Source organism: Leucobacter sp. 7(1) (assembly GCF_900163635.1).
Classification (GTDB): domain Bacteria; phylum Actinomycetota; class Actinomycetes; order Actinomycetales; family Microbacteriaceae; genus Leucobacter.
The window spans coordinates 57,672-115,342 of sequence record NZ_FUID01000002.1; the positions used below are offsets into that span (position 1 = coordinate 57,672).

Consider the following 57,671-nt stretch of genomic DNA (forward strand, 5'->3'; position numbering starts at 1 on the left):
CCCCACGGGGCGTCCTCGGCGAGTGCGCGCTGCACGGTGTCTGTGACCAGGTGTGGGGTCAGCATGATGAGAGGCTCCTTGCCGGGGTGTCTGGGGTGCCCACCAGGGGCATTCCGTTCAGGGATAGTGCGGCACCGCCGGGGTGCGCGCGTTCGAGGACGAGGCCCGACCGCCGGGGTACCCCGGGGTCAGCATCTGGAAAGTCAGAGCGCTGGTGCGCCCCGCGAGACTCCTCGCGGGCCTCAGCCGCCGCGCAGATCATGGATCCGAGCAGCGCGGCATCCAAGGTGCTCTGCGCACACACCTCCGCGGTCGCCTGCAGTCCCGCGGCGTCACGCTCAATCCCCAGACCTGTGGCGATCGCCTCACGCACGTCGTTGAGCGTCGTGGGCGAATCCTGCCGGCCGACCGCAGCCGCGCTGGGGAGCCCCACGCCGCTGTCGGGTGCAGCGACTGAGAGCAGCCCCGGATCCGCAAGGAGTCCCTGGAAGCCGACACCACGGCCGCGCCACTCAGCCCGGGCACCACTGGCCGAGCTTGCCCAGTCAGCCGCCGCCCGCCCGGCCGCATTCCCAAAGACGAGGCCCTCCAGGAGAGAGTTTGACGCCAGTCTGTTCGCACCGTGCACTCCGGTAGCTGCGACTTCCCCCGCAACGAACAAGCCTGGCACGCTCGTGCGGCCGTCAAGATCACTCGCCACCCCACCCATCGTGTAGTGGGCCGCGGGCGCTACAGGAATCGGATCTCGCGCCCAGTCCAGGCCCCGCTCGGTGACTGCACGAGTCACACCGGGGAAGCGACGGGCCAGTGTGCCTGGGCCGCCGTGGCGTTCGATACCCGTCGCGTCCAACCACACTGTACGTTCTCCGCGCTCCCGCAACACGCGGTGGATCTCGCGGGACACCACATCGCGCGGTGCAAGCTCCGCCTGCGGATGCCGCCCCAGCATAAACCGAGCTCCGGACCCATCGCGCAGCACGGCACCAGCCCCACGCACCGCCTCCGAGACGAGTTCCCCGGACCCTGCTATTGCTGGCAACACTGTGGGGTGAAATTGCACGAATTCGAGGTCCGAGAGCACCGCTCCCGCACGCGCCGCAAGCACAACGCCCGAGCCTTGGGCCCCCAGATGATTAGAGGAACCCGGGAAAAGCCCCGCGTACCCACCCGTTGCGAGGACCACGGCGTCCACACTGCGCGGCACCGCGATCCCTCCGTCCGTTCTGAGCACCGCACCGAACACAGTGTCCTCCGGACGATCCCCGTTTCGAAGCAGCTGCTCCACCACCGTGTGTTCGGTGACGCGGAGCCGCCCCGCAACTCGAGCCTCAGTCACGCGCGCAGCGAGGAAGGCGTGCAGCGCGGCACCGGTTCGGTCCCCGCCAGAGTGCACGATCCTGGCCCGGCCGTGCGCGCCTTCAAGGCCCAGAGCGATACCGCCATCTGCGCTGCGGTCGGCCGGGAAACCATGCTCGATGAGCGCACGGACACTCTCCGCACCCCTCACCGTGAGTTCCGCAACAGCTTCCGGATCGCTCAGCCCGGCCCCCGCGGTGAGCGTGTCCGCAGCGTGTGCTGCAGGATCGTCGCCCGCACCGACCGCCGCGGCCACGCCACCCTGCGCCAAAGCTGTGTTTCCGCCGCCGAGCGCGTCAACGCTCGGGCTGAGTTGCCCGACTGTGACGAGCTCAACCTCGGCACCAGAAGCAACGGCTTCCAACGCGCAGGTGAGTCCCGCAACGCCCGCGCCGACGACGAGGATCATGGCCGGGCCGCGAGCATCCGTTCGAGCGCCACACGTGAGTCGACCGCGACCGATTCGGGCACCCGAATCTGGTTCGGGGTCTCGCCGGCGACGAGCGATTCGAGCGTCCACGCGAGGTATGCCGGATGGATCCGGTACATCGTGGAGCACGGGCACACCACGGGGTCGAGACAGAAGATCGTCAGGTCAGGACGCTGCTGCTGCAGGCGGTTCACCAGATTGATCTCCGTGCCGACCGCAATGACGCTGCCGGGAGCTGCCGCCTCGATCTCCTTTCGGATGTACTCCGTGGATCCGGCACCGTCTGCCGCGTCCACCACCGCTGCGGGGCATTCCGGGTGCACAATCACTCGGACACCCGGGTAATCGACCCGGGCCTGCTCAATCTGAGCCACCGTGAAGCGTTTGTGGACCGAGCAGAAGCCGTTCCAGAGGATCACACGCGCATCCTGCAACTGCTCGGCCGTGTTGCCGCCAAGCGCGAGATGCGGGCGCCACAGCGGCATCTCCGCTTCGGTAATCCCCATCGCCTTCGCTGTGTTTCGGCCCAGGTGTTGGTCCGGGAAGAACACGACGCGCTGCCCGCGAGCAAATGCCCATTCAAGCACCGTGCGTGCGTTCGAGGAGGTGCAGACAATTCCGCCGTTGCGCCCACAAAACGCCTTGATGTCGGCGGAAGAGTTCATGTAGGTGACCGGAATCACCGGCTGCGGCTCCCCCTCGGCGACGGGCCCGAGGGCGGCGGTAAGCTCCTGCCAGCACGCCTCGACCTGCGTAATCGTCGCCATGTCGGCCATGGAGCAGCCCGCTGCAAGATTCGGCAGGATCACTGCCTGATCGGGGCCTGACAGGATATCCGCGGTTTCCGCCATAAAGTGCACGCCGCAGAACACAAACGCCTCAGCTTCCGGGTGCTGCTTCGCGGCCTGCGCCAACATGAATGAGTCACCCACAAAATCGGCGTGCTGCACAACCTCGTCGCGCTGGTAGAAGTGACCGAGAATGCGGACGCGGTCACCGAGCGTGGCCTTCGCCGCCACGATCCGCTCAGTGAGTTCCGCGTCGCTCGCATCCGTGTAGCTCGCGGGGAGCGGCCCCTGCCGCGGGGCATCTCCAGGGATGCCGTCGCCGGATGATGCGCCGGGCCCGTAGCCCGGGGCCCGGTCGATCGTCCATGGATCGTCGGCAAGCTCGGTGTCGCAGCTCGAGATCCCGGTTGCACGGAGAATGATGGGTCGCCGGTGCGTGGGCGCGGCGCGCTCGGAAAGTTCTGTCTCCCCCACAGCCAGGGTTGCGGCCTCGCGTTCGGCCGCGCCGCGGATGAGTTCGTGCACGCTTGTCATTCTCTGCTCCTCGCTGAGGTGGATCCTGAGGTGATCGGCTGATTGGCTGCTCCGGGCGGCTCGGCGAATCGGTAGAGCCGCGCCGGGCGGTGCCGCGCTCCGCTCTCGAGTTCGCCGGTGTCGACGAGGCTGCCTTGAGCAAGCGCCTGGCGTCGAAAGTTTGCGGGGTCCACCGGCTGGCCGAGCACTGCCTCGGTCACCGTGCGTAACCGACCGAGCGTGAAGACCGGGCCAAGGAAGCGGTGTGCAACGGAGGCATACTCGGTCTTCGCGCGAAGCCGGCCGAGTGCGTGGTCAATAATTTCCCGGTGGTCGAAGGCCAGCTCGGGGAGCCGATCAGCCGAAAACCAGGCGACATTCGCCACTGAGACGCTCCCTGCGGGAGTACCGGCCGCCGCATCCTCACCGGTGAGCCCGGATGCGGGTATCGGGTCGTCCCAGCGGCGCGGGCCGGACGGCACCTGGACTGGAGACACGCCATGCGCCCCGCGCACTGACACTTCTGGTTCTAACTCGTGTTCCCCGTACAGCGCCCAGTAGGCGATTGTCACCAGGCGTTGCGCCTCGGCCGAGCGCTCGACCCCGCCAAAGGAGTAGAGCTGCTCAAGATAGCCCGGGGTCCGCTGCGTTGCCGCATGGAGGCTCCGCAGCGCCGTGTCCGCGAGGGTCTCGTCCCATTGGGTCGGGCCGCCGGGGAGGGCCCACTGCCCCAAGAACGGTGCCCGGGTGCGGCGCACCAGCGGTATCCAGATCGTGGTGTCACCAGCACCAGCGCCGGGATCACCAAGCTCAGCATCTGCTGGCGGCTGGAGCGCGAAGGCGACAACGGAGACGGCGACGGCGGGCGGCAGATACTGCCGCTCGCTTGCACTGGCCCCCGTATATCGCACAGTTTGCCCCTCGCATCGAGTTATGGTCAAGATGACTATAACTCACGATGCGGGCGTTTCCAACTCCACACAATCCCAGACGGCTTCCGATCCTCCGTCATTTCACGGAAGCGCAGACGCACCCTCCTATGGTGCGATCAATGCGCATCATATTCAAACCATCCCTCCTCTCGAGGGCCTGTTTCAGTGAAGGACCCACATGGATCTCACAACCACTCTCCCCCGGCGCGTCGTAGTCACCGGGGCCATGTCGGGAATAGGTCGCGCCGTTGCCGAGGGTGTACTCGCAGCGGGCGGCCGAGTTCTGAGCCTCGACCTCGACATCACAGAATGGTCGCACCCGCGAATGGTTGCTCGCCGTGTCGACGTCTCCACGGAGTCGGATGTCGACGCCGCATTTGCAGACGCCCCCGAGACACTTCTCGGGCCGCCGGACGCAGTGATCCATTGCGCAGGCATCTATCGTTGGGCCCCGCTCGGGGATACAACGGTCGCCGAATGGGATCGGGTCCTCCGGGTCAACGCAACGGGAGCGTTCATCATTGCCAAGGCGGCAGCGGCTGCTATGCCACGTGGCGTCATTGTTCTCCTCTCGTCCGTGGCTTACGGGCGCGGAGACGAGGGCGAACCCGGCGCCGCCTATTCCGCGAGCAAAGGGGCGATCGTGAGCTTGACGCAGCAGCTCGCCGTCGAGCTGGGGGCGCGGGACATCCGTGTCAACGCCGTGGCACCGGGAATGATCGACACTCCAATGCTCACCCTCAATAACGACCCCACCGCGGTTTCGGCTCTCACTCATCGCCTGCCCGCGCGCCGTCTGGGAACAGCTCAGGACGTCGCTGCCGCGTGCTTGTTCCTCGCAAGCGGGTCAGCCGGATACATCACGGGCGCGACCCTCCCCGTAGATGGTGGCTACCTCGTCGCGTAGTCAGGGCTCCGGAGTCGGGCACGCAACGCGTCCGGCCGCCCGGTGGTGGATACCAGAGGGACTCCACCACCGGGCGGCCAGAGGGCGCGGACGCTAGGGGCCTACGACCTCGGTACGGTGTACCGACGTCGCTGCCCTCAAATCGCCCTCGTCAGCGACCTCGTCGTCCTCGTCGTCCTCATCATCCTCGTCCATCCAGGCCTCAGGCTTGGCCCAGAGCCCGCTCACGAACGGCATCAGACCGCGGGGCATCGTGAGTACCACCACGAGCAACACGATCCCGAGTGCTGCGAGTCGAACCTCCGGTAGGTCTTGGAGCTGCATCTGCACGAAGGACAAGAGCAGAGTGCCGATGATCGGTCCCACAACGGTTCCCAGTCCCCCGACGACGAGCATGGTAACTACGAGCGTCATGGGGCTCAGCCCCATGAGAGTCGGTGAGGCAACAGTGAACACGTTGGCATAGAGCGCCCCAGCGACCCCAGCAAGAAAACCGGAGATCGCGAATACAAGCATCTGGTACGTTTTCTGCCCGATCCCACGCGCGGAGGCAAGCGCTGGATTGTCGCGCATCGCAATCATTCCGTTTCCCAGCGGGGATCGGACGAGCACCAGCACGATCAGTGTGGTCACGACCGCGACCGCACACGCGACCCAGTAGTTTAAGCGCAGTGCCCCGTCGCCCGTGAACCCGAAGCCTTGGAAACCGGACAGGCCATAGCTGCCCCCGGTAACCCCTGACTGATCCGCAACGATCAGAAGCCGGACCACCTCTGCGAACCCGAATGTCAGTAAGGAGACATAGATGCCGCGGAGCCGCAGTACCGGGATGGAGAGCAGCAGTGCAATTCCCCCGGATACGCAGCCGGCGATCACGAGCGATGCCCACGCGGGCACCGGTAAATAGATCGTGATCAGGGCTGCCGAGTAGGCTCCCAAGGCATAGAACCCCAATTGGCCAAAATTCCAGACTCCGCCGTAGCCCAGCACCAGGTTCCAGCTCTGCGCCAGCGTCAGCGTGATCATCGCGAGGGTGGCCGCGCTCACCCAGCTTCGGTCGGGCGCAATGAGTGGGAACAATGCCCCCACAAGGAGCGCAACGACAACCAGGAGCGGTCGCGGGCGCGGCCAACCCATCGTGCGTGCGTCCCAGCGGGGAATGCCCATCGCCGTTCGGCTGTGAACTCGCGTGCTGTCGGTCATAGCCTCGCCTCCTGCGGCTTTCCTGCAATTCCGTAGGGGCGCACAATCAACACCACTACGATCAGTGCGTAGAGCACCGGCATCGCGTAGGTCGAGCTCCAGAAGATGGAGACTGCGGCCTGCACGAAACCGATAATGTACGCGGCGATAATCGTGCCTCGGGTGCTCCCGAGACCCGCGAAGATCGCTACGATGAGTGCCTGCAGCATGGGGAGTTCTCCCATGGTTGGTGACACAAAGTACACCGGTGCGAGTAGCACACCAGCCAGCCCAGCGAGCCCCGCTGCGAGCCCCATGGTCAGCACGTATGCGCGTCGTGCGGGGATACCCATCAGACGCGCCGCGTCCAAGTTCTGGGCAACCGCAACGATCGCTAGGCCGTAGCGAGATCGACTCAAGAAGAGCCCGAGCGCCACCAGAGTTCCGATAGCGATGCCCGCGGTCAGAATTTGATGCCAGGTGATCGAGACGCCAGCTGCAAGTTCCAACCGCCCGGGGAGCAGGGCTGGGAAGTCCTTTTGTCGCGGCCCGTAGAGGAGTTGCACCCCGCTCTGCACAATCGAGGCGATCGCAAACGTCGAGATAAACGCGGTCATTTCAAAGTCCACGCCTGCACGCCCCACGAGCCGACTAATGCCGACCCCATAGCTCAGCATCCCGAGCACAAAGGTCACGAGCACGGCAAACACCATGGCGATCCACGGGGACACCCCAGTGCCGTTGACCAGCGCCCACGCGGCCACGCCGCCCACCATCACCATCACACCCTGCGCCATGTTCAGCACACGGAGCGTGCCGTAGACGAGACTCATCCCGATCGTAATCAAGGCGAGCATTGATCCCTGTACCAGGGCGCTCACCAGGGTTTGGAGGAGAAGATTCATTCTGCCACCCCCAAATACGTCTCGCGGATCGCGCGCTCGTCGAGCAGGTCGCTCCCGCTCCCCGAACGCACGATGACACCGTTTTCAATGAGGTGAATATCGTGCGCAAGGCTCTGTGCTCGATGGATGTTCTCCTCTACCAACAGCACGGTCATTCCGCTCTTAACGATGCGCTGGATCTGGTGGTACACCTCATCCACGATGACCGGTGCGAGCCCCAGGCTCGGTTCGTCAATCATGATGAGTCGCGCATCGCCCATGAGCCCACGACCGATCGCGAGCATCCGTCGCTCACCGCCAGAAAGGGTCCGCGCGCGCTGAGTACGACGCTCATGTAGCCGCGGAAAGATTTCGTACACTTCATCAATACGCTCGCGCGCGCGCTTCGCCGCGCTGCGGGTGAACGCACCAAGAATAAGGTTTTCCTCGACGGTCATATCGGGGAACACGAGATCACCCTGGGGCATGTGGATCAGGCCGTGCTCCACGATTTTTTCCGCCTTCACGCGCGTGATGTCGGTGCCATCAAACGCGATCGTTCCGGACCGAACCTTCAGCAACCCGCTGATAGCCCGCAAAAGCGTAGTCTTGCCATGGCCGTTCGGACCAACGAGTGCGGCACATTCCCCTCGCCCAACTGTGAGACTGATTCCCTGCACGATCACCGTTGAGCCGTATCCTGCGACCACATCAGTGAGTTCTAGCATTATGCTTGCTCCTTTCGTGCGATGCGGTGAGCCGCCGTCGTTGTGGCTTCCTCCGCGGAAGAACCGAGGTACACCCTGACCACTTCAGGGTCACTCATAACTTCACCGGGTTCGCCCTGGCGGAGCGTGCGGCCCTGGTCCATGATGAGCACTCGATCAGCCAGAGCCATCAGCGCCCGCATTACGTGTTCAATCAGCACAATTGTGATGCCCGAGCTATTGATTCGTTCCAACAGCCGCAACAATGCTTCGATTTCCTCATCGGTGAGGCCGCCAAACGGTTCATCCAGGAACAGCATCGTCGGAGAACTCGCAAGAGCCGAGGCGATCATGAGCCGTTTCTTGTCGTAGACAGGCAGTGGCCCCGAGATCTCCGCGGCGCGATCGCTCAGGCCCACAAATTCGAGCGCTGCCTCCGCGCGGTCCCAGACTTCGGGATCCCGGCTCAGGCTTTTCCACCAGGGCTTCCCCGATCCAAAGTGTGCGCCGACGATCGCGTTCCCCATCACCGTCTCGCTATCGAACACTGAGGGTTTCTGAAAGGTCCGAGTGATCCCGAGGTGACAGATCTCGTGAATCGAGGATCGCGCTATCGGTGTGCCCTCGAACAGGACTTCGCCGCTCGTGGCCCGGACCATACCGGTAATCACATCGAACAGAGTAGTTTTTCCTGCGCCGTTGGGCCCGGCGATCCCGAAGATCTCACCGCGTCGCACTTCAAAACTCACCCGATCAACCGCTGTCAAACCGCCGTATCGCTTGGTCGCTGCGCGGACCTCAAGCTGCACGTCACTCATGCGCGTACTCACAGCCACTTCGGCAGAACAAAACTGCCCTTGCCATAGGGGGCCGGGGAGAACAAAACCTGTTCGCCGTCTTGGATCTGGTACGTGAGGTGCGGCATGCCGAGACTCGGATCATCGGTGGCGTCCGGATAAGGAATTGCGGTACGGTCCTCAACGCCGAAGCGATAGGTCCCGACCACGCCACGGAACGTGAGCGCGGAGACGGCCTGCGAAACAGCGTCAAAATCGTAGGGGTCTCCGGCTCGCGAGGCTGCCTGGGCCCACAGTCGCACGATGTCGTATTGCGCACCAGACTGGCTCAGTCCGGCTTCAGTCCCATAGGTTTGCAAATATCGCTCACGGAATGCGAGCCCCATCTCATCAGGCAAGGTCCCGATCGTTGTCGACCAGACCACGCCGTTTGCGGCATCTCCCGCAAGATCGATGTACTCAGGCACGCTCGGACCGTACTGCTGATATAGCAACGAGGGGGTGGGAGCTGTCGCAAACTGCTTCGCGAAGCTCGCAAGGTCACCCGCGAGATAGTCGGTTACAAAGATGAGTCCGGGTGGGTTGTTGCGGATCTTGGAAAGCTGAGGCCCCCAATCAGCGTTGGGAACCGACACCTCCTCGTACATCGTGATATCCCAACCCATGTCGCGCAGCCCCTGCTGCATCACCGTGGCGATCGAAATCGAGTACGAATCGTTGCTCGAGATCACGGCAGCGCTCTGTGCGGAAGGCACCCAGATACCCTTGTCAATCCATTCCTGCATGAGCTGCAGGAAACCACTTGCGTACCACGGCTCCGTTGGGCAACACTGGAAAATATTCGTCATTCCATGCTTCACGACATAGTCTGTGTTCTCCTGCAACGTATTCGTGTGGAAGAGCGGAACACCTGCCTGCGCATACGTGTTGAATTCCACCGATGTGGCTGTGGTGTAGCCACCCGATGCCGCGGCAATCTTTTCCCGGGAGACCAGTCTCTCTGCCACTTGAATGAAGTTTTCAGGGGCTTGATCCGCGATGTCTCCGACCACGAGTTCGACAGGACGACCCAGCACCCCACCAGCGGCATTGATGTCTTCCACTGCGAGTTCAGCTCCACGAACCATCTCCTGTCCGTCGCCCGAGTAGGGGCCGGTCACGGGGGCTACGATGCCAAACTTGATGGTTTCGCCTCCCCCAGCGGCGGCAGCGGTTCCCGCGCGTCGAGGGGACATGAAAAAGCCGCCGGCTCCGCCTGCGAGGAGACCAGCTGCTCCCGCGATCCCGATTCCCCGGACGAGATCGCGCCGGGTCACACGCTTCCGCTGAGGCGTGGGGTTCGGTGTTGCCTCACTCATATACACTCCTTCGTGCAGGTTTGCCGGCGCCAACGAGATGGTGCTGGGCCGCAGTGCTGTCAAACACTCACGCTAAGGGAGCCCAGAACACGGGTCATGCGTCATTTGACGGATTCACGGCACCAGGGTCGAGCCATCCAGGCAGCGTGAACGCAGCGATGTCACCAAACGGCGCGGGATCGAGCAGTGTGTGTTCCCCCGATTGGATCTGATACACGAGGTGGGCTTGACTCAGCGCCGCGTCCGGAGTGGTGTCCGGGTACAATTTGGGGGCCTGCCCCGTCTCGCCGAAGTAATACACACCGTTGACCCCGCGGTACGGCCAGCGTCGCAAATAGCGCACCACATCAGACGTGTTTCGGGCGTCAACTGACGACCACGCGGCCGCCAGCATCCGTACTTGGTCATACACGGCTCCCGCGATCGACCACCCCGGATCCTGCCGGAATTTGGCGCGATATTGGGCGCGAAACCGTCCGCCGAGTTCGTCATCGTAGGTACCGGTGGTCGTGGACCAAATCACACCGTCGGCACGCTCGCCGAGCTCGCGCACGAAGCCCGGATTCGATGGCGAGTAGATCCCGTACACGAGCGCGGGTACCTCGCGGCGAAGAAAAGCCTCGTGGAACGCGACAAGCTCACTGTCAACGTAGTTCGCGATCAGAATCACGTCGGGGTCTACGGCAGCTACGGTGTCCAGGACCGCATCCCAATCGGTGTCCCCGACAGGTGTCGCAATAGACTCCGTCACGTTCCATCCCGCAGCGTTCGCCTGTTCTCTAAACAGCGGCGTCGCCACGTTCATACTCTGCGACGGCATTTCTAGCGGCACGATGACACGGCTTCGCGCGGACCAGCTCCCGGCCCGCTCAAGTTTCTCAAGGAGCCTCAGCATCCCAGCTCCGTAATAGGTTTCTGACGCACAGGTCTGAAAAATCATGCCGAATTTCCAGGGCTCCTGCTCCGCACGCCGAACGTCGGCTTCAAAGGTCGCCGTGTGCAGGAACGGCTTCCCGTATCCGGCGATCTCCTCCATAAACTGAGGATGCTCCGCGCTCACGTAGCTCGAGATAATTGCGTCAACGTCGGCTGCGAACAATCGATGTAACGCGGAACGAATATCAGGCCAATCGAACGTGCGGACGATTTCATGGATGGGCTCAATCAAACGCCCACCAATCCCGCCCTGTTGGTTGATCTCGTCCACCGCGAGCAATGCACCATTCAGCGTCTGCTCGCCGTCGGATGAGGCATGGTCAGGGACGACGATTCCCAGGCGAATAGGAAGTCTGGTCATGACATGCGTACGAATCGGGAGGTGCCCACGATCCAGCCGCCGGTGAACAGCGAGTTCGAGCTCCGCGACGCCAATGCCCCCCTCGTTGGGCACGCCCCCGGGGAGAGGCAACCGCAGCAGGCCGAGGTCAACAGCGAGCGCCGCTAGACCGCCGCGGGAGCTCTGTCCGAGCTTTTCGAGCAGGCGCTCCAGTTGGCTGGAGACCGTGCGTGCGGAGGTTCCCAGGCGCTCAGCAACGCCCCCGTTCGTGAGTCCAAGCGCAACAAGAGTCAGCACGTCCAGCTCTCGGACCGTGATCCCGCGGGGCATTTCCACGCGCTCGATGCGCGCGCTGACTCGATCCGCCGCCGCGCTGAATGGGCCGTGAGCGCCCTCCCGTGCGAGCTGCACGTCTAACCAGTGCTCACCATCGCGCCATAGGAACCTCAGTGACGGCCGACCAATCAACAGGAATGCCTTCGCATAGGCCCAAATCTCCTGCGGAACCTGCTGCGGCAAGACTTCTTCTGGGGTATCCGCCGTAATTGTGCGTTCAAGCGCCTGATCCGCCATGTGCGTTCTCCTGGTTTTCCGCAACCCCTCACTGACCTGCACCGTCAGGTGGCGAGGAATCCTCCGTCAGCGGCCAATGCGACACCCGTCACGTATGAGGAGGACCGGCTGATGAGATAGTAGCAAGTCTCCGCGATCTCATCCGGTGTTCCGGCGCGCCCCAGGGGCAACCGTTGTGTGAGGTCTCCGATGGGAACGTCGGTCCCCACAACAAGCCCCACATTCAGCAGGTTCACCCGCACCCCGAATGGACCCCACTCGACAGCAAGCTGTCGAGTCATCCCGGCGAGCCCCGCCGCGGCCGCGCCCGGAGAGACCCGCGGTAGTCCTGCGATCCCGCGACTCGCTGACGCATCTCCGAGGAACACGACCGCGCCATCGTCAACCGGCGCACCGCCGCGAAGACGCAGCATCTCGCGGACCCCTGCTTGCGCGAACACGAACGCAGCACCCAGCTGCCGCTGCACGTCTCGCCACCCAGCCACCGACTCCGTCACTGCCGAGACGGCATGGTCAATGTGAGTCGCGTACACAAGTGCAGCTGGAGGGCGTCGCCACTGCGACGTGAGCTGAGACAGCACGGATTCCACGCCGTCCGGATCACTGGGACTGAGCTCGTGACACTGCACCGGGAGCGCCCCGAACTCCTGCAGTGGAGTTGCTCCAATGAATGCAACGCGCCAGCCCTTCTCGATCGCGAGGCGCGCGAGAGCGACAAGTACCGGGCTGGCATACCCTGACAGCACGAGACCAGGACTGTCTTCACACTCACTCACGCGAACGTCACCCCTCCGCTCACGGAGACCTTTTGACCTGACACGTATGCACTATCCCGCCCTGCCAACCAGGAAATCGTCGCGGCCACGTCATCGGGTGTCCCGTGGCGACCGAGCGGTACCTCTGCACGAAGCTCGGCGTACCGTTCTGCCGTGGTAATTCCTCGCTCACGTGCTTGAAATTGGACCTCGTCAGCGTGCATTGGCGTCAGAATATACCCGGGGGCGACAGTGTTGCTGGTGATCCCGACAGCCCCGAGCTCAAGCGCGAGCACGCGCGTCAGCGTATGGATGGCACCCTTGCTCACGCAGTAGGGCGCCCCGCCAGCCACAGGCTCGTCACCAAACAATGAGCCAAGATTGATGACCCGACCGCTCGGGGACTGCTGTAATAGCGGCGCGCACTCCTGAATCAGCGCGATGACGGCCACCACGTTTACCTCGAGCGTGTGGCGAAGGTCGGCGATATTCAGTTGGGCAACTGTGGCTGATTCGCCCCCAGTTGCGGCATTGTTCACGAGGACGTCCAAGCGTCCAAATGAAGCCATCACGCATTCCCGAAGCTGAGCCCGGATCGCGGAATCTGCCGTACTCCCCACTACTGCGATAGCGCGCCCCTCGGCAATTTCTGCGGCAAAGAGCCCCTCCAAGCTTGCAGACAGGTCACACAGCGCCACCTTGAACCCGTCCTCGAGGAGCCGCCTGGCACACGCAAGACCGATACCGGATGCGGCGCCTGTGATCACGGCAACGGGCGCGGAAATGGAGGATCGGGACGGGGCGACGGCTGGCATGGACGGAGATCCTCCTCAGTGGGTGGGTACTGGTCCCTACTTTCGCGCGCAGCCACCCGCTGGGACATCGGTCAAATGACGTATGCGAGATCACGCCACACATCCCGCGCGTACGTCGAATGACGCATGCATCGGGTCTGACCGCCGCCGCACAATGGGGACTGCCCCGGGCAAACTGGCCCGGGAACTGCGATGAGTGAGGAATCAACGATGAACACGCTCCAGTGGACGCTCAGTATCGACGCAGGCGGCACATTTACCGATGCGATCGCGCGCCGCGCAGACGGGGAGATCAGGGAAGCCAAAGTGGCATCCACTCCGGACGATCCCTCGCAGGGTCTCCGCAACGCGGCAGCCGCGCTCGAAGCGCTGGGAGTCCCCCTCTCGGAAACCGCTTTGTTGTGCCACGGCACCACGGTCGCAACGAATGCCACCCTGACCGGAAATCTCGGCAGGGCCGCCCTCGTAACAACCGCAGGGTTTCGCGATGTCCTCGGCTATCGACAGCAGAACCGCCCAGATGTCTACAGTTTGAATCCGACGCCCCCCGCTGAGTTGGTCCCGCGGGCGCTCAGATTTGAGGTTCCAGAGCGACTTGATTCCGCCGGCAACGTCCTCCTGCCCGTCGATGCGACGGCCCTTGAGCGCGTGATCGCGCAGCTGCGCGCTGCCGATCCCGAATCGATCGCGGTCTCGTTCCTGTTCAGCTACCTCAACGATGCGCACGAGCAACAGGTCGGTACAGCGCTGCGCGCGGCGTTCCCCGACCGCCCGGTGACCCTTTCTTCCGAAGTGGCACGCGAATTTCGTGAGTATCCTCGCACAGCGACCACAGCGATCAATGCGGCTCTGCGTCCTCTCGTCGAGCAATACCTCAACCGTGCCAGCACCGCTCTACACACAGCTGGAGTGGAATCCCCACTCCTCGTCATGCAGTCCAATGGCGGCAGCGTCCCTGCGGCCCGCGCGGGTGCGGAGGCTCACCGGCTCGTGCTCTCAGGACCGGCCGGAGGCGTGGCCGGTCTCGCGGCTCTTGCGGAAACACTCGATGAGCACAATCTCATTAGTTTGGACATGGGAGGAACGTCGACAGATGTGTGTCTCCTTCGCAACGGCACCATCCCTTTCACCACGATCCAGGAGGTGCAAGACCACACCTTGCTCGCTCCGACAGTCGATATTCATACGATCGGTGCGGGTGGGGGCAGCATTGCGTGGCTCGATGCCAGCGGGAGCCTGAAAGTCGGACCCGCGTCCGCGAAGGCGGTTCCTGGACCTGCATGTTACGGACGAGGCGGGGTTGAGCCCACCATCAGCGACGCCCACGTGGTGCTCGGAACGCTCGGCGCGGGCGAACTCGCTGGTGGGTTGGTCATCGATCGTGATCTTGCGGTGGCCGCGGTCGAGCGTGTCGCCACCCCTCTCGGTCTGACTGCGGAAGAAGGAGCTGAGGCGATCCTCGCGATCGGGCTCGCTCACATGATCCGTGCGGTCCGAAAGGTGAGCGTCGAACGCGGGCTCGACACCCGAGAGTTTTCGCTCGTACCGTTTGGCGGAGCAGGGCCGCTCCACGCAGGCATGATGCTGCAACACCTGTCACTCAAGAGCGTCATCGTTCCTCTTCGGCCCGGATTGTTCGCAGCAGACGGCCTTCTGGTCGCGGGCCTCCGCCTCGACCGCTCTCAGACCGTGCTTCGCGACGCAAACGTGGCGGGTGCACCAGAGCTGCGCACGTGGTTCGACGAGGCCGCGGCCGAAGCACTCGTGCAGTTCTCGGAGGACGGTATCGACTCGGACGCTGTCATCACGACAGCCAGCGCCGATTGCCGGTACCGGGGTCAGGGTTTCGAACTCAATATTGCGTTGCCAGATTGGGAACAGGCCACCATTGCGAGCATCCCCGAGCGATTCCATGCGGCACACGAGGAGCGGTACGGACACGCAAACACTGCGGAGCCGGTGGAGATCGTGACCGTTCGCCTGTCCTCAACTGGCACCGTCAACCGTACTCGAGATCGGGCCATTCCGGTACGCAGCGCGGAACTCCCCTCCGCAGCAGTCGTCACGTCTCGGAGCGTCCTTCTCCCCGGTTTTGGGGCGACAAACACGCCCATCATCGATCGCGCTCAACTCCTCCCCGGCACTGAGTTCATGGGCCCCGCGATCGTTCAGCAGATGGACGCAACCACAATCATTCTTCCCGGCCAGCACTGCCGCGTGGCCAGCACTCTCGACATCGTCGTCACAGCCCCCGGAACGAAGGAATCACGATGATTACACCACCACTCGATGCGGTCACGTTTGAGGTCGCCTCAGCAGCGCTGCAGTCCGCAGCAGAAGAAATGGGCAGCGTACTCAAACGCTCGAGCTACAGTCCGATCATTCGCGACATGGACGACTTCTCATGCGCGCTCTTCTCCGCGACCGGCGAGCTTGTTGCCCAGGCAGACTACATTCCCGCGCAGCTGGGGGCGATGTCGCTCGTAGTGAAGTCCATCCGTTCGCGGTGGGAGGGCAGAATCCAAGAGGATGACGCCTACATCTGCAACCACCCCTATATGGGCGCGATGCACTTGCCCGATGTGAACATTGTGATCCCGATCTTTTCTGAAGGAGAACTCATCGCTTGGGCAGGAACAGCCGCACACCACATCGATGTGGGCGGGGTGAACCCCGGCAGCGAAGGCCCAGAGCTCACAGAACTGTACGGTGAGGGGGTCGTCCTACCTCCGATCCGATTGTCGATCGCCGGCTCCGAGAACGAGGACCTGGTCGCACTCCTCACCGAGAATTTCCGCGACCCCCTCTCCACGCTCAGCGATTTGCGAGCTCAACGCGCCTCGTGCAGGCTCGGGGAGGAACGCGTTCATGAACTTGTCCGCCTGTACGGCCGAGCTGAACTCCTCGCGGTGATGGACCGAATGCTCGACACCGTCGAGACAACGGTCTCGCGACTCCTCGCGCAGCTCCCTGACGGCGTGGGAGAGGCGGAGGGAGCGCTCGACGATGACGGGCTCGGCGGACCCCCTACCCGCATCCATGCACGAATCGAAAAGCACGGAGACCGGCTCAGTATCGACCTCTCCGGTTCCGATCCGCAGACCGCCGGCGCAATGAACATTCCGTGGGCGAGCGCACGTGCCGGACTCGTGTACGCGGTCCGATGCGTCGTGGCCCCCGGGCTCAACTCCAACGACGGCCTACTCCGCGCGCTCGACATCGTTGCCCCCGAGGGAACTGTTGTCAACCCACGCCCTCCCGCCGCTGTCTCCATCCGGCATAATTCATGTCAGCGGCTTGCAGATACCCTCATTCGCGCAATGCAGGAGATCTGGCCGGATCGCGCCGTAGCCTCCAGCACGGTCACCTTCTTCTGCTTCAACGTTGGATCCACCCACCCCAGGACGGGTCGGCCCTCGGTCATGGCCGATGTGGTGGGTGGGGGAACCGGAGCGACGCCATTCAGCGACGGTATCGACGGCGTCGACACCTACATGTCGAATGTGGGCGTGATGCCCACAGAAGTTGTGGAAACGAACTATCGCATTCGCGTCAAGCGAACCGAATTCCGACCCGGCTCACAAGGCGTGGGCGAGTATCACGGGGGCTTGGGCCTGATTCGTGAATACGAGATCCTGGGTCACCCCCAGCACGCGACGTTCTACGCGGAGCAGACTGACTCTCGGTTCGCGCCAGAGGGGGCCAACGGAGGTGGTCGCGCACTCCCCACACAGATCACGGTGTTTGGTCCTCACGGGGAAATCGTGGATCGTCCTATGAAGACTTCCCGCGTACTCCCGGTGGGATCCGTGGTGCGCGTCGAGACATCTGGTGGCGGCGGATACGGCGACCCGGAGCGTCGGAGCACCGCGCTTTGTGAACGAGACCTGCGCGACGATCGTCTTGGCAGCTCCGCGGCCGGGGCCATCCGATGACCGAGTGGCCCGGGGGGCACCGATACGCAGCAACACTGAGCTTCGACTTCGACGCGGAAGAAGTGTGGATCGGCGAGAACCCCGCACACGCGTCCGCGCCTGGAATCCTCTCTCAGGGAGCCTATGGTCCCCGCGTCGGCGTGCCTCTCATCTTGAATCTCCTCGAGCGTACCGGGATTCGCGGGACATTCTATGTGTCTGGGAAAGATGCGATTAGACACCCTGATTCGGTTCGCAACATCATCGCTGCCGGACACGAGGTCGCCCATCACGGACACTCCCATACGTCTCCCACCGCGCTGCGTCGCACCGAGGAGGAGCTCGAACTGTCCCTGGGGCTCGAAACGCTCCGGTCCCTCGGCGCTGAGGTCGTGGGTTACCGCTCTCCGTCTTGGGAATTTACTGAACACACTCTCGACCTGCTGGTCGCCGCGGGGTTCGAGTACAGCTCAAATCTCCTGGACCATATTCTCCCCTACCGACATGCATCCCATGATCTGGTTGAGGTGCCCGTCTCGTGGCTCCTCGACGACGCACCCCACTTCTGGTTTGCAAACGACACTTGGGAAAAGACCATCCGATCCACCCGCGAAGTGCTTGAGGTCTGGCTCCCGGAAATCGACGGGATCGCCGCACTTGGTGGACACGTGATGCTGACAGCGCACCCGATGATTTCGGGCCGTCCTTCACGCCTCGCAATGCTAGAGACGGTCATCGGCCATCTCGCGGACACGGGGGCATGGATCGCGACAACTCGGGAGGTCGCTGACTACGAGCGTGAGAACGGCCCACTCAGCCTCACCATTGGAGACAATCGATGATCAATGAGCCCGCAGCGTCCGCAGCAATCTCACCGCACTATCCACGGATTCGTGTGAGCGGGACGTCCCAGGAACGTTCTCGGCGGTACGGAAGCGCCGCGGCTCCCATGATTCGAATCATTCGCGCGGGTTACGAGCGCGCGTTTGCGGCACAAGGGATCTCCTGGGCATCCGCAGTTGCGACGGCCCGATCGTACCTTCCCGCGCTCACACATCACCTGCCGCACCTCCTCGAAGAAATCCGCGGAATCGCGACCGGATGTGGCCTCACCTTCGATGAAATCCTCACTATCAACTGCCGGACTGAGATCCTCAACGGGGCGACGGCCGCCCGGGGGCGCACCGTCCACTCCGGTGAATGCACTTCCTTTGCGCTCGAAGGTGATCGAACAGCTGTAAGAACCCCCGTGATCGGTCAGAACTGGGACTGGCTGGAGTGTCTCCAATCCGGCATCATTGTGCTGGAAGTCGAACGCGCAGACGGCCAGAACTACGTCACGCTCGTGGAGGCGGGGCTCCTCGCGAAAATAACGCTCACCGCTTCCGGACTCGCCATCGGAGTCAACACGCTGGTGTGCTCGCTAGACGGTGAAGCGCGCGGAATTCCCTTCCACTTCCTACTCCGTGCGCTCGCGGATGCGGACCACGTCTCCGGGGCACTGGAAATCTTGGCAAAGCTGCCCCGTGCGTCCTCCGGCAACTATCTCTTCGCGAGCGCGGACGGCTCTGTCCTCAATGTGGAGACTTCGCCGGGCGACGCACGTGGCCTAACACCGCAGCCCAGCCACAATGGGGCCGTAGTACATACGAATCACTTCCTCGCTCCGATCGCTGGCGGCCACGATCTCGCCCCCGCCGCTATGCCAGACAGTTTCGTTCGGCTCGGACGCATCACCCGCTCGATACAACGGCCCTCGGCACCGTTGGAGCAGGGAGACCTCAAGATCGCGCTCGCCGATCATACGGGGTATCCCAACTCGATCTGCTGCCACCCGGATCCAACCGCACCGCCCGAGAGTCGGTGGAAGACACTCGCCACCGTGCTTTTGCAGCCGATCGAGCGAGCCCTCACCTACGCAGGAGGCCCAGCCTGCGAGCAGCTATGGGAGTCACTCGACTATTCAGATTTCCTGAAGCAAAAGTGAGGATTTTCCATTCTCCGAGTCACAACTCTTGTGTCCATTTTTAGCCTGTATTCCCCTCTTCGGGGAACATGAACATGACAAGAAAAGACACAGGAAGATCACGATTCCGCAACATGGGGGTCAGAGTGAGATATGCTCAGTCGCAAGACCAGTAATGCCGAACGTTGGGATTCACCAGCAAGTTTTGTCCGTCGCAAACACGCGGCACAGCTACCAGTCTCCACGTCGGCGCCGTCGCCGTGGCACCCCGGCCGCTTTTCGCGGCCAGCAACACAAAGGAAATACAGTATGGCCACCGGCACCGTAAAATGGTTCAACTCCGAAAAGGGCTTCGGCTTCATCACCCCTGACGACGGGGCTTCCGACGTCTTCGCACACTTCAGCGCGATCCAGGGCAACGGCCGTCGCGACCTCTTCGAAGAGCAGCGCGTCGAGTTCGACATCGAGCAGGGCCCCAAGGGCCTGCAGGCGAGCAACATCCGCGCTATCTAAGTTCCTCACGTCGATGACTGGAGCCTTTGCGCTCTGAGCATCTACAGTTTTTGAACTGCGCGGTGAGTACTCACCACTCGGGGGAGGTCAGCCAATCGGCTGGCCTCCCCCGATGCTTTGCGCGACTCTTTTGTAGAGGTACGACACCCCGTTCGACACTCGCAGGCCCGGGCCGTTACAGTTCGGAGCAGCCGGTCCACTCCGTGGTGGACGCCTCGCCCCACCACATCGGGCGCGGGGAGGCACGCTCACCCTGAGAGGGCCGCATGTCATCGTCGACGTATCCGCATCTGCTTGCTCCACTCGAGGTGGGGAGCCACACGCTCCCCAACCGCGTGATCATGGGGTCCATGCACCTCGGCCTCGAAGAGGTACCCGGCGGTTTCCCGCGTCTGGCTGCGTTCTACCGCGAGCGCGCCCGCGGCGGTGCTGCCCTGATCGTGACCGGCGGGATCGCCCCGAACGAGGAAGGGCGCTTGACGCAGGGCTCGGCGTTGCTTCGCAGCCTCGACGAGGTTGCTGAGCACCGACTCCTCACGAGCGCGGTGCACGAGGAGGGCGGCCGGATCGCCCTCCAGATCCTGCACGCCGGGCGATACGCCGCGCATCCCGAACTCGTCGCCCCCAGCGCGATCCAGGCGCCCATCAACCGATTCACTCCGCGAGAGCTCAGCGAAGGCGACATCGAACGCACGATCGACGACTACGTGCGCACCGCACAGCTCGCCCGGGAAGCCGGCTACGACGGCGTCGAGATCATGGGCTCCGAGGGGTACCTGATCAACGAGTTCACCGCACCCCACACAAACCACCGCACGGACAAGTGGGGCGGATCATTCGCCGGTCGCTCCTGCTTCCCCGTGGAGATCGTGCGCCGCGTCCGTGAGGCCCTCGGCCCCGATTTCATCGTCATCACGCGCATCTCCATGCTTGATCTCGTGCCGAACGGATCCACTCCGGAAGAAGTCGTGCAGCTCGCTCAGCTTGTCGAAGCGGCGGGGGCAAGCATGATCAACACCGGGATCGGCTGGCACGAGGCACGCATTCCCACGATCGCGAGTTCCGTGCCGCGGGGTGCCTTCGCGTGGGTGACCAAGCGACTCATGGGTCAGGTCTCCGTGCCCCTCATCACGACGAACCGGATCAATACGCCCGAAGCCGCCGAGCAGGTGCTCGCCGACGGCGCGGCCGATCTTGTCTCGCTCGCGCGCCCCTTCCTCGCAGACCCGGACTTCGTACGGAAAGCCGCAGCGGGAACACCAGAGCGCATCAACACCTGCATCGGCTGCAACCAGGCGTGCCTCGACCACACCTTTGCCGGAAAACTTGCCTCCTGTCTCGTGAACCCGCGTGCCGGACACGAGACCGAGCTCGTCATTTCCCCCACCCGACGTCGCCGCCGGATCGCGGTGATCGGGTCCGGGCCCGCCGGCCTCGCCTGTGCCACGACTGCCGCCGAACGCGGACACCAGGTGACCCTCTTTGAGCGCGACTCCCGCATCGGCGGTCAGCTCAATGTCGCGCTCCAGGTCCCCGGGAAGAGCGAGTTCACCGAGACGCTCCGCTATTTCGGGGTGCGTCTCGCCGAAACCGGCGTCACACTCGAGCTCAACACCACCGCCACCGCGACCGACCTCATCGCTGGCGGCTTCGATGAGATCATCCTTGCCACGGGGGTGCACCCCCGCCTTCCCGACTTCCCCGGCCTTGATGACCCGCGCGTCGTCACCTATCTTGACGTGCTCCGCGACCGCGTGCCTGTAGGGAAACGAGTTGCCGTGCTCGGTGCCGGAGGCATCGGCTTCGATGTTGCCGAGTTCCTCACGGAGCACGGCACGGAGGACCCCGCCGACGTACCCGGCTTCCTCTCCCACTGGGGTGTCGACCCCGACGCCACCACGCCCGGTGGGCTCGCCAACCCGGACCCCGGCGCACGGCCCTCCGCGGTCGCCTCGCCGCGCAGCGTCGTCATGCTGCAGCGCAAAGAGGGCAAACTCGGGGCCGGACTGGGGAAGACGACAGGCTGGATCCACCGCACCGAACTCGCACGACGGGGCGTGCAGATGGTGCCCGGAGTCGAGTACCGGGGCGTTGACGCGGACGGACTGCGGGTCGTCGTTGCGGGGGCAGAACAGACTATCCCTGCCGACACGATCGTGCTCTGCACGGGGCAGGACCCGGCCCGGGAACTCCACGCGGAGCTCGCCACGCTCGGTGTTACGGCCCACCTCATCGGCGGGGCCGACGTCGCGAGCGAGCTGGACGCAAAGCGCGCCATCGACCAGGGCACCCGCCTCGCCGCAAGCCTGTAGGTCGGGTCGCGCCCACCAAAAGCCACTCTCGCACCTTCGCCACGCGAACACGGTGCGAAATTGGCACCTCGGAGGGATTTGCGGGTCCAGGCCTGCGGGTGCGGGCCTGCGGGTGCGGGCTTGCGGGTGCGGGCTTGCGGGCCTGCCGGTGCAGGCCCGCAGGTGCTGGCTTGCGGGTCCAGGCCTGCGGGTGCGGGTGCGGGCTAGGCGAGGATCTCGCGGGCCTGAGCCAGCGCCGCAGTAACGGTGTCCGCGAGGCGGTGTCGCCCGGCACCGAGCTGCGCCCAGTGCCACACCGCGGCCACGAGTGCCGCAGCGTAGCCCGCGCCGATCACGTCAGCCTGAAAGCCGGCCCCGGACCCCGGTGCAGACCCCGGTGCGGACCCCGGCGCAGACCCCGGCGCAGACCCCGAAGCCGTACCTAACCCGGACCCAGCGGCGATGCGGGCGGCGACAGCCTCGGCCAGGCGGAGCTGCCGCTCGGCGCGCCCCGTGGTGAGCTCAGCTTCGACGCCCATCGTGCGGGCGTCGACAATTGCGAGCGCCAACGTCTCGGGCGGCGGCCCTGCCGCGAAGCCGTCGAGCGCCTCCGCGAGCGGGATTGCAGGTTCGGCGAGGGCAGCGAGCACGGCCGCAAGGTGCTGGTCGAACACGAACCACAGGATGTCGGACTTGCCGGAGAAGTAGTTGAAGAAGCTCGAGCGACTGACCCCAGCACGGCGCGTGATCTCGGTCACCGAGGTCGCCTCATACCCCTGTTCAAGAAACAGTTCGATCGCGGCGTCGGCGATCGTCTCATGGGAGGAGGCGCGAGGGCGCCCGCGGGTCGGAGTGCTCACCTGTTCACTCTATCCCTGCGCGCCGCGGGACCCCGGGAATAGCGTAAGCTCTTCTTTGTTGCACTCAATCTAGAAACAATTCAAGCGCGGGTGATCCGCGCGCATACTCGCCGCGCTTACTCGCCGGCCTCATTCACGGGAGTCGCCGCATCATGCCCCACACCCCCGGTGTCACACCTGACGCCTCCGAAGCTCCGGTCCCGCCGATCAACGCGAGCACGCCCCGCACACGCGCCCGCGCACTCACGCTCAGCGGCCTCGCGGCACTCGCCGGTGCCGCGGCGCTCACGCTCACGGCGTGCGCAACACCGGGCGCGGGCGAAGCCGGCACCACGGGCACGCCCCAAGACGGCGGCACGCTGGTGTACGCGACCGGCGACGCGGAGCCGACATGCCTGGACCCGCACGTCGGCGGCAACTACCCGCAGGCCCTGCTGTCCACGCAGTACCTTGAGCCGCTTGTCGGCCGCGACGCAGCGGGCAAGATCACGCCCTGGCTTGCCAGCAAGTGGACCACGAGCGAGGACGGCCTGACCTGGGACTTCACTCTGCAGGAGGGCGTCACCTTTACCGACGGCACGCCGCTCGACGCTGCAGCGATCAAGACAAACGTCGAACACCTGCAGGATCCCGAGACGCAGTCCTCCACAGGGTACTTGGCGATGGCAAAGGTCGCAGAGGTCGAGGTCGTGGACGACACGCACGCCCGCTTCCATCTCTCCGCTCCTGACGCGGCATTGCTTGAGTCCCTGAGCCAGCAATGGACGGCGATCCAGTCCCCCACCGGCATTGCCCGCGGCATGGAGGCCAACTGCCAGTCCCCCATCGGCACCGGCCCGTTCATCGTCGAGGAGTGGACGCCGCAGCAGAGCGTCTCCCTGGTCCGCAACGAGGACTACCGCACGCCCGGACCCGAGGCCGATCACGAGGGCGCAGCCCACCTCGACGGGATCGAGTGGCGCTTCATTCCCGATGCCGCCACCCGCTACGCGGCGCTCGCGTCCGGCGAGGTGCAGGTCATCGACAACCCGTTGCCCAACGACATCGCTGGGGCCGAGGCCGCGGGCATTGCGCACATCGACGCCCCGCGCCCGGGCTCCGTCAACCGCATCGAGCTGAATTCCGCGCAGACACCGTTCGACGACGTCCGGGTGCGCGAGGCCTTCATCCGTGCCGCCGATCCGAGCCCCGGCATCGAGTCCCTGTACCGCGGTACCGCGACCCGCTCGTTCTCCCCGCTCGCGAGCACCGAGCCCGCCGCGACAAGCGCCGAGCAGCTGTTCGCCACGGACGCGGACGCGGCTGCGAAGCTGCTCGACGAGGCCGGCTGGACCGAGAAGAACAGTGACGGCGTTCGCACGAAGGACGGGAAGGCCCTGACCGTGCGCTTCCCCGTGAGCACGAACCAGTCGGTGGCCGCAGAGCAGTCGCTGTTCGAACAGATTCAGGCGAACACCACTGCGGTCGGCTTCGATGTGCAGCTGGAGCCCGTTGACCTCTCCAGCTGGTACGCGGCGCTCGGCGCGAACGAGTACGAAGCCGTGAGTGCCCCGTACACCAAGGTGGGTCCGGACGTGCTGCGCATCCTGTACCACTCGGACGGGATCGTCCCGGCCCCGTCCGGCTACTTCGCGAACCACGCTCAGCTCGCGGATCCTGAACTCGACGCCCTGCTCGACAAGGCCTCGGACACACTGGATGAGGACGCGCGCACGAAATTGTACGCCGACGCGCAGCAGCGCATCCTCGAGAGCTTCACGGTGCTGCCGCTCTATGATCAGCAGAACCACTTCCTCACGAAGGACGTTGCGGGCGTGACGACCCTCGGGACCGTGGCGACACCGACCTTTGTGAACGCGCAGCTCACCGAGTAGGCCGCGGCGGCTGTCGCACGAGGCGGTCCGGGCCGAGAGTTCGCGGCCCGGACCGCCGAACGCGCGCCGAACAACAACAACAACAACAACAACAACAACAACAACAATCCCACGACGAGCACGAGCACAAGCACAAGCACAAGCACAAGCACAAGCACCCAGAGAAAGGGCCACGACAGACATGGGCCAGATCCTGCGCACTGTGCTCGGCCGGATCGGTGCCGCGCTGCTTGTGGTGTGGGTCACGGCCACGATCGTGTTCGTGGCGCTGCGCGCTACCGGTGACCCGCTGGAGGCGATCCTCGGCGGGCCGGGATCGCAGGCCGGCCCCGAAGCCGTTGCTGAGGCGCGGGCTGCCTACGGCCTCGATCAGCCCGTCTGGGTGCAGTACCTGTCGCAGTTGTGGCGCACCGCGACGTTGCAGTTCGGGGATTCCTACGCACGCAAGCAACCGGTGGCGGATCTGCTCGCCGCACACGTCCCCCCGACCGTGCTGCTCGCCTCGCTCGCGCTCCTCCTCGCCTGGGTGCTCGCGCTCGCGGGGGCACTCGCCAGCACCGCTCAGCGGGGGTGGGTCGGCCGCGTCACGCGTGCGGTGCTCGCCGGGATCGAGACGATCGTCTCGGTCACCCCACACTTTTTCCTCGGCGCCATCCTGATCCTCGTGTTCGCGAGCGGGCTCGGCTGGTTCCCGGCGACGAGCTCAGGTTCGGCGCCGGCAGGCCTGGTGCTGCCCGTGATCACTCTGGCGGTGCCGCTCGCGGGCTACCTCGCTCACGTGATGCGCGGCTCATTGGCGGAGGCGGACGCCGCCCCGTTCGCCACCACAGCGCGGTCTCGCGGTGGCTCCGAAGCGCGCGTGCTCCTGACACACACGCTCCGCCACGCGGCCCTGCCCGCGCTCGCGCTATCGGGCTGGGCCTATGGCTCGCTGCTCAGCGGTGCCGTTGTTGTGGAGGCGCTCTTTGCGCGTCCGGGACTCGGCCGCCTGCTGCTCGAGGCGACCCTGGTCCGCGACGTGCCCGTGGTTGTTGGCGCGGTCGCCGTCATCGCACTGCTCTACGTCGCGGTCATGTTCCTGACGGACCTGCTCGAGTGGGTCGTGGACCCCCGGCTGCGCCCGCGTGAGCGTGCCGAGGTGACCCCGTGACCCGCCGCCGGATTGGGCTGCCTGAGACACTCAGCATTGCGTTCCTTGTGCTCGTCGCGGCCGCCGTCACACTCCCCCAGATCATTGCCCCGGGGGATCCGCTCGCGATCCACCCGGTGGATGCGTTCCAGGCACCCTCGCTCGCGCACCCCTTCGGCACCGACGAGTCCGGCCGCGATGTGCTGACGCGAGTGGTGCACGGGGCGGGGGCCTCGGTGGGGATCGGTCTCGCGGCGACCGGCATCGGTATCGGGTTCGGCGCACTGCTCGGCTTTACCGCCGGGCTCGGGCCTCGGCTTGTGGACTCCGCACTGGGCCGCCTGTTTGAGGTGTTGTTCGCGCTGCCAACGCTGGTGCTGGCGCTGCTGTTCATCGCGGTGCTCGGCGGCGGCCCGACGTCGTCGATCCTCGCAATTGGCCTCGCGACGATCCCCGGCTACGCGCGGATGCTGCGCGCTCGAGTCCGCGGCGTCTCCCGCAGCGGGTATGTGGAGTGGGCACGCCTCGACGAGGTGCCTCCCGCGCGCATCTTTGTGAGGCATATTGCGCCGAACGCGCTGTGGCCGCTCGTGTCTGCGGCGACCCTCGGCGTCGGGCAGGCGATCGTGTGGGTGTCAGCGCTCGGATTCTTGGGGCTGGGGGCCGCGCCGCCCGAGCCCGAGTGGGGGGCGATGCTGAACGCGGGCCGCGTCTATCTGACCTCGGCCTGGTGGATGACGGTGGGGCCAGGCCTCGCAATTGTGCTCACCGCGGCCGCGCTCACCGTGCTTGGCCGGCGGCTTGCCAACGGAGAGGACCTGACGTGACCGCGCAGACGATGACGCCAACCACGGCCGCACCTGTCGGCCCCGCGCTCGATGTGCGGGGTCTCACCGTGTCGCACCAGCACGGCGGCGCGATTCTCGCGGGCGCGGACCTCCGCGTCGCGCCCGGCGAGTGCCTCGCGATCGTGGGAGCCTCTGGGGCGGGCAAGTCTGTGCTCGCCCGCACGCTGCTGGGGCTCACACAGGCTGAGCGGCGCTGGAACGTGGCCGCGGAACACCTCATCGTGGGCGGGCGCGAGCTGCGCTCCGCGAGTCAGCGCCAGTGGCGCGGCGTCCGTGGGCGTTCTATCGGCCTGGTGCTTCAGGATGCGCTGCAGTCGCTGGATCCGCTCCGCACTATCGGTGCCGAGGTCGGCGAAGCCCTCACAGTGAGCGGCGTGCGAGGTGCGGCACGCCGGCGGTCGGTGCTGGACGCCCTCACCGCAGCGGGCCTGCCCGATCCTGAGGCACGGCTCGCACAGCGCTCGGGCGAGCTTTCCGGTGGGATGCGCCAGCGGGCACTCATCGCGTCCGCGCTCGCCGCCGATCCGGCACTCATCATCGCAGACGAGCCCACGACCGCCCTCGACTCGGCGACAGCCGCACACGTGCTCGGCACGTTCCGTGACATCCGGGACCGCGGCACCGCGCTCGTCCTCATCAGCCACGATCTCGGGGCTGTGGCGCGCGTCGCCGACCGCATCGCGGTGCTGCACGAGGGTCGGATCGTCGAAACGGGGCCCGCGATCCGGTTGCTCGCGACACCTGAGCACGCGGCCACCCGAGCCCTCGTCGCGGCGATCCCGCGCGGCCCGAAACCGCAGGCGGGCCGCGCCGGGGCCCACTCCGGAGTCCAATCAGTTGCGGCCCCTGAGCTGCTTCGGCTCACCGCCGGGATGCGCGAGTTCGCGGCCCCCGGCGGCGGCATCACTGGCCTCCGCGGTGTGGAGCTCTCGCTCCGCCGGGGCGAGGCCGTGGGTGTCGTTGGCGAATCGGGCGCTGGGAAAACGACGCTCGCGCGCATCGTAGCGGGCGCGGAGCGGCTCGACTCTGGCACGCTCACGCGCGCGGACGCGGGTGCCCGGGTCCGGCTGATCCCACAAGATCCCTTCGCGACCTTCGATCCGCGATGGCGCGTGGAGCGGATCCTGCGCGCATCGATCCGCGGCGCCGAGGCGCAGACCCCCGCTGAATTCCTCATGCGTGTGGGGCTCGGGTCCGAATTCCTCGGCCGCCGGCCCGCGACGCTCTCCGGCGGTCAGCGACAGCGCGTCGCAATTGCGCGCGCCCTCGCGGCCCGACCCGATGTGCTCGTGTGCGACGAGCCAGTCTCAGCGCTCGACATGGCCACGCAGGCCGGCATCCTGGAACTGCTGCGCGACCTCCAGGAGCGAGAAGGCCTTGCCCTGTTGTTTGTCTCCCACGACCTCGCGGCGGTGCGCACTGTGTGTGACCGCACGCTCATCATGCAGGACGGTCGTGTCGTCGAGGAGGGAGCCACGGAGCGAATCTTCACCGCTCCGCAGCACCCCTTCACCCGCGAGCTGATCAGCGCTGCGGCGCATTGACCCGCTTCGCGAGCTTCGACGGCCACCAGATTGCTCGGCCAATGTCATACGTGAGCGCAGGCACCAGCAGCGAGCGCACGATGAAGGTGTCAAGCAGTACGCCGAACGCGACGATAAACGCGATCTGCACGAGGAACAGGATCGGGATGACCGACAGCGCCGCGAACGTCGCCGCGAGCACGAGTCCCGCCGAGGTGATCACGCCGCCCGTAATCGAGAGGCCGCGCAGGATCCCCTCGCGAGTGCCGTGGCTGAGGCTCTCCTCGCGCACGCGGGTCATCAGGAAGATGTTGTAGTCAATCCCGAGGGCAACGAGGAACACGAAGCTGTAGAGCGGGACTGCCGGATCGACGCCGGGGAACTCAAACACGTGCGTGAACAGCCACCCGGCGACACCCAGGGCGGTCCCGAAGGACAGCACCGTTGTTGCGACGAGCAGCAGCGGTGCGAGGATCGAGCGTAGCAGCAGCATCAGGATCAGCGTGATCACGAGGAGCACGATGGGGATGATGAGCGTGCGGTCGTGAATCGACGCATCGTTCGTGTCGATCGCAGTCGCGGTAACACCGCCCACAAGTGCGCTCGGTGCTGCTTCAGCGAGGTCCGCTCGGAGCTCGCGCACAGTGTCCGCCGCAGCATCGGAGTCCGCAGCCGAGGTGAGGGTGCCCTGCAACAGCACGTCACCGTCGGAGACAGTGGGGCTGAAGGACGCGGCACCGGGCATGGCCGCCTGACCGGGCGGACCGAAGGAACCGGTGCCCACTCCGTCTGCGGTGACCGGCAAGGTCCCGGCGGGCGCGTCCGTCGCCGCGACGGTCACGCCGTCGATCGCGTCGTTCGCGAGGAGCACGTCGGCTGCGTCTTGGAGCTGCCCCTCGGACACGATCACGGTGACCGGGCTTCCCGACCCGCCGGGGAAGTACTCCCCGAGTGCCTGCTGGCCATCGCGAGCCTCAGAGGCGCCCAGTACGAGGTCCGACTGCGGCACACCTGTGGCGTCCAGCTGGCTGGCCCCGACAACTCCGACGGCGAGCACGAGCGCGGTGACAATCCAGATGGGGCGGTGGCGGCGCTTGATCCAGCCGGCAAGCTTGGCCCAGACGCCACCGTGCACACCGTGTTCTGCGGCGACAACCTCGGGCTCGAAGCGCGGGCGCTTTGGCCAAAACGCGGCGCGGCCAAAGGCGAAGAGAATCGCGGGGAGCAGGGTGAGCGCGGCCAGCATGGCGAACACGATGCCGATCGCCGCAATGGGCCCGAGCGAGCTATTCGATTTCAGGTCCGAGAGCAGCAGGCAGAGGAGACCAGCGATCACGGTGCCGCCAGACGCAAGAATGGGCTCAAGCGATCCTCTGAGCGCCGAGCGCGTCGCAGCCCCGCGATCCTGTTGCACGCGCAGCTCTTCGCGATAGCGCGAGACGTAGAGCAACGAGTAGTCCGTGGCGGCGCCGATGACCAGGATAAACAGAATTCCCTGGGTCTGCCCGGAGAGCATGAGCAGCCCCCACTTCGCGAGCCACCAGTTCGTGAGCAGGGCGGCGGTGAGCGCCATGACGCTCGTTCCCAGGACCGCGACAGGGAGGAGCAGCGACCGGTACACCACCACAAGGATGATGAACACGGCAAGCAGGGCAACGCCCAGCAGAATCCCATCGATTCCGGCGAAACCGTTGACAAGGTCCGCCGTAAACCCGGCGGGTCCGGTCACGAAGACTTCGACGCCATCCGGTGCCGCGGCACGCAGCTCATCCCCCACAGCGGCGACGGTGTCTCGCAACCCTTCCCCGCTGTCGAGCGGCACGAAGGCCTGCGCCGCGAGTCCATCCTCGGACGGGATGAGCGGCGACAACTCGTCCGAAACGCCGGGCACGGCGTCCGGGAGTTCAGCGACGGCGCGCGTCAGAGACTCGAGCTGATCTGGGGTCAGCGCCGTGTCGCTCGTCATCACGACAACAGCGGGGATGTCCTCAGAATCCCGGAACTCACCGGCGCGTTGCTGGACCTGCGTGGCATCTGCCGATGTGGGGAGGTAGGTCGTTTGGTCGTTCGAGGACACCTCGCTGACCTTGCCGAAATACGGACCACCAATCCCGCTAACCGTGAGCCACCCCAAGATGAGGATCGCCGGCAGCAGGATGCGCAGCCACCGCCGCCTCGGATTCCCGTGTTGTGCGCTCATCACACCCACCCCTTTATCTAGCCTAGGCAAATAATACCCTTTGGTTTACATCTCTTGGGGGCTAATATAACACCATGCACACGCCTCCCGCAGACCCATCGGCAACATCGGCCGAGGTCTACGGCGTCGAAAGCAACGATCCCGACAGCCGACTCATCGACCGCTCGAAGACCACGCCCGAGGATCTCGCCGAGATTGGCGCGCTCATGGGGGCCCTCGGAGCACTGCGAGACTCGGAAGAAAAACTCTCCGAGGCTTCCCTCGCCTATATGCAGCTAGGTCGCACCGACATGCGTGCGCTGCACTTCCTCATCGTGACCGCAAACGAGGGGCGCATCGCGACCCCCGGTGCCATTGCGTCCCAGCTGCGAATCACCACCCCCTCAACAACGAAGCTGCTCGACAGGCTCGAGCGAGGTGGACACATTACCCGCACGATTCACCCCACAGACCGGCGTGCCTTCGCCATCGAAATCACCCCGGAAACACGCGAGGCCGCCTACCGCACAGTTGGCGCGCAGCAGGCCAAGCGCTTCACCGCGGCGGCCCGCCTGTCGAGCACAGAGCGCGGCATCGTCACCCGCTTCCTGCACGACATGGCCGCCGAGATCGACGTCACCGGTGCCGAGTGGGCCAACCCACCCCAGTAAACTCGGGCACTATGGCTATTGGCGCAACGATTCACACGTTCGAGATTCAGGTAGCGGACGTGGACCGCGGCGTCTACGAGGACCTGACCCTCCGCGTCGCCCGTCACCCCTCGGAGACGGATCTCTTCATGGTGACCCGGATCCTCGCGTACTGCCTCGAATACGAAGATGGAATCACCTTCAGTGCCGGGGTCTCGACAACCGACGAACCCGCAGTGCTCGTGCGCGATCTCACCGGGGCGATCACCGCGTGGATCGAGATCGGTGCCCCCGATGCGCAGCGCCTCCACTTCGGGAGCAAGCTCGCGGATCGCACCGCCGTGTACACGCACCGCGACCCGGAGAAACTCTTTGCCTCGTGGGAGGGCAAAACGATCCACGCCGCCGATCAGATCGTGGTCCGCGCGTTCGAACCACGCTTCATCGAGGCACTCGCCGCCGCGGTGGATCGCCGGAACACGATGACGGTCTCCCTCACCGAGGGCCAGCTCTACGTCGATCTGAACGGGCAGAACTTGAGCAGTGCGGTGCTCGCCCGCCCGATCGCGTAGCGCCGGCAGCGGCACGAGCACCGGCACTGACACCGGCACTGACACTGGCACTGGCACTGGCACTGGCACTGGCACTGGCACTGGCACAAGCACAAGCACTGGCACGAGCACGAGCACGACGCAGGACACCCACAATTCACCCGCGTATGCCAGAGTCGCGGCGTGACCACGCAACCCCCGTCATCGCACACGCCAGCCACTCCCCTCGCCACCGTTCTCGCGCTCGTCCACGACGACGCCGCCGCACAGCGTTTCGATCAGTGGGGGCTGTCCACACTAATCGACGAGCACACCGGGGTCGCTTCGATCGGACGTGACGTCTTTGACGCCCTGCACACGGCCGCCGGCATCGAGGCGGTGTTCCCCATTGGCAACGCGGGACTCATCCACGTCTATGGGTACTGGTTCTCCGACGTCCCGACACCGTTCGGGTTGAAACGCGACCGCTGGGCCGACGGAGAGCTCGCCGCCGCGTTCGGGCTCCCGCGCCACGCGTTCCATCTCACAAAACAGGGCGCCACAACCCCGCTCCAGCGCGTAGCCGCCGCCATGCGGCGAGCGCTTGACGATCCGCCGCATGGCACTCGCGTCGCGGACGTCGACATCCCGACGATAGGCAGCGCGGGATCCGGCACACCGCCCGAGGTGTCACTTCGCCGCAGCCGGGTGGTCCTGCAGCGTCCCCACTCCCGGCTCCCGTGGGCGCTCAGCTACGCAATCGCGGCACCGGATGCCCCCGCAACTGCACCGCTCCAGCTTCTCACCGCGTTTCCCGTGCACGGTGACCCGGCACCGCTCCTCGCGGACTTTCTCGCTCGCCCGGCACCGCGTTGGAATGCCGTCAGCAACTCGTAAGCCGCCGTTCACCGTCCCATAGTCATCCCGTCCATCAGCGCTCCTAGTTTTGGATTGTTCGTCCACAACCTCAAGGAGCGCACATGGCACCGAGTATCGTCTTCGACTTCGACGGCACCCTCGCCCTCGGCCACGGCCCAGTGCTCGCCTACGCGCACGCCGTCGCCGAGGCCGCAGGAACCGGCTTCATCGATCGTGTGGCGCGGGCCCTGGTGCACTACGACACGGGCGACAGCGGCTACCGCGACGGCTACCACGTCGTGGGCGCGCTCGCCGCAGCGGACGGTGTGACGCCCGCCGCGCTCCAAGCCGCGTACGCGCGGAGCCGTGAAGCCCTCGGCACCGCACAGGCGCCCGTCGCGACGATCCCGCGCCTGCCTGAGTTCCTCGCCACCCTCGGCCGTTCTGCCCGCCTTGTGCTCGCGACAAACGCGCCCGCAGCCGGGATCGAGCAGGTACTCGAGTCCTGGGGCGTGAGCGGTCGCTTTGACGAGGTGCACGTCTCCGTCGGGAAGCCGGACGGACTGCATCACCTGATCACGGTGCTGCGCGAGGCTGGGCCCGTCCTGGCGATCGGCGACATCGCCGAATTCGACTTGGCTCCCGCCTGGGCCCTGGGCGCGGACACCGCGCTCGTGGGTGCTACCGCGGCGAGCTCCCCTGCTCCGGTGACGCTGCGCGGGCCCTCGCTCGACGCGCTGCGCACCGAGATTGAAACCTGGGCCGCGACCGCGGCATCCAGCACCCCCGAGCCGACCGGCTCGGGAACCGGTATCGAAAGGTAATCCCCACATGCGTACTTCCGTTCTCGCAGTAGGCGCGCTCGCGACCCTCGCGCTCGGTCTTGTCGGGTGCAGCGCCGGCACTCCGGGCGACGCTCCCGCGGAGGAGTCCTCAGCGTGGCCCGAATCGATCACCCTCTCGCTGGTGCCCTCGGTCGAAGGCGAAGACCTGGCCGAGGCGCTCGATCCGCTCACGACATACCTGTCCGAACAGCTCGGTATCGAGGTTGAGGGCGTCGTCGCCAATGACTACGCCGCCACCGTGGAGGCGCTCGGCGCCGACCAGGCACAGGTCATTATTTCGGACGCCGGGTCGTTGTATCAGGCGATGGAGCAGTACGATGCGGAGCTCGTGCTGCGTGACGTGCGCTTCGGAGCAACCTCCTACGCCGCCGTCGGATACACGAACAACCCGGACAAGTACTGTGCCGATACTCCGGTGATGGCGAAGTACGCGGCGAGCGACATCGAGCTCTCCTACTGCAACGGGACCGAGCAGGCCGGCGTCGATGCGAGTGGTGCGGGCCCGGCTGGGCTCGAATCCCTAAAGAAGATCGACGCGGGCACGAAGGTTGCATTGCAGGCCGCGACATCGCCGGCGGGCTATCAGTACCCGATTGTCGCCATGCGGGACGCCCGGATCAACACCGACACCGGCATCACCCAGGTTCCTGTCGAGGGGAACAACAACGCGGTACTCGCGGTCGCAAATGGCGACGCCGAGGTGAGCTTTGGCTACTGGGATGCACGCACCACTGTCACCGCCGAGGCCCCCGATATTGCGGAGAAGGTCGTCGCGTTCGCCTATACCGAGATGATCCCGAACGGCGGCGTTGCGGTTGCCCCGACGCTGCCCGCCGATCTTGTTGCGGAGCTCACCGAGCTGATGGCGGGGTACGCCGACTCCTCCGAGGAGGCCAAGACCGTGATGTTCGATCTCGTCGGGCTCTCGGGCTGGACGGACAAGACCGCCTCCGAGGAGATCGCGCGCTACGGCGAGATCCTCAGCGAGTTCGCGAAGTAGTCGCCCCCACAATGTCCCATCCCACCGATCTGCGCCACGTGGCGAGCGAGCGAGCCGCCTCGGCCGCCGCCTCGTGGCGCATCGCCCTTGACCGGGTCTCCGTCACCTACCCGAACGGCACTCGCGCCTTGGACAACGTTTCCCTCCGGATCGAGCCCGGCGAGATTGTGTCCGTTGTCGGCTTGTCCGGCTCTGGCAAGTCCACCCTGATCCGCACAATCAACGGCCTCGTCCCGACAACCGCTGGTACGGTCACCGTCGGCCCGCATCACGTCTCAGAACTCCGGGGTCGCGCGCTCCGCGAAGCTCGGGGGCATATCGGCATGATCTTCCAGGCGTTTAACCTTGCCGAGCGCGCCAGCGTATACCGGAACACCCTCGTCGGCCGCTTCGCGCATTCGCCGTCAATTCGCACGCTCCTCGGGCTTCCGAGCCAGCAGGACCGCGAGATCGCCCTCACCGCACTCGAATCCGTCGGCATTCTCGATAAGGTGTGGACCCGCGCCGGATCGCTTTCCGGCGGCCAGAAGCAGCGCGTCGCGATCGCCCGCGCCCTGACCCAACAGCCCGGAGTGATGCTCGCCGACGAACCGGTTGCCAGCCTCGACCCGCCCACCGCTCATGCGGTGATGCGCGATCTGCAGCGTATCAACGAGGAGCGCGGTCTCACCGTGCTGATTAACATTCACCTGATGGATCTCGCGCGGCAGTACACGACGCGCATGATCGGGCTTCGTGACGGCCAGCTTGTCTATGACGGACCGGCAAGCGGCGCGAGCGACGCTGATTTCGAGCAGATCTACGGGCGCCCCATCCAGCCACGTGACCGACTGGGGACGAGCACCTGATGCACGATCCTGCAGTGATGCCAGCCCGCCGCCAGGGCCCTCGCGAGTTTTCGCTCCCACCCAGACCAACGCACAGGCTCCGCATCACCCTCATTGTGTCGGCCGTGGCAGTCTTCACCGCGGCAACGTGTCTGCCCGCGATCGGCGGCATCGAGCTGGATCTCGGCGCAATCGCCCGGAACTGGCGGAACGGTGCCGAGAAACTCATGCAGCTCCTCCAACCGAACCTCGCGTTCCTGCCGCGCACCTGGGGACCGATGTTGGAAACGTTGCAGATGGCACTCGTTGGCGCGGTAATTTCCGCCGCGATCTCCGTGCCCGTCACGCTGTGGGCCGCCGCTCCGACGAACCCGAACCCGTGGACGCGCGGGGCCGTGCGCACCGTCGTCAACATGATCCGCGCGGTGCCGGATCTCGTGTACGCAACCGTTCTTGTCGCGATGCTCGGTGTCGGGGCGCTGCCCGGCGTGACGACGCTCATTCTGTTCAACATTGGCATCGTTGCGAAGCTCGTCTCCGAGGCCATTGATGCCTCCGATCACCGCTACATGGAGGCGGGCCGGGCCGCGGGCGGCACGCAGTTCCAGATCAACCGCGCCACCGCGCTCCCCCAGGTCTGGCCACTGTTCGCCAACCAGTGGCTGTACACGCTTGAGCTCAACGTGCGGATCTCCGCGATCCTCGGCATCGTTGGCGCGGGCGGAATCGGCCGCCTCCTTGACGAGCGGCGCGGATTCTATGCCTACTCCGACGTGTCCGTCATCATCCTCGAAATCCTCGTCGTGGTCATTGCCATTGAGGTGCTCTCCAACGTGCTCCGCCGGAGGCTCGTATGACACTGCTCGACGCTCGCCCCGCCCGCTCCCAACACGCCGCTACGCCGGTGCCACCGCGCCGACCGTCGCGCCTCGGGGCCACGGTCTGGGCAGTGCTCGCGGCGCTCCTGGTACTCGCGGCCGCCAGCGGGCTGCAGATCACCTGGGCAGACCTCCCGAGCCTGCCCGGCCGCATCGCACAGTATCTCTGGCTCATGTTCGAATCCCCGAACTGGGAGAAACTTCCGCGCGCGCTCTTCGAGACGTGGCGGTCAATCTCGATGGCCTGGATCGGCGCACTCCTGTGCGTTGTGGTGTCGATCCCGCTCGGCATGCTCGCCGCGAACGGCGTAGGCCCACTCTGGTTGCGCGGGATCCTGCGTGGCCTGTTTGCCGTCATCCGGGCGGTGCCGGAGGTCATCATCGCCCTTGTCCTCCTCACCGTCACGGGGCTCACGCCGCTGACCGGAGCGCTCGCCCTGGGCATCGCCGGGATTGGCACACAGGGGAAGTGGGTCTACGAGACCGTGGAGTCCGCACAGGATGGGGCGTCGGAGGCCGTACGCGCCGCGGGAGGGTCCACGGCGGAAGTGACCCGCTGGGCGATCTGGCCAGCGATTGCGCCAGCCCTGTGCTCGTTTGCGCTCTATCGTTTCGAGATCAACATTCGGACCTCGGCCGTGCTCGGACTCGTCGGCGCGGGAGGGATCGGCAGCATGCTCTCGAACTACACAAACTACCGCGAGTGGGACACAGTCGGCATGCTGCTCATCGTCGTGATCCTCGCCACAATGCTCATCGATACCGTGTCCGGGGCGATCCGTCGCCGCCTGATGCGCGGAGGATTCTAAATGTCTGCGCCGCCCCCCGAACCCTTAGCCGCACGCCCCGGCAGCGCCCGCTGGACCGGATCACCCGAGGCACCGCCGAGCGTGCGAATCGCCGCGCTCGCGCCCGCGCTCCAACGCACTGAGCGCCGCGCGGTTGAGGCGATCGCCCGGGATCGTGCACACGCTGTCGAACTGACTGCGCAGGGCCTCGCTGACTGGGTCGGTGTGGGCCGGACCACCGTGATTCGCACCGCACAGACACTCGGGTACGAGGGCTATCCGCAGTTGCGCGTGGCGCTTGTCCAAGAACTCGCGCGCGAAAGCGCGGCCGCCGCACCGCTCACGAGGAACGATCCCGGCGGGGACCAGAGCGCCCTCGGAACGCTTCGTGCCCGGATCGCGCACGTCGGGGCCAGGCTCGGTGACACTGTCGCCGCGCTCACCCCGGAGACACTCGACGCGTTTCTCGACGCGCTCGACACTGCAGATCGGCTCCTCATCGTCGCGAACGGTTTGTCCGGGCCGCTGGGGCTCGCCCTCGCAATGCGCCTCACCGCAGCTGGTCGTTCGGTGGAACACTTCACCGATCCCTTCGCCCAGCAGATCGCGGCGCGGCAACTCGGCCCCGGCTCTGCCTGCCTGGTGTTCTCCGGATCCGGCGCGAGCAGGCCCACGCTCGATGCCCTCGCCGCCGCCCAAGACGGGGGTGCGCGCGTGCTCGCGATCACCTCTTTTGCCCGTTCCGCGGTTGTCGAACAGGCAGAGGTGGCACTCGTAGTGCCCCCGGTGAGCGACGGTTTCAGCGACGAGCTTGTCCACACCTCCCGCGCCGCCCTGATGCTCTTCACCGAAGAACTTGTCGAGCTCTTTGTGGAGCGGCGCGGTACGCGCGGACAGGCGGCACGGACCGCCGCACTGTCTGTGCTCGCCCGCGCAATCGAGGGGTAGCACAGGTCCGCGAGCAGAACCCACCCGGTGGTGTGCGCGTGAGCTTGCCGAATCACGCGATAACGCTATTGAATAGCGGGGTGAGTCACAATAACAGGGCCGCTCAGATTGCCGCCGAACTCCAGCAGCGCATCTCCGGGATGCGCACCGGGGAGCGGCTGCCCGGGGCCCGGCAGCTCGCCACAGAGTTTCGCGCGAGCGCAGGAACGATATCCTCGGCGCTCGCGACGCTCACCGCGCTCGGACTGATCCTCACCGAGCCTGGCCGGGGCACCTTTGTCGCGAGCCGTGCCGTGCTCGCCGAACCCGATTTCACCTGGCAAACCCCCGTGCTCGGACGCACCCGCGTCGACCCTGAACGGGCGTCCCGGGTCGGCGCCTACGCCGGGTCCGATCACATCCCGCTGTCGTGGGGCTATCTGTCCGCTGAACTTCTCCCCACGGAGGAGCTCCGGCAAATCGGTGCCCGAGCCGCGCGCAGTTCCCGCGCCTGGGTGATGACGCCGCCGACGGGATCAGCCGAGCTGCGACGATTGCTTTCCGCCGATTATCAGGCCGAACCGAGCGATGTGCTCGTCGTGGCCGGCGGCCAGCAGGGGCTCGTGTTTGCGATGCGGACGCTGGCGGAGCCGGGTGACACGATCATCATGGAAAGCCCCACCTATCCGGGCGCGATCATTGCCGCGCAGAGCGCCGGACTCGCGATCAAAGCTGTCCCCAGCGACGGCGATGGGATCCTCGTGGACCGACTTCGGGACGAACTTGAGCGGACCCGCGCGCGGTCGATCTATCTCCAACCGAACTATGCGAACCCGACGGGGGCTGTGCTCAGCCCCGAACGCCGGACACAGGTACTGGAACTCGCGGCACGGGCGGGTGCGTTCATCGTTGAGGACGATTGGGCACGGCATCTCGGGATCGAGAGTTCCGCACCCGCACCGCTGTTCACGCAGGATCCGCACGGTCATGTTGTGTCCGTACTCACGCTGTCAAAGCCTGCCTCACCAGGCATTCGGCTCGGAGCCGTCATCGCACGTGGGCCTGCCGGCGACAGGCTCCGCGCCTCACGCACGGCCGACGACCTCGGAGTCTCCCCGATCGTGCAGGAGATCGCCCTGGAGCTCCTCACCTCCCCGGTCTGGCCACGGCACCTCAAACGCCTGCGTTCTGCACTGGCACACCGCCGTGATGCGCTTGCTTTTGCCATCGCGAGTTCGCTCCCGGCCGCGCGGGTGCCACACGTGCCGCGCGGCGGCCTCCACCTCTGGGCTCAGCTCCCCCACGGCACCGACACCCGGGAGTTCAGCGCGGCCGCGCACTCCGCCGGCGTACTTGTCGGCGATGGGCGACACTTCTTCGTGGACGAGCCGCCAAGCCCGTTCCTCAGACTCTCCTTCGGTGCCGCAACCGAACCGCAAATTGCGGAAGGTGTGCGTCGACTCGCAGCACTCAGCCCGACAACACTCCGTAGCTAAGGAGTGCCATCGGCACGATCATGCCGACAAGCACACACACCATCGTGCGCTGCACCGCGGGGGCTTCCCCGGGCACGCGGGCCAAGCGACTCGCCAACTCCACACGCGCAGGGGATGCCATCATGGCCGCCGCCCCCGCCGCGTTGTGGGCGCCAACGGCGAGCGTCACGTCTGCACCCAGCGCGCGGACGACGTCGGCCTGCGCGCCCGCACCGAGCGCGTTCGCCCCCGAGTTTGACCCGGTCAGGAAGCCAATGAGCGCGGCGCAGAACGGCAAGAAGAACAGATAGCTCACGCCAAGCAATGCGAGCTGCTCCGCGAGCGCCTCCGACATGCCACTCGCCCCCATGAGCGCCCCGAGCAGGATGAACATCACGGTCGCGGGTGCCACGCGCACCCAGGTACCCGCCCCCGTGCGCCACACCCCGGACAGCACCTCCAGCCGTGAGCCGAGCACAGTCCCGGTCGCTGCGAACAACCAGAACGCCGGCGAGGCGATCACGCGCGCCAGAATCGCTTCTTCCGTGCCGGTGGCCTGAAATCCCAGCGTCGTCGCGAGGACCCCACCCAGAACAACGGCATACGGGAGCGCGGCGCGCAGCACGAGACGGCTGACGCGGACACGGCGCCCACGCGCCGCGCGGAGTCCGAGGTGTGCGGCAAGCACAAGGAGACCCCCGAGCGCTCCGGCCGGCGCGGTGCCGAGGATCGTGTTGACGCCCCACACGGCAGCCCACAGCGCAGTCCCGGACGCGACGCCCGCCGCGACACCGCCCACTCGCCGGCCCGCGGGGCACACGAGAAGCGCTGCGGCTACCCCGGCACCCAGAAACACAGTACCGTTGAATACCGCGGTCGCTGCCCCCAGCTGATCGACGTCGACGGCGGTGAGGTGGGCCGCGATCAGTGTGCCTGGCCCCAGCGACCCCCACGGGACGGCGCACAGGCCCAGGAGCCCCACGGTTGCGGCGACGCGCCCCGAGAGCCCAATCCCGAGCAGGAGTGGCACGGCGAGCGCCGCCCCGATCCCATACCCGGTCAGTGATTCGGTCAGAGGAGTGAAGCCGTGCACGATCGCGAGCACCGGCATGATCCCCGTCCCGAGCGCTTGCGTAATCCAGCGGGTCAGCACCGCCTGCTGTCCCGTCGCCCTGCCTGCTTCAGCAAACGCAATCCCGCCCCCGATGACGAGCAGCACTTCAAGCGCTACCGGGCCCCAGTCTCGACCCACGCCCGCAAGATCAGCGACCGTCACCGGAAACCCCCAGATGAGCACGGGCCAGAGGGCAGCCAGCCCAAGAAAAGCTGAAACGCGGGACGAGCGGCGCGCCAGCAAGGCGCATACGACAACCAGGAGTGGCACCGCAGCAAGGAGTGCGCGCACAGCTCAGCTCCTCGGGACTCGGACGTGCCTGGCGATCGCGTCGCCCGGCGTTCGAGGTGGGGGCAGGAGTCGAACCTGCATACACAACTTTGCGAGTTGCAACCTAGCCATTCGGTCACCCCACCGGGTGGGCCGCCGGAATCGACGGCCCTGCGGTTTCCCGCGGTTACTGCGCCAGCGCATCTCCGATCACGCCGAGCGCAACGGAGATCTGCTCGTTTGTCACTGTCAGCGACGGCAGGAAGCGCACAACGTTGCCGTAGCTTCCCGCGGTGAGGAGGAGCACGCCCTGCGTCGCCGCATACGCCGCGATCTCCGTTGCCAGACCCGCGAGCGGCGTCGTGGAGCCCGGGGCGACAAGCTCGAAGGCGATCATCGCGCCGTGCCCGCGAATGTCCCCTATCACCTCGTGGGTGCTGGCGAGCTCCGCCAGCCCCGATACGAGCGCATCCTCGATTCTGGCGGCCTCTGCGAACGGGGCACCGGTCTCGAGCAGGTCAAGCACCGCGTGTGCGGCAGCGATCGACACGGGGTTTCCGCCGAAAGTCCCCCCGAGTCCGCCAGGCCCGGCGGCGTCCATGATTTCGGCGCGCCCCGTGACGCCTGCCAGCGGTAGCCCGTCCGCGATTCCCTTCGCGGTGAGCACGAGGTCCGGCACGAGGCCGAACAGCTCACTCGCGAACCAGGTCCCCGTGCGGCCCAGGCCCGCTTGGATCTCGTCAGCAATAAACACGACGTCATTCGCCGTGGCCCACTCCTGGAGCGCCGGCAAGTAGCCCTCGGCCGGGACGACAAAACCGCCCTCGCCCTGGATCGGCTCGGCAATGATCGCGGCGAGGTCCGCAGCCCCGATACGCTGCTCCAGGTACTCGATCGTGCGCGCTGCGGCTTCGGCCCCGGACAGACCGTCACGCAAGGGATAGGAGTTGGGAACCCGCTGTACGTCAGGCGCGAACGGGCCGAATCCCGTGCCGTAGGGTGCCACCCTGTGGTTCATTGCCATCGTGAGGCTTGTCCGACCGTGGAAGGCATGATCCAGCGCCGCGATCACTCGTTTCCCGGTGTGGGCGCGAGCAATCTTGACCGCGTTCTCGACGGCTTCAGCGCCGGAGTTCACAAAGAATGTCTTCTTTGCGTGGGCGCCCGGGGTGTGCTCGGCAAGCCGTTCCGCAAGCCGCACGTAGTTCTCATACGGGGTGACGGTGAACAGGGTGTGACTTACGCGGTCAAGCTGCGCCTTCGCGGCAGCAACGACTGTCGGCTGTGTGTGTCCCAGGGTTGTCACGCCGATCCCGGATCCGAGATCCAGCAGACGGTTGCCGTCAACGTCGGTGAGCCACGCGCCGTCGGCGTGCTCAATGTAGATCGGGAGGGCGCAGCCGACTCCCCGCGGTACCGCCTGCTCGCGCCGCGCGTGAATCTCACGGCTCTTCGGACCCGGGAGTTCCGTCACGAGTTCGGGGCGCTGCAGCGCTGCCAGATCTTCAGCGATGAGTGTCATCAGGGGTCCTTTCGAGTGGTGGGTGGTGCGAGAAATCAGGATCCGATCAGGTCCAGCCTGATCGGCTCACGTCGGGCTAGGGCGCAGTGTGGCCGTGTCGAACCGGGATCGGCTGCGCCGCCGTTTCGCAGGCCGCCGCGAGATCGTCGGCGAGCCGTCGCATGTCCTCGGGAGCGAGGTCATGCACAGTCAAGCGCAGGGCACGGTGGTGCTCGCCCTGCAGCCCGAAGCTTGCGCCGTCGCGCGCAATCCAGCCGCGGCGCATCAGCTGGGTGAGCACGTCCCCCGCATTGCGCTGCGTATCAACCCAGACGTTCAAGCCGTCACGGCTCGTGGAGCTCAGGCCCACCGCGCCCAGGCACTCCTGGAACACTGTGTTGCGCTCGGCATAGAACGCACTCGCGTCCTGGATCCGCTGCTGTGTCGCCGGATCTGCGAGGAGCGCGTGAGTGATGCGCTGGATCAGATGACTCACCCAGGTGATGCCGCCGCTAATCCGAGTCGCGAGGCGCTCCGCGGTTTCGGGGTCGCTCGCGAGCAGGGCGATCCGCATATCTGGTCCGAGCGCCTTCGACATTGACCGCACCAGCGCCCAGCGCTGCTGCTGCGCGCCGATGATTGTCGCGTACGGGGCACGGGCCAGGAGCGCAAAGTGGTCGTCCTCGATCACGAGAACCTGCGGGTAGGCCGCCAGCACCTCGCGAAGTTCGGCGGCGCGCGCCGCCGTGAGGCTCGCGCCGGTCGGGTTGTGCGCACGAGGGGTGCAGACAACCGCCCGAACGCCGCTCTCGAGCGCGTCACGTAGGCTCTCGGGCCGCATACCCGCTGCGTCAATCTGGACGGGCACAGCGCGGTACCCGTTCTGCCGGATCGTGCTGATACTCGTGAGGAAGCAAGGATCTTCGAGCGCGACCGCGTCACCTGACGCGAGTGCCTGTGCAAGCAAACGCTCGATCGCGTCGACCGCACCGGCGGTCACGGTGAGCGCGAAGGGCCGCGGCTGATCTTCGGCAAGCCAGCGGGTCGCCCACTCGGCAAGGTCGGGATCCACTGTGGCCTCACCATACAGGTGCGGCACGGTGGCGCTCAGGCGCACGCTCGTCGGGTCGGGCAGGAAAGCGGGTGCGGGGTTCCCGTCCCCCACATCGCGGAGCACAGTGTCCTGCGCAAACCCCTCCTCGTCGAGCTCCGCGAACGGATCAACGATGACGGTGCCGGCGCGCCCACGGGTCTCGGCGAGATTCGCCTGCACAAGTGCCCGGTACGCCGCAGAAGCTGTGTTTCGGTTCACCCCCAGCGTTTCCGCGAGGGCACGCATCGGGGGCAGCGAGTCACCCGGGCGCAGCATCCCGTGGTCGATCAACTCGCGGATGCTGCCGACGATTTCCTCGACGCTCGCGCCGGAGATTCCGAGCGGTGCGTCACGGCCGATTGCGTGATCCGACATGCGAATCTCCTTTCTGCAAGGCGCGGTCTCACGCCCTCCCCGAGTGTACACGAGCAGTTTTTCCTGACATATGCCATGTTATTCTTTGTCCTATGACAATGCAAATTCGCGGCGCGTCGCCAGCAACCACGCCACTGCGTGTCGCCGAAATCTCGCTCGCCGCACTGCGGCACAACGTGCGCGCACTCCGACACAGCGGGGCCCGCGTGATCGTTGTCGTCAAGGCAAACGCCTACGGCCACGGTGCACACCTCGTCGCACCCGAGGTCATCGCCGCCGGAGCCGAGATGGTAGCCGTCGCGAGCCTGGACGAGGCCCTCGCGCTGAGGCAACACGGAAGTACAGCTCCGATCCTCTGCTGGCTTCACGAACCCACCTTCGACGCCGCGGCAGCGATCGAGCACCGCATCGAACTCGGGGTCAGTAGCCCGGATCAACTGCGCCGAATCGCCGCAGCCGCGCTCAGTAGTGGCCGGCCGGCCACTGCGCAGCTGAAACTCGACACCGGACTCAGCCGGAACGGCGCGAGCCCGGAATCGTGGCGCGAGCTCGCTACCGCGGCACAGCACGCAAGCCACGCGGGCCTCGTGCGCATCACCGGGGTATTCAGTCACCTCGCAAACGCGAGCGCCGAGGCCGATCTTGCCCAGGCCGCCCGATTTGAGCACGGCCTCGCCGAGCTTGCTGCACTCGGAGTGCGGCCGCCTCTGCGCCACCTCGCCGCGTCGGCTGCGGCACTCTCCTCCCCCCACCTGCGCTACGACGCGGTTCGCGTGGGGCTCGCGGCCTACGGTCTCGAACCGGGTCCCGAGCGGAGTCCAGGCGGGATCATGCTGCGCCCGGTCATGACCCTAGCCACCGAGCTCGTGGCAGTGCGGCGCGAGCGGCAGCCGCCGCTCGGGATCGTGCCACTCGGATACGCGGACGGTCTCCCCCGAGCATTGGGAGATCGCGGCATCACGGTCAGGGTACGGGGAGAGCGCGTCCCGATCATCGGCCAGATCGGCATGGATGAGTGCGCCGTGGCTCTCACGGGAGGCGCTGCGGCGGCGACCCCCGGCGACCGGGTGGTGCTCTTCGGCGACCCCGCCGTCGGGCACCCAGCCGTCGAGGAGTGGTCCGAGCAACTCGGCACGATCAACTACGAGATCGTCGCACGCATCGGTCCTCGCGTGCAGCGGCGCACCATCGGACCATAGCCGCGCAGCGCGCCATCGAACCATAGCCGCGCAGCGCGCCATCGCGACGCTACGCCAGCTCCTCGGCGCACTCCGCACACAGGCCGCGGAACACAACTTCGACGGAACTCACGACCCCGAGCCCGGCGATGTCGCCGTCGAGGCACGCACCCGTGACGTGCGCGCAGTCAACATCGACAACATGACCACAGCGGGTGCACTGGAGGTGATGGTGCGCATCCCCCACGCGTGTCTCGTACCGTGCGACGGCCGAGCCGGGGAGTTCGACCCGGCGCAGGAGGCCGGCCCGGGTGAGATCATTCACGGCGTTGTGCAGCGTTTGCAGCGATGCCTGCGGGCCCGAAGCACCCAGGCAGAGCGCAAGCTCGGAGACCGAACTGTGCGGGGTGGCGTGCAGCGCCTCCCACACCCGGACGCGGGCTGCCGTGACCCGGAGTCCCGCCTCACGAATGCGCCGCGCTGGCACTCCGTACCCCTCGGCCATGTCCCCTCCTGTCCCGCGTACGCTCAGCCCCCACCGCCATGATAGCTTTTGTCCTATGACAATGCGAGCATGGCGGGGGCGCGAATCCGAGCTCGGCGAAGCCCTCTTCCCGGACCTCACGGAGCGGAGCGCCGCCGCGGCCGATCCGGCCGAATTGTGGATCACCACACAGACCCTGCGTCTGCGCGCAGGAGATTTCGGTGCCCGGCTCGCGAGCCACCCCGATCCTGAAAACCGGGCGGCGCTCGACGCGGGCTTCGCGGCCGCCGCTGCGCTCGCGGCGCGGTGCGGGATCCCCGTCCCCGACCCCGATGAGTTCTGGGCGGCGGGCGCACCGCCGCGCTTCCCTGCGCCTTCGGGCGCCACCCGGGACCTCGAACTGGGAACACGCTTCCTCCCCGTCCCAGCACCCCACGGGCTCGGGGCCCACGCGTGGCAGCGGGCGTTCGCCGACGGCTCGCTCGCCGATGATTTGGCCCTGAGTATGTCCTCGGAGGTTGTGCGTTGGTTCGCGGCGCTTGACGCACCCGCGTCGCGCCACACCCCGCGCCTTACCCGAGCAACGCCGCTCGGCCCCGTGCACTGGACCCTGCGCTGGGTCCCCGCAGCACCCGCGGCACCGCTGCTCGGTCACGCCCACAGCACTGCGATGTCAACGAACTATCCGACACTCCCCGAGATGCTGCTGCTCCAGATCGCGCGCGCCCGCTGTGGAGCCGCACCACTTGACAAACACTCCTTCACCTGGCTCGCAGGCGAGCTGCCCGATACGCGGTTCGCGGCGCGACACGGAAGCGACATCGCCAACTACACCGTGCGTATCGGCACCCGCGAGCGCACCGATCAGGGGCCGCACATCGGAACGCGCCTCGCACACTAGGACCGGGCATCCGCCCGCCCCCGCGGCACCCCGGCGAGCGCCTCGGCAAGCGCCCCGGGCAGCTCGGAGACCCCCGTGACCCTGCGCACGCCATCGCCGAGCGCAGCCATACCCGGCGCGGATCCGATCCCGATGCCCACGAGCTCAAGACCGCGCGCCCGCATCTCTCCAACGACCCGCTGCAGCTCGGCCGGATCATCGCAGTCCCCATCTCCAATGAGGATCACAAGCCGCCGCGGCAGGCGACGCCGTGACCGCGCGTGCTCAGCGGCTCTCCCCAGTGGGGCGCCCAGCTCGACCGCCGCGGCCCGAAGCGCCGCGGCGGTGTCCGTCCGCCCACTCGCACCCCGCACCGCGGTGTGCAGCACAGCCCGTGTGCCCTCATCAACGGAGCGGCGCAGCGGGGCGATCACCCGCGGCGCCTCGTCGAACACAATCACCCCGGCGCGCACCGATGCTCCCACCGTGATCGCGTGCTGCTGTTCGAGGCGCGCAATATCTCGCGCCACAGCACCGAGCGACTCCAGCATCACGAGCCCCGCGTCGGCACACGCCTCGGACACGGGGCCCCGCATCGAGGCAGACCGGTCGAGCACGAGCAGGGCATCGACGCTGCCCCAAGCGTCACCATCGCGGGCACGCAGCGCGCGAGTGCGAAAGGCCGCGGGCCGGGCAATGCCCGCACGCACCTCGGTCACTGTCGTCGCGAGGCGCTCCGGGAATATGGCACCCCCCTCGGTTGCGGGCAACCGTGAGAACACTCGTCGGTGCCGCAGGCCGTGCGCCAGCACCGCACGCCACACCTCTCGGACCCGGGCGATTTCGGGGCGCAGGCGCTCGGCTCGGGCACGATACTCGCTGAGGCTCGCGTCCTCCACGCCGCGCTCGCGGCCGAGGCCAGATCCGGCCGCCCCGGGCGCGATGTCCCCTGCTGTCGCGGTAATCCCTTCGGGCAACTCTCCGCCGCCGATCGCGTTGCGGGCCGGAAGTGGCAGCTCGATGAGGGTTGTCGGCGGCACCTCGGACTGGATCTCGGTGAGCGCGGCGGGATCGAATTGCGCGGTGGTGCGCTGCGCCCCCGCAGCCGGCGCCTCGTCGGGAGATGGCACCTCCGCGTTCGTCATGTTCCCGGCGTCGCCCGAATTCAGCTCACCGGCACCCAGCTCAGAGGCGCCGGCACCGGAACTGTCTCCGAGCCCGAGCTCGGCCCCGTCCGCGGGCGGTGCTTCCGGCCCGAGCGCTGCGCTGTCGCCACGATCGGAGAGCCCTCGCCCCAACTGCGCACGGAGCCGCTGCAGCGGCGGCACGAGCACGGCGAGTGCACGATCGAGATGCTCGACTGGAGAGCGATCAGGCTCGCCCCCCAGGACTCGGCGCACCACATCCGCAGGAACTTCAGACTCCCGAGTGGGGTGGCCGCCGAGAAGTCGCGTAAGTTCGGCAGTCACCGGATCGTCGACGCGCACAGACTCGGCACCGGCGCTCAGGCGCAGCAGCGCGCCGTTCCACTGCTGCTCGATCGGGCGGTCACGCAGATCCTCGGGCACACCGCGCAGCGTGGCGTCGCGGAGGCGACCCCGAAACCCCGGCATCGCCGCACACAGTTCGGCGCCGGCCTGCGCCCGTTCAATCACCGTGAGCAGGGGGTCAAGCTCCGGACAGCGCTCAGACAGCACGGCGCGTCGATGCGCGCGGCCGGGGGCCAGGCGCGGCGACCGGATCCCGGCCCAGAAATCGCGGAGGGCAAGCACCGCCGCATCCGCATCGGTGATGCCCCGCACGCGGAAGTACCCGAGCCCCACGGTGACGCGGGTGGCCGTCAGCTCCCAGGTCTCGGATTCCGTCACCACCACGTCGAGCCCCAGGAGCCGGCCCGCGCTCCGGAGCTGCGCTTCGAGGGAAGACTGCGGCCTCATCGGGTCCACCGCACGCCCTGCCCCTCAAGGATCAGGGCGAGGGTACGCCGGTCTTCGGGGTGCATCACCCCGTCCGCAAAGCGGGTGAGCGTCGTGTGCAGCGCGTCTGCCGTGCCCTCGAGTGCGACCCGCTGCAGGAGCGCCACGAGGGTGCGCGGCGCGATCACCGTCTCGGCAAGCCCCGGCTCCTGATCGGCGCGCTGCTCCGTCGTGAGATAGCGCTCAAACCCCTCCCCGTGGTGACCCGAAAACACCTGCTGGCTCACAAACGCGGCACGGGCAACGAGCTCAATGTGCTCTGCGGACAGGCCAGTCGGGAGCTCGCCGAGATCCGTCGCGATTGCCGCCGTGGCGAGCAGGGCGTTGTCTCGCGGGAACTCCGTGTAGCCCCGGTCCGCGTCCGGGTAGCGCACCCGGAACGTGTTCGCGCCGAAGCGGTTCACGAGTTCCGCGCTCAGCGGTTCGATCCCCCGGTACCGGTGCGGAGCGTGCTCATTGGCTGTGGCGATGATGGTGAAGCCCGGGGCAATCCGGACGCGCTCGCCCGAGCCCTCCTGCACCGCAAATTCGGCACCCGGTCTGAGCTGCAGGATCCGATTGAGACGCTTCAGAAACTCCGCGGGCATCGCGTTCACTTCGTCGAGGATCAGCGGCCGCCCCTCCCGCATGGCGCGCAGCAGCGGGCCGGGTTCAAACACCGTCAACGTGGCCCCACGCTCACCGCGCAACTCGTGCGTGCCAATGAGCTGGGCGGCGGAGATATCGCCATAGCCGGACACAAACTCAGGCGGACGGCCAGTGCGCGTCGCGAGCGCCTCCGCGAGCGCGGTCTTCGCCCCTCCCGTCTCCCCGATGAGAAGCAGTGGTGCCCCCGAATAGAGGGCGGGGAGGGCGCCGCGAATCACCCGGCGCATCTGATCGCTGAGGAGCAGCCCGCTGCGCAGCTGCCGCTGCGCTTCCCGCACACGAAGCGCAGCGAGCGCGCTGGCCACCCCAGCGGGCAGCCGTCGCGACGTGCCGTCATGGGTGTCACCCGCCTCGGCGCCGAGCACCGCACGCTGTTCCGCGGGCGTCAGCGTGCGTCCGGCCGCGGCAGCGTGCGCGACGAGGGCCGCGGCGGCATCCCGCGCTTCCTCGGCGTGCATTTCGCGCCGGTGCTCAGCAACCGCCGCGCGCAGGATCCGCGCACGCTCAGTGAGCGCTCGGGGAAGCGCCCCCGCCACGAGCGCGGGATCGGCGGCGAGCGCGGTCAATCGTGCGCGAAGCTCGCGGGTGGCGGAAATCCCCAACCTGATCGCGTGAGTGAATCCCGCGCGCTCAGTGTCGCCGCCCCCGGGGTGCGCGAGCAGCCGCGCGAGCTCTTCGGGGACGCCGCCGGCCGCGGCCCAGTCGACACGAAGCGCGCGCTGCGTCTGCCGCAACTGCGTCGCGACCGTGCGGAGTTCCGTGAGGAGCGCCTCGGTGCTGAGCTGGACGTGCAGCATCATGCCCCCGCCGCCATGACCGCGCTGACCCCCGCGACGATACGGTCGAGGTCACCCGCCGTGAGCGAGGGATGCACGGGGAGCGAAAGCACCTCGGCGGCGGCGCGATCGGACTCTGGAAGCTCGTGCGCGGGCGCGAATTGCCCCAGCGATGGCAGTCGGTGGTTGGGGATCGGATAGTACACGCCTGTCGCCACCCCGTGTTCGTCGCGGAGCGCCGCCCGTATGTTGTCACGTTCCGCGGCCGGAACGCGGACCGTGTACTGGTGATACACGTGCGTGGCCTCCGGGGCGATGCGCGGCACTGTCAGTCCCGGCAGCGTGGCCAGTTCCCTGTCAAAAAACGCGGCGTGGCTTCGCCGGGTGTGTGTCCAGTCGTCAACCTTGCGCAGTTGCACGCGTCCCACGGCGGCGTGCACATCACTCATCCGGGCGTTGAAGCCGATGACCTCATTGGCATACTGGGTCTCCATCCCCTGGTTACGGAGCAGCCGAAGCCGCCGCGCGGTCTCCTGCGTGCGGCACGACACCATGCCGCCCTCGATCGCGGTCATGTTTTTCGTCGGGTAGAGGCTGAACATCGCGAACTCGCCGAAGCTTCCCACGGGCTGCCCGTTCCAGCGCGCACCGTGCGCCTGCGCGGCGTCCTCAAAGAGGGCGATGCCGTGTTCCGTGGCGATGGCGTGCATCGCGTCGACCTGGAACGGGTGGCCGTACAGGTGCACCGGCATCACCCCCGCGGTGCGCTCGGTAATCGCCGCGCGCACCGCGGCCGGGTCGAGCGTGAAGTGTGTGGGCTCGATGTCCGCGAACACCGGTGTAGCCCCGGTCAATGCGACTGAGTTCGCGACGGCGGCGAAGGTGAAAGAGGGAACGATCACCTCGTCGCCGGGGCCAATCCCGCTTGCGAGGAGGCCGAGGTGTTGCCCGCTCGTGCCGGAGTTCAGTGCGACTGTCGGCCGCCCCGCAACGAAGTGTTCCGAAAACTCACGCTCGAATGCAGCGACCTCCGGCCCCTGCGCGAGCATGCCCGAGAGCAGCACGTTGTGCACCGCGAGTCGTTCTTCGTGACCGATCAGGGGCTTGGCCGCGGGGATCAGTGTGGGTGCGGGAGCCGCTGCGGGATCCGCTATGGGGGTCGTAGTTGGGGGTGTCATTGTGGTGCCTCCGCGTGTGTTCGAGTCGATCGCAAACTTTGTCACAGCCATGATAGCGTTTGTCCTATGTCAAAGACTGGTCAGCTTGATCGCGTGTTCGGACAGAGCTCCGCAGCGCCGCCCCAGACGCCGCCGGGGAGGATCGCGCTGCGCGTTGCCGAGGCGTCCGCGCTGGAACTCGATCCACGTCCCGCTCAGATCCTGAACTTCGGATCGCAGCTCCTTCACGGCACGGTGGGCCTCCCCGCGAGCCGCCGCGTGACCGAGGCCGCTGGCGTGCGCACGATCGACATTCCCACGGTTCTGCTCAGCGTGATCCCGCATTTTGACGCGGTGCACCACCTCGACGTCCCGGCCGAGTGGATCGCACGAGCCCTGCGGGATCTCGACGGAGCCGGCGCGCTCAGGGAACTCCGGCTTGTCACCTCGGGCTACCTCGCGTCCCCCGCACAGACCGCGGCAGTTGCGGCCGCCGTTCGCTCCGCCGATTCGGAGATCCCGTTGCTGCTCGACCCCACGCTCGGGGACACCGAGCTTGGGTTCTACACCGATCCCGCACTCGTTGGAGCGCTCCGCAGTGAACTCGTCCCGCTCGCCACAGGGCTCACCCCCAACCTGTTCGAACTGGCGCATCTCAGCGGCGCCCCGCTCGACTCGCTCACCTCACCCACCCCCATCGCCCGGGCCGCACGTTCGCTCATCACCGCCCGCACCCAGTGGGTTGTCGTGACAGGTGTGCGCTCCCCCGTCACGACAAGCGTCGGAGAGGTGATCGTCACCGCAACCGAGCACTGTGCGCACTGGCACGCACCACTCCGGACCAGCGCGAAGGGGCTCGGCGACACCTTCACCGCCGCCCTCGCGGTCGAACTCAGCGCAATGATGCCCGCGGTGTTTCCAGACCTTTCCCACCTCGCCGCCGCCGTGGATGTCGCTGCTGAGACTGTCCGGCGTGCCACCGCCCACCCCTACCCGCTCAGCTAGGAGACCCGCATGACAATCACAATTCCGCGTCACCTCCTCCCCGCGGACGGCCGCTTCGGCAGCGGGCCCTCGCGGCTACGCCCGTCACAATTGCACTATCTGCGCCAGGCGGACCCCGGAATCCTCGGCACGTCTCATCGCCAAGCCCCGGTTCGTTCCCTCGTCGCGCGGATTCAAGAGCAACTTCTGACCCTCTTCCGAGCCCCGGCGGGCTACGAAGTTGTGCTCGGCAATGGCGGGGCCACGGCGTTCTGGGACATCATCACGTATGGTCTGATCGAGCACCGCGCCCAGTGCCTCGACTTTGGCGTGTTCGGCGGCCGCCTCGCCCGTGCCGCTGCGGCCCCCTGGCTCACCGCCCCCGATGTCCGCACTGCGCGACACGGTGAGCTCATTGCCCCCGAGCGCGTCTCCGGCATCGATCTCTATGCCTGGCCCGAGAACGAGACCTCGACGGGTGTCGCGGCCCCCGTCCACCGCGTCGCCCCCTCGATCGATGCGCTCACCGTGATCGATGCGACGAGTTCTGCCGGCGGCATGGAGTTCGATGCCGAACAGGTTGACGTCTATTACTTTGCCCCACAAAAGAGCCTCGGCTCGGACGGCGGACTCTGGCTGGCTCTGCTCTCTCCGGCTGCGATCGAGCGCGCGGAGCGTATTGCCGCGAGCGGCCGCTACATCCCCGAGTTCCTGAGCCTTGGCGCCGCCATCACGAACTCACGCAAACACCAGACAACAAACACCCCAGCCCTCGCTACGCTCCTCCTCCTCGAGGCGCAACTCGAGTGGCTGCTCGGACAGGGCGGACTCTCGTGGGCGGCGGAGCGCACCCGCAGGAGCTCACAGCTCATCTACGACTGGGCGGAAGCCAGCCCCATCGCCGCACCGTTTGTGGCCCGACCGGCGCACCGCTCGCCCGTCACCGCGACAATTGAAATCTCCCCGCGCGTGAGCGTGCGCGACCTCTCACGCACGCTGCGCGCCAACGGCATCGTCGATATCGATGCGTACAGCGGAATCGGGACCAATCAGCTCCGCGTGGCCACCTACGTGTCGGTCGAGCCCGACGAGGTCGCCCGCCTCCTGACCTGCATCGATGAAGTATTCCCGAGGCTTGTTGAATATGCGTGCTAAGCAGACGCCCAGCGCGCCACCACGGGGGCGAATCGTGTCGTGGCTCACCTCAACCGACCACAAGGTGATCGGGTACTTCTACCTCGTGAGCTCGTTTGTGTGGTTCCTCGTGGGCGGCGTCCTCGCCCTCATCATCAGGCTGCAACTCTTCGCGCCCGGACTCGAAGTTGTGGCGACCAAGGAGCAGTACAACCAGCTCTTTACGATGCACGGCACTATCATGCTGCTGTTGTTCGCGACCCCGCTCTTCACGGGCTTCGCGAACGTCATGTTGCCACTCCAAATTGGTGCTCCCGACGTCGCCTTCCCGCGCTTAAACGCCTTCTCGTTTTGGGTGTATACCTTCGGATCACTCATCACAGTCGGCGGCTTCGTTACCCCGCAGGGCTCGGCGTCGTTCGGCTGGTTCGCCTACGCGCCACTCTCCTCAGAGGTGTACTCGCCCGGGGTCGGCGGCAACCTGTGGGTGCTCGGACTCGCGCTCAGCGGCTTCGCGACGATCTTGGGTTCGGTGAACTTCATCACCACGCTCATCTGCATGCGCGCCCCGGGAATGACAATGTGGCGGATGCCAGTGTTCTCCTGGAACATCATGGTGACCTCGATCCTCGTCCTTGTTGCGTTCCCGGTGCTCGCCGCGGCGCTGCTCGGTCTGGCGGCCGACCGGATCCTCGGAGCTCAGGTGTTCTCCGGGGAGGGCGGTGCGATCCTGTGGCAGCACCTCTTCTGGTTCTTCGGACACCCCGAGGTGTACATCATCGCCTTGCCATTTTTCGGGATCGTCTCGGAAATCTTCCCGGTCTTCAGCCGGAAACCGATCTTTGGGTACAAGACCCTGATCTACGCGACAATTGCGATCGCCGCCCTGTCACTTACGGTGTGGGCGCACCACATGTACGTCACCGGTTCCGTGCTGCTGCCGTTCTTCTCGCTGATGAGCATGCTGATCGCCGTCCCCACCGGGGTGAAAATCTACAACTGGATCGGCACCATGTGGCGCGGGTCCATCACGTTCGAAACGCCCATGCTCTGGTCGCTCGGCTTCCTCGTGACCTTCGTCTTTGGCGGCCTCACCGGCGTGATCCTGGCGTCCCCACCCCTGGACTTCCACATCACCGATACCTACTTTGTCGTCGCTCACTTCCACTACGTCGTGTTCGGCACCGTGGTCTTCGCAATGTTTGCCGGCTTCTACTTCTGGTGGCCAAAGTGGACGGGGAAGCGTTTGAACGAGCGGCTCGGCAAGATCCATTTCTGGGTGCTGTTCATCGGCTTCCATATGACGTTCCTGATCCAGCACTGGCTCGGCGTGAAGGCGATGCCGCGGCGCTACTACAGCTACCTCCCGTCAGACGACGTCACCTGGATGAACCAGCTCTCCACAGTGGGCTCAATGATCCTGGCTGCGTCAATGCTGCCGTTCTTCCTGAACGTCTACATCACTGCCCGGCGCGCGCCTCGCGTCACGCACAACGACCCCTGGGGCTTCGGCCGCTCCCTCGAGTGGGCCACAACGTGCCCGCCCCCGCGTCACAACTTCGTGTCGATCCCGCGCATCCGCTCCGAATCCCCCGCCTTCGATCTGAACCACCCGGAAGTGACAGCCGGGCCGCCGCCCGCGCCGGTACTCGATCCGGCACCCGCGCCGGAATCCGATCCGACATCCGAAAAAAGGAGATGGAGCTGAGACACCAGGGGGGGTAGGCGTCCCAGCTCCATCACGGGGCCACAGCAGCGCGCGGATCGTCTGAGGCGATGACGCGATTGTCGCTCCTGTGCACTTGAGTGCAGATCAGCGGTGGTGCTGGGGAGCACCGGGGGGGGATTACTGACCTGTCTCAATTCTTCGGGCCGCTGGGGTGCGGCCTCAGAACCGATTCAAGCCGAGATCCCGGCCACGAGCCCCTCCCGAGGCACGATTCGGTACCCGCAACCGAGCGAGTGCAGTAGTGCGCGGGCACCGCAGCTCCCTCCAGTGCCGATGTTCAGTAGCAGAGGACGCCGCTGTGCGCGGTCTGACTACCCGAGGCGGGGCGAGCGCGCCCCGGACAACTCCTCAACGAAGCCCAGATCCTGCCGTCGCTCCACCTGCGCTTTTTTCATGATCCGATGCATGTGGCTCTCGACAGTGCGTACGGAAAGCACAAGTTCATCAGCGATTCCCTGATTGGACTTCCCGGCGATGGCGAGCCCGGCGATCTGGATCTCGCGCGCGCTGAACTGCACGCCCCCCGAGCGCAGTCGGCGCTCACCGTACTCCCCCGGGGCCAGCGATTCGCGCAGTTCCCTGAGCCGTGATTCGCCGCGATCCGTCGCCGCTGAGTCCTCCCGCAACTTTGCCAGCCGGATGCACTCCCGGTACGCCCCCAGCGCGTCCCCGAACTGTCCCAGCTCCGTGAACACCGCAGCCATCTGCTCCATGTCACCCAGGTCTTCTCTGAGCACCGCGGTGACATAGCGCACCCGATCAGTGACGTACGGTGAGTGCACGGCCGCGAGTCGCGGTCGCAGCCGCTCCAGCCGCTCCTCCGAGAGATCAAACTCAAGTGCGGTCAGATACACAAGTGCCGCATTCAGGTGTGCCCCGCGCTCCCAGAGTTCCGTGCCGCCCTGCTCTGCATGATCCGCCCCGGCACCCGGGCTCTGCTCGGCGGCGATGACGCGCGCCGTCGCCCAGCTTCGGGAGCCGCCGGGCAGCAGGCTGTCCGGCACCGCTGAGTGCTCGTACACCGCTTGCAACGCACGAGCCGCGTCCAGGTTTCCCTGCCCCACCGCGAGGACAGTCCCCATCACGAGGAAGGACAGGTGCACAAACGGCGGCTGCCGGATCGGCTCCCCCAGCGAAAACGCCAGCTGGATCGATTCCTCGGCCCGGCGTACCCGTCCGTCGTGCAGATCGAGCAGCGCGAGAAGATAGCAGTACCCGCGGATCGCGACATTATCGAAGGAGTCCTTCGCTTCGGCGAGCCCCTGCTCCGCGCTGCGCCTGGCCCGCTCGCAGTACCCCGCGAAGTAGTCCGTGACGATCAGGAAGCCCATCCGATCAATCTCCCCGGTGAACGGCTCCAGCTTGTTCGCGTCGTCGTAGTGCGCCTTCGCTTCAACAACGCGCCCCCCGCGCAGCAGTTCGCTGCCGATGGCCATGTGCGTCGCGGCGCGCACCTGCGCGTCGAGTGCTGGGTCCTCCGGATCCGGCAACAGCGACGAGTCAGCCGCTGGGAAGACCGCCCGCTCGATCTCGAAAATCCGGACACCGAACAGTGCACCGAGCCGCGGGAAACGACCGGCTGCCGCGCGCAGACTGTCAATGGCCCGCTGGAACTCACCCGTGATGAACAGCCAGTGATCCGCCCGCAGGAACTCCCACCGTACGAGCATCTGCTCGGACTCGTGCTCGGAGAGCAACGCCACATCAGCGAACAGCGCTTCAAGTTCCTCAGCCGTCGCTCCGGAGGCCACCGAAACCTCAATGAGATTCGCCAGAGTTTCGCGCGACGGGGACCGGCTCCACTCGGTCTGGGCGACAAGCAGCCGGTTCCGGAGGTGCTCATGCACCAGACGCACAAACGGCGCATCCGGGCTCTGCGACATTGCCGGAAGCCGGAACTGCACGCTTGCCTCAGTGCCCGAGCGCAGGTGCGCCTCGAGCTTCGCGCTCAGGCGGTGTCGCCGCGCAGCCGCCGGGCGGTGCCTGAAGAAATCGACGAGCAGTGGCGGCTGCACGGTCACCAGCAGGCGCCCGGCCGAGGGAAAAAACCCGATCAGGGAGAGCTCCTCGAGTTGCGTCGGAACCTCCGGACCCGTGAACTCCATCAGGGTGTCGATGTCAACAACTCCGAGTAGCGACAGGATCTCCAGGGCATCCCACTGCTCGTCGCTCAATTCAGCGAGGAGCGCATCGATATACGGAATCAGGGCGTTACTCCAAAACGAGTCGGAGGTAGCCCAACGACCATGTTCAAGCTGCAGCCGATCCTCGTAGATGGCGGCGCGCACCATGGTGATCGCGAGGCCCACGTTCCCGCCCGAACTCGCAAACACGTGACTCATCGCGCTCGAGTGCAGTGGGGTGCCGGTCGCCTGCGTGAGCGCCTCGCTGAGGTCGTCGAAGCCCAGCGGTCCGAGATGTACCCCGAAGCCCGGCGCGATACTCATCCCCTCAAGTTGGTTCCCGATTCGGTTGCGCGACGAGCCCGGGAGTCGACTCAGAACGGTTGGAGTGTGCAGCACACTACAGACGGCAGACAGCGCCCCCCAGCTCGCGTCGTCGATAAACTCGGCGTCCTCAAGCACAAGCAGAGAACGCGGCGAGGCAAGCAACTCCTCCAGCTCGCTCACCACAACCCGCGGGGACCCCGGGCGACCCTGCGCGACAGAGCTCAGGCCGGCGAGGGCGAGGCTCGCGAACGGGGTGTTCCGGTATGCGTACAACCCCCGAACCTCAATGACGTGCCACGTGAGGTTCCGAAAATGGGTCACGACCTGCGTGATGAAGTGCGTTTTCCCCGACCCGTGCACGCCGATCACTTCGACGGACCCGCCCGCAGCCACTACGCTCGCAGTCCGGCTCAGTGCCCTCGCTCGATTCTCCATGCTGCACTGCCGTTCTCGTGTGGGAGGAAACCTGTGCCACGACAGTACTCCTGATCAGGCAGGTTTCGCGCGTGTGGGCGGGAGTTTTGCGCGGATGGCCGCTCGACAGCGTGTGCGGGCGTTCCCCCACGCTGCTGCCACGCACTGCTGAGTCCCGCGCGCGGACTACTGCTTTTTGTCGTGCCCGTCCGTGATGGCTGCGGTATCTGCCATACCGAGCACTGCAAGGGCCCCCTCCAGCAGTAACGCCGGGTCCGCACACTGCACACTTTTCACAGGCTCCGCGGAGCCGCCCTGACCTGACAGACACCCCTCAACACCAGGCCCCTCACCCACTGA

General features: G+C 66.3%; 47 protein-coding genes, 1 tRNA gene and 1 pseudogene (1 of these 49 only partly in view). 26 read left to right on the top strand and 23 right to left on the bottom strand.

Features of this window, described 5'->3' with window-relative positions:
- The 4 genes and pseudogenes from nadC to FM113_RS00350 all read right to left on the bottom strand — a co-directional run.
- A pseudogene (gene nadC, locus FM113_RS00335) lies at positions 1-65 on the bottom strand (carboxylating nicotinate-nucleotide diphosphorylase) (it extends 782 nt beyond the left edge of the window).
- The gene (locus FM113_RS00340) at positions 59-1,765 is read right to left on the bottom strand and encodes an L-aspartate oxidase (protein WP_087010336.1); all 1,707 of its coding nucleotides are present in this window, start codon (positions 1,763-1,765) and stop codon (positions 59-61) included. The pseudogene nadC and the gene FM113_RS00340 overlap by 7 nt, the downstream one beginning before the upstream one ends.
- Complete coding sequence (gene nadA / locus FM113_RS00345) at positions 1,762-3,108, bottom strand: quinolinate synthase NadA (RefSeq protein ID WP_087010337.1); 1,347 nt, start codon at positions 3,106-3,108, stop codon at positions 1,762-1,764. The genes FM113_RS00340 and nadA overlap by 4 nt, the downstream gene beginning before the upstream one ends.
- The gene (locus FM113_RS00350; protein WP_087010338.1) at positions 3,105-3,998 is read right to left on the bottom strand and encodes an NUDIX domain-containing protein; all 894 of its coding nucleotides are present in this window, start codon (positions 3,996-3,998) and stop codon (positions 3,105-3,107) included. Before FM113_RS00350 ends, nadA begins: the two co-directional genes overlap by 4 nt.
- Positions 3,999-4,197: 199 nt before the next feature.
- Here FM113_RS00350 and FM113_RS00355 point away from each other — a divergent pair, with 199 nt between their 5' ends.
- Positions 4,198-4,926 (top strand): SDR family NAD(P)-dependent oxidoreductase, encoded by a 729-nt coding sequence (locus FM113_RS00355; RefSeq protein ID WP_087010339.1) that lies wholly within the window; start codon positions 4,198-4,200, stop codon positions 4,924-4,926.
- A 93-nt stretch (positions 4,927-5,019) separates the two neighbouring features.
- Here the strand turns inward: FM113_RS00355 and FM113_RS00360 are convergent, their stop codons facing one another.
- From FM113_RS00360 to FM113_RS00395, 8 genes are all read right to left on the bottom strand, one after another.
- Positions 5,020-6,129 carry a branched-chain amino acid ABC transporter permease gene (locus FM113_RS00360; protein ID WP_087010340.1) on the bottom strand — a complete coding sequence of 370 codons (1,110 nt, stop codon included), beginning with the start codon at positions 6,127-6,129 and terminating at the stop codon, positions 5,020-5,022.
- Positions 6,126-7,013, bottom strand: coding sequence for a branched-chain amino acid ABC transporter permease (locus FM113_RS00365; RefSeq protein WP_087010341.1), 888 nt, complete (start codon positions 7,011-7,013; stop codon positions 6,126-6,128). Before FM113_RS00365 ends, FM113_RS00360 begins: the two co-directional genes overlap by 4 nt.
- Entirely contained in the window at positions 7,010-7,720 is a 711-nt protein-coding gene (locus FM113_RS00370; protein WP_087010342.1) for an ABC transporter ATP-binding protein, read from the bottom strand. Before FM113_RS00370 ends, FM113_RS00365 begins: the two co-directional genes overlap by 4 nt.
- On the bottom strand, positions 7,720-8,517 hold the full coding sequence (locus tag FM113_RS00375; protein WP_087010343.1) for an ABC transporter ATP-binding protein: 798 nt from the start codon (positions 8,515-8,517) through the stop codon (positions 7,720-7,722). The genes FM113_RS00370 and FM113_RS00375 overlap by 1 nt, the downstream gene beginning before the upstream one ends.
- 8 nt (positions 8,518-8,525) lie before the next feature.
- A complete protein-coding gene (locus tag FM113_RS00380; protein ID WP_087010344.1) occupies positions 8,526-9,854 on the bottom strand; it encodes an ABC transporter substrate-binding protein in 1,329 nt (442 codons plus the stop codon).
- Between the two features lie 94 nt (positions 9,855-9,948).
- On the bottom strand, positions 9,949-11,703 hold the full coding sequence (locus FM113_RS00385; RefSeq protein WP_087010345.1) for an ABC transporter substrate-binding protein: 1,755 nt from the start codon (positions 11,701-11,703) through the stop codon (positions 9,949-9,951).
- A gap of 44 nt (positions 11,704-11,747) precedes the next feature.
- A complete protein-coding gene (locus tag FM113_RS00390; RefSeq protein WP_176387019.1) occupies positions 11,748-12,479 on the bottom strand; it encodes an SDR family NAD(P)-dependent oxidoreductase in 732 nt (243 codons plus the stop codon).
- On the bottom strand, positions 12,476-13,273 hold the full coding sequence (locus tag FM113_RS00395; protein WP_087010347.1) for an SDR family NAD(P)-dependent oxidoreductase: 798 nt from the start codon (positions 13,271-13,273) through the stop codon (positions 12,476-12,478). Before FM113_RS00395 ends, FM113_RS00390 begins: the two co-directional genes overlap by 4 nt.
- A gap of 210 nt (positions 13,274-13,483) precedes the next feature.
- On the opposite strand from FM113_RS00395, the gene FM113_RS00400 reads away from it, so the two are divergent.
- The 6 genes from FM113_RS00400 (at position 13,484) to FM113_RS00425 (ending at position 21,978) form a co-directional block, all read left to right on the top strand.
- Positions 13,484-15,547: a hydantoinase/oxoprolinase family protein gene (locus FM113_RS00400; RefSeq protein ID WP_176387020.1), complete on the top strand. Its 2,064-nt coding sequence runs from the start codon at positions 13,484-13,486 to the stop codon at positions 15,545-15,547.
- Complete coding sequence (locus tag FM113_RS00405) at positions 15,544-17,208, top strand: hydantoinase B/oxoprolinase family protein (protein WP_087010351.1); 1,665 nt, start codon at positions 15,544-15,546, stop codon at positions 17,206-17,208. Before FM113_RS00400 ends, FM113_RS00405 begins: the two co-directional genes overlap by 4 nt.
- The gene (locus FM113_RS00410) at positions 17,205-18,029 is read left to right on the top strand and encodes a polysaccharide deacetylase family protein (protein WP_087010353.1); all 825 of its coding nucleotides are present in this window, start codon (positions 17,205-17,207) and stop codon (positions 18,027-18,029) included. The genes FM113_RS00405 and FM113_RS00410 overlap by 4 nt, the downstream gene beginning before the upstream one ends.
- Positions 18,026-19,174 (top strand): C45 family peptidase, encoded by a 1,149-nt coding sequence (locus tag FM113_RS00415; RefSeq protein WP_087010355.1) that lies wholly within the window; start codon positions 18,026-18,028, stop codon positions 19,172-19,174. Before FM113_RS00410 ends, FM113_RS00415 begins: the two co-directional genes overlap by 4 nt.
- A 288-nt stretch (positions 19,175-19,462) precedes the next feature.
- Positions 19,463-19,666 (top strand): cold-shock protein, encoded by a 204-nt coding sequence (locus FM113_RS00420; RefSeq protein WP_025133079.1) that lies wholly within the window; start codon positions 19,463-19,465, stop codon positions 19,664-19,666.
- A gap of 266 nt (positions 19,667-19,932) precedes the next feature.
- A complete protein-coding gene (locus FM113_RS00425) occupies positions 19,933-21,978 on the top strand; it encodes an NADPH-dependent 2,4-dienoyl-CoA reductase (protein ID WP_087010357.1) in 2,046 nt (681 codons plus the stop codon).
- A gap of 203 nt (positions 21,979-22,181) precedes the next feature.
- Here the strand turns inward: FM113_RS00425 and FM113_RS00430 are convergent, their stop codons facing one another.
- On the bottom strand, positions 22,182-22,817 hold the full coding sequence (locus FM113_RS00430) for a TetR/AcrR family transcriptional regulator (protein WP_087010359.1): 636 nt from the start codon (positions 22,815-22,817) through the stop codon (positions 22,182-22,184).
- Positions 22,818-22,969: 152 nt separating this feature from the next.
- On the opposite strand from FM113_RS00430, the gene FM113_RS00435 reads away from it, so the two are divergent.
- The 4 genes from FM113_RS00435 (at position 22,970) to FM113_RS00450 (ending at position 28,212) form a co-directional block, all read left to right on the top strand.
- The gene (locus FM113_RS00435) at positions 22,970-24,691 is read left to right on the top strand and encodes an ABC transporter substrate-binding protein (RefSeq protein ID WP_087010361.1); all 1,722 of its coding nucleotides are present in this window, start codon (positions 22,970-22,972) and stop codon (positions 24,689-24,691) included.
- Between the two features lie 181 nt (positions 24,692-24,872).
- Complete coding sequence (locus FM113_RS00440) at positions 24,873-25,841, top strand: ABC transporter permease (protein WP_087010363.1); 969 nt, start codon at positions 24,873-24,875, stop codon at positions 25,839-25,841.
- Positions 25,838-26,647 carry an ABC transporter permease gene (locus FM113_RS00445; RefSeq protein ID WP_087010365.1) on the top strand — a complete coding sequence of 270 codons (810 nt, stop codon included), beginning with the start codon at positions 25,838-25,840 and terminating at the stop codon, positions 26,645-26,647. The genes FM113_RS00440 and FM113_RS00445 overlap by 4 nt, the downstream gene beginning before the upstream one ends.
- Entirely contained in the window at positions 26,644-28,212 is a 1,569-nt protein-coding gene (locus FM113_RS00450) for an ABC transporter ATP-binding protein (RefSeq protein ID WP_254908790.1), read from the top strand. Before FM113_RS00445 ends, FM113_RS00450 begins: the two co-directional genes overlap by 4 nt.
- Here the strand turns inward: FM113_RS00450 and FM113_RS00455 are convergent.
- Positions 28,193-30,391: an MMPL family transporter gene (locus FM113_RS00455; protein WP_087010518.1), complete on the bottom strand. Its 2,199-nt coding sequence runs from the start codon at positions 30,389-30,391 to the stop codon at positions 28,193-28,195. The genes FM113_RS00450 and FM113_RS00455 overlap by 20 nt on opposite strands.
- Positions 30,392-30,465: 74 nt before the next feature.
- Here FM113_RS00455 and FM113_RS00460 point away from each other — a divergent pair, with 74 nt between their 5' ends.
- The 10 genes from FM113_RS00460 (at position 30,466) to FM113_RS00510 (ending at position 39,169) form a co-directional block, all read left to right on the top strand.
- Positions 30,466-31,041 (top strand): MarR family winged helix-turn-helix transcriptional regulator, encoded by a 576-nt coding sequence (locus FM113_RS00460; protein WP_087010367.1) that lies wholly within the window; start codon positions 30,466-30,468, stop codon positions 31,039-31,041.
- An 11-nt stretch (positions 31,042-31,052) separates the two neighbouring features.
- Entirely contained in the window at positions 31,053-31,592 is a 540-nt protein-coding gene (locus FM113_RS00465) for a YaeQ family protein (protein WP_087010369.1), read from the top strand.
- 162 nt (positions 31,593-31,754) lie between these two features.
- A complete protein-coding gene (locus FM113_RS00475) occupies positions 31,755-32,447 on the top strand; it encodes a hypothetical protein (protein ID WP_087010373.1) in 693 nt (230 codons plus the stop codon).
- Between the two features lie 83 nt (positions 32,448-32,530).
- On the top strand, positions 32,531-33,232 hold the full coding sequence (locus FM113_RS00480; RefSeq protein ID WP_087010375.1) for an HAD family hydrolase: 702 nt from the start codon (positions 32,531-32,533) through the stop codon (positions 33,230-33,232).
- A 7-nt stretch (positions 33,233-33,239) separates the two neighbouring features.
- A complete protein-coding gene (gene phnD, locus FM113_RS00485) occupies positions 33,240-34,253 on the top strand; it encodes a phosphate/phosphite/phosphonate ABC transporter substrate-binding protein (RefSeq protein ID WP_087010377.1) in 1,014 nt (337 codons plus the stop codon).
- Between the two features lie 11 nt (positions 34,254-34,264).
- Positions 34,265-35,101, top strand: coding sequence for a phosphonate ABC transporter ATP-binding protein (phnC, locus tag FM113_RS00490; RefSeq protein WP_087010379.1), 837 nt, complete (start codon positions 34,265-34,267; stop codon positions 35,099-35,101).
- The gene (phnE, locus tag FM113_RS00495; RefSeq protein WP_254908791.1) at positions 35,101-35,937 is read left to right on the top strand and encodes a phosphonate ABC transporter, permease protein PhnE; all 837 of its coding nucleotides are present in this window, start codon (positions 35,101-35,103) and stop codon (positions 35,935-35,937) included. The genes phnC and phnE (FM113_RS00495) overlap by 1 nt, the downstream gene beginning before the upstream one ends.
- Positions 35,934-36,767, top strand: a complete 834-nt coding sequence (phnE, locus tag FM113_RS00500; protein WP_087010381.1) for a phosphonate ABC transporter, permease protein PhnE — start codon at positions 35,934-35,936, stop codon at positions 36,765-36,767. Before phnE (FM113_RS00495) ends, phnE (FM113_RS00500) begins: the two co-directional genes overlap by 4 nt.
- On the top strand, positions 36,768-37,694 hold the full coding sequence (locus tag FM113_RS00505; protein WP_087010383.1) for a MurR/RpiR family transcriptional regulator: 927 nt from the start codon (positions 36,768-36,770) through the stop codon (positions 37,692-37,694).
- 80 nt (positions 37,695-37,774) lie between these two features.
- The gene (locus FM113_RS00510; RefSeq protein WP_087010385.1) at positions 37,775-39,169 is read left to right on the top strand and encodes a PLP-dependent aminotransferase family protein; all 1,395 of its coding nucleotides are present in this window, start codon (positions 37,775-37,777) and stop codon (positions 39,167-39,169) included.
- Here the strand turns inward: FM113_RS00510 and FM113_RS00515 are convergent.
- From FM113_RS00515 to FM113_RS00530, 4 genes are all read right to left on the bottom strand, one after another.
- Positions 39,144-40,553: an L-lactate permease gene (locus FM113_RS00515; RefSeq protein ID WP_087010388.1), complete on the bottom strand. Its 1,410-nt coding sequence runs from the start codon at positions 40,551-40,553 to the stop codon at positions 39,144-39,146. The two genes, FM113_RS00510 and FM113_RS00515, sit on opposite strands and share 26 nt — an antisense overlap.
- 54 nt (positions 40,554-40,607) lie before the next feature.
- Positions 40,608-40,678, bottom strand: a tRNA-Cys gene (locus FM113_RS00520).
- Positions 40,679-40,719: 41 nt separating this feature from the next.
- Entirely contained in the window at positions 40,720-42,054 is a 1,335-nt protein-coding gene (gene gabT, locus FM113_RS00525) for a 4-aminobutyrate--2-oxoglutarate transaminase (protein ID WP_087010390.1), read from the bottom strand.
- A gap of 76 nt (positions 42,055-42,130) precedes the next feature.
- Positions 42,131-43,501, bottom strand: coding sequence for an aminotransferase class I/II-fold pyridoxal phosphate-dependent enzyme (locus FM113_RS00530; RefSeq protein ID WP_087010392.1), 1,371 nt, complete (start codon positions 43,499-43,501; stop codon positions 42,131-42,133).
- A 92-nt stretch (positions 43,502-43,593) separates the two neighbouring features.
- Here FM113_RS00530 and alr point away from each other — a divergent pair, with 92 nt between their 5' ends.
- Positions 43,594-44,700 carry an alanine racemase gene (alr, locus tag FM113_RS00535; RefSeq protein WP_254908792.1) on the top strand — a complete coding sequence of 369 codons (1,107 nt, stop codon included), beginning with the start codon at positions 43,594-43,596 and terminating at the stop codon, positions 44,698-44,700.
- A gap of 49 nt (positions 44,701-44,749) precedes the next feature.
- Here the strand turns inward: alr and FM113_RS00540 are convergent, their stop codons facing one another.
- Positions 44,750-45,184, bottom strand: a complete 435-nt coding sequence (locus FM113_RS00540; RefSeq protein ID WP_087010394.1) for a Fur family transcriptional regulator — start codon at positions 45,182-45,184, stop codon at positions 44,750-44,752.
- 55 nt (positions 45,185-45,239) lie between these two features.
- Here FM113_RS00540 and FM113_RS00545 point away from each other — a divergent pair, with 55 nt between their 5' ends.
- Positions 45,240-46,064, top strand: coding sequence for a hypothetical protein (locus tag FM113_RS00545; protein WP_087010396.1), 825 nt, complete (start codon positions 45,240-45,242; stop codon positions 46,062-46,064).
- Here FM113_RS00545 and FM113_RS00550 read toward each other — a convergent pair.
- Genes FM113_RS00550 through FM113_RS00560 form a run of 3 tightly spaced genes read right to left on the bottom strand, consistent with a single transcriptional unit; the run spans position 46,061 to position 50,621 of the window.
- Positions 46,061-47,980 (bottom strand): vWA domain-containing protein, encoded by a 1,920-nt coding sequence (locus FM113_RS00550; protein WP_140393254.1) that lies wholly within the window; start codon positions 47,978-47,980, stop codon positions 46,061-46,063. The two genes, FM113_RS00545 and FM113_RS00550, sit on opposite strands and share 4 nt — an antisense overlap.
- Positions 47,977-49,467: an AAA family ATPase gene (locus FM113_RS00555; protein WP_254908793.1), complete on the bottom strand. Its 1,491-nt coding sequence runs from the start codon at positions 49,465-49,467 to the stop codon at positions 47,977-47,979. The genes FM113_RS00550 and FM113_RS00555 overlap by 4 nt, the downstream gene beginning before the upstream one ends.
- The gene (locus tag FM113_RS00560; RefSeq protein ID WP_087010528.1) at positions 49,464-50,621 is read right to left on the bottom strand and encodes a DegT/DnrJ/EryC1/StrS aminotransferase family protein; all 1,158 of its coding nucleotides are present in this window, start codon (positions 50,619-50,621) and stop codon (positions 49,464-49,466) included. Before FM113_RS00560 ends, FM113_RS00555 begins: the two co-directional genes overlap by 4 nt.
- 66 nt (positions 50,622-50,687) lie before the next feature.
- Here FM113_RS00560 and FM113_RS00565 point away from each other — a divergent pair, with 66 nt between their 5' ends.
- The 3 genes from FM113_RS00565 to ctaD are packed head-to-tail and all read left to right on the top strand — an operon-like array spanning position 50,688 to position 54,426.
- Entirely contained in the window at positions 50,688-51,605 is a 918-nt protein-coding gene (locus FM113_RS00565; protein WP_087010400.1) for a PfkB family carbohydrate kinase, read from the top strand.
- A gap of 9 nt (positions 51,606-51,614) precedes the next feature.
- Entirely contained in the window at positions 51,615-52,739 is a 1,125-nt protein-coding gene (gene serC / locus FM113_RS00570) for a phosphoserine transaminase (protein WP_087010402.1), read from the top strand.
- Positions 52,729-54,426 (top strand): cytochrome c oxidase subunit I, encoded by a 1,698-nt coding sequence (gene ctaD / locus FM113_RS00575; RefSeq protein WP_254908794.1) that lies wholly within the window; start codon positions 52,729-52,731, stop codon positions 54,424-54,426. The genes serC and ctaD overlap by 11 nt, the downstream gene beginning before the upstream one ends.
- A 332-nt stretch (positions 54,427-54,758) precedes the next feature.
- On the opposite strand, the gene FM113_RS00580 is transcribed toward ctaD, so the two are convergent.
- Positions 54,759-57,332: a LuxR family transcriptional regulator gene (locus FM113_RS00580; protein WP_087010406.1), complete on the bottom strand. Its 2,574-nt coding sequence runs from the start codon at positions 57,330-57,332 to the stop codon at positions 54,759-54,761.
- Between the last annotated feature and the right edge of the window lie 339 nt (positions 57,333-57,671).

Bases quoted from the DNA above. Each gene is read 5' to 3' on its own strand.
- FM113_RS00365 (WP_087010341.1), bottom strand. From the start codon at position 7,013: ATGAATCTTCTCCTCCAAACCCTGGTGAGCGCCCTGGTACAGGGATCA.
- FM113_RS00480 (WP_087010375.1), top strand. From the start codon at position 32,531: ATGGCACCGAGTATCGTCTTCGACTTCGACGGCACCCTCGCCCTCGGC.
- FM113_RS00545 (WP_087010396.1), top strand. From the start codon at position 45,240: ATGACAATGCGAGCATGGCGGGGGCGCGAATCCGAGCTCGGCGAAGCC.
- phnD (WP_087010377.1), top strand. From the start codon at position 33,240: ATGCGTACTTCCGTTCTCGCAGTAGGCGCGCTCGCGACCCTCGCGCTC.
- FM113_RS00540 (WP_087010394.1), bottom strand. From the start codon at position 45,184: ATGGCCGAGGGGTACGGAGTGCCAGCGCGGCGCATTCGTGAGGCGGGA.
- FM113_RS00440 (WP_087010363.1), top strand. From the start codon at position 24,873: ATGGGCCAGATCCTGCGCACTGTGCTCGGCCGGATCGGTGCCGCGCTG.
- gabT (WP_087010390.1), bottom strand. From the start codon at position 42,054: ATGACACTCATCGCTGAAGATCTGGCAGCGCTGCAGCGCCCCGAACTC.
- FM113_RS00455 (WP_087010518.1), bottom strand. From the start codon at position 30,391: ATGAGCGCACAACACGGGAATCCGAGGCGGCGGTGGCTGCGCATCCTG.
- FM113_RS00340 (WP_087010336.1), bottom strand. From the start codon at position 1,765: ATGATCCTCGTCGTCGGCGCGGGCGTTGCGGGACTCACCTGCGCGTTG.
- FM113_RS00410 (WP_087010353.1), top strand. From the start codon at position 17,205: ATGACCGAGTGGCCCGGGGGGCACCGATACGCAGCAACACTGAGCTTC.
- FM113_RS00435 (WP_087010361.1), top strand. From the start codon at position 22,970: ATGCCCCACACCCCCGGTGTCACACCTGACGCCTCCGAAGCTCCGGTC.
- ctaD (WP_254908794.1), top strand. From the start codon at position 52,729: ATGCGTGCTAAGCAGACGCCCAGCGCGCCACCACGGGGGCGAATCGTG.
- FM113_RS00530 (WP_087010392.1), bottom strand. From the start codon at position 43,501: ATGTCGGATCACGCAATCGGCCGTGACGCACCGCTCGGAATCTCCGGC.
- FM113_RS00560 (WP_087010528.1), bottom strand. From the start codon at position 50,621: ATGACACCCCCAACTACGACCCCCATAGCGGATCCCGCAGCGGCTCCC.
- FM113_RS00465 (WP_087010369.1), top strand. From the start codon at position 31,053: ATGGCTATTGGCGCAACGATTCACACGTTCGAGATTCAGGTAGCGGAC.
- FM113_RS00395 (WP_087010347.1), bottom strand. From the start codon at position 13,273: ATGCCAGCCGTCGCCCCGTCCCGATCCTCCATTTCCGCGCCCGTTGCC.
- FM113_RS00360 (WP_087010340.1), bottom strand. From the start codon at position 6,129: ATGACCGACAGCACGCGAGTTCACAGCCGAACGGCGATGGGCATTCCC.
- FM113_RS00385 (WP_087010345.1), bottom strand. From the start codon at position 11,703: ATGGCGGATCAGGCGCTTGAACGCACAATTACGGCGGATACCCCAGAA.
- serC (WP_087010402.1), top strand. From the start codon at position 51,615: ATGACAATCACAATTCCGCGTCACCTCCTCCCCGCGGACGGCCGCTTC.
- FM113_RS00355 (WP_087010339.1), top strand. From the start codon at position 4,198: ATGGATCTCACAACCACTCTCCCCCGGCGCGTCGTAGTCACCGGGGCC.
- FM113_RS00460 (WP_087010367.1), top strand. From the start codon at position 30,466: ATGCACACGCCTCCCGCAGACCCATCGGCAACATCGGCCGAGGTCTAC.
- FM113_RS00400 (WP_176387020.1), top strand. From the start codon at position 13,484: ATGAACACGCTCCAGTGGACGCTCAGTATCGACGCAGGCGGCACATTT.
- phnE (WP_254908791.1), top strand. From the start codon at position 35,101: ATGCACGATCCTGCAGTGATGCCAGCCCGCCGCCAGGGCCCTCGCGAG.
- FM113_RS00555 (WP_254908793.1), bottom strand. From the start codon at position 49,467: ATGATGCTGCACGTCCAGCTCAGCACCGAGGCGCTCCTCACGGAACTC.
- FM113_RS00565 (WP_087010400.1), top strand. From the start codon at position 50,688: ATGTCAAAGACTGGTCAGCTTGATCGCGTGTTCGGACAGAGCTCCGCA.
- FM113_RS00375 (WP_087010343.1), bottom strand. From the start codon at position 8,517: ATGAGTGACGTGCAGCTTGAGGTCCGCGCAGCGACCAAGCGATACGGC.
- FM113_RS00405 (WP_087010351.1), top strand. From the start codon at position 15,544: ATGATTACACCACCACTCGATGCGGTCACGTTTGAGGTCGCCTCAGCA.
- FM113_RS00380 (WP_087010344.1), bottom strand. From the start codon at position 9,854: ATGAGTGAGGCAACACCGAACCCCACGCCTCAGCGGAAGCGTGTGACC.
- FM113_RS00580 (WP_087010406.1), bottom strand. From the start codon at position 57,332: ATGGAGAATCGAGCGAGGGCACTGAGCCGGACTGCGAGCGTAGTGGCT.
- alr (WP_254908792.1), top strand. From the start codon at position 43,594: ATGACAATGCAAATTCGCGGCGCGTCGCCAGCAACCACGCCACTGCGT.
- FM113_RS00420 (WP_025133079.1), top strand. From the start codon at position 19,463: ATGGCCACCGGCACCGTAAAATGGTTCAACTCCGAAAAGGGCTTCGGC.
- FM113_RS00415 (WP_087010355.1), top strand. From the start codon at position 18,026: ATGATCAATGAGCCCGCAGCGTCCGCAGCAATCTCACCGCACTATCCA.
- nadA (WP_087010337.1), bottom strand. From the start codon at position 3,108: ATGACAAGCGTGCACGAACTCATCCGCGGCGCGGCCGAACGCGAGGCC.
- FM113_RS00505 (WP_087010383.1), top strand. From the start codon at position 36,768: ATGTCTGCGCCGCCCCCCGAACCCTTAGCCGCACGCCCCGGCAGCGCC.
- phnE (WP_087010381.1), top strand. From the start codon at position 35,934: ATGACACTGCTCGACGCTCGCCCCGCCCGCTCCCAACACGCCGCTACG.
- FM113_RS00425 (WP_087010357.1), top strand. From the start codon at position 19,933: ATGTCATCGTCGACGTATCCGCATCTGCTTGCTCCACTCGAGGTGGGG.
- FM113_RS00370 (WP_087010342.1), bottom strand. From the start codon at position 7,720: ATGCTAGAACTCACTGATGTGGTCGCAGGATACGGCTCAACGGTGATC.
- phnC (WP_087010379.1), top strand. From the start codon at position 34,265: ATGTCCCATCCCACCGATCTGCGCCACGTGGCGAGCGAGCGAGCCGCC.
- FM113_RS00550 (WP_140393254.1), bottom strand. From the start codon at position 47,980: ATGAGGCCGCAGTCTTCCCTCGAAGCGCAGCTCCGGAGCGCGGGCCGG.